Below are 55334 nucleotides of genomic sequence, written 5' to 3'. Positions count from 1 at the left end.
GCCAATGTACCTGGAGGCCAGGCTATCGGCGCGCTCGAAACGGCTTCGGCCAAGCTGGGCAAGCGGCTGCGCAAATTGTTCAAGCGGCGCCATTCGCGCCAGGTCGCCGCGCTCGAAACGGCACCGGCGGAATAGGGCGCGAAAGTCATGCAGTTCGAATTCTTCCCTTCGCGCACGCTCACCTTCTACCTCGCGCGCATGTTCATCGTCCGCATCTTCGCTGTGCTGGTGATGCTGGTGCTTGTACTGATGATGCTCGACTTGCTGGCGACCAGCGGCGAAATACTGAGCGTGGAGGGCAATGGCCAAGCCGAGCTGTGGACCTATGCCCTGTTGCGAATCCCCCAGCTGATCGCGCGCTTCCTGCCCTATTCGGTGCTGTTGGCGACGATCATCACGCTGGTAACGCTCAACCAGAACAGCGAAGTGATCGCGATGAAGGCCGCCGGACTTTCCGCGCACCAGGTACTCGCTCCCCTGCTGCTAACGGCGGCTATGGTTTCGGTGGTCAGCTTCGGCTTCAACGAGCGGGTCGTGACCCGTTCCACGGCAACGCTCAAGGCTTGGGAAGCGGCCGAATACGGCCCCGTGCCGGAACATTCCGAAGTGCGAGCCAATGTCTATCTGACCGACGGCACCAGCGTGCTGACGGCGGCGAACATGAGCGGAACCGGCAGCAATATCACCATGCGCGATGTGACCTGGTATTCGCGCAGCGATGCCGGGATGATTCTGACGCAAGTCCGTGCTGCTCGCGCCACCTATGCCGCCCCCGGCTGGAAACTGGAGGAAGCCGAGCGCTTCGACGTCGGCACCGCCCAAACTCAGGAGCTGCCGGAACTGGTCGTGGGGCGCGAACTCACGCCGGACAAGATCGAGCTCGACACGGTCGACCCCGACACCCAGCCCTTCTGGAGCCTGTCAGATTCGATCGCTGCCTATGAAGCCGTGGGCCGCCGCACCGCAGAATTGCGCGCCAAATGGTGGCACAAGCTGTCAGGTCCGCTGTCGGCCTTCCTGATGCCGCTGCTGGGGGCGATTGCCGCTTTCGGCCTCGCGCGTTCGGGCCAACTGTTTCTTCGCGCTATCATCGGCATGGCGCTGGGATTCGCCTATTTCGTGATCGACAATGCCGCGCTCGCGATGGGCAATTTCGGCGGTTATCCGCCCTTCCTCGCGGCTTGGGCGCCGTTCTTCCTTTTCCTGCTGGTGGGCGAGACAGTGCTCGTCCGGACCGAGGAATAGTCAGGCCGATTTCTGCCCCATCGTGCTGCGCGCAATCCGCGCCACCAGCGAAACCATCCCGGAGTGGTTCGCCCCGTCATAGGTCGAGTTCACACCGAGCGCTGCCTTCAGGCGTCGGTGTGCCTCAGGCAGATCGTGATAGGGCATCGAGGGCATGAGGTGGTGCAGCGCGTGATAGCGCAGGCCCACCGGTGCCCAGATCTCGGCGGCGAGGCCGGGGGGCGGGACGTTGACGCTGTCCAGGAATTGCGCGGTCACCGTCATCGGTTCGCCGTCATTCTCCCACAGATGCGCCACCAGCGTACGCAGCTGGTTGAGAACAGCCGTAAGCGAAACGATCGCCAGCGCGATCAGCAGCGGACGCCAGCCGATGAACAGCGTGCTAGCGAGCACTGCCCAGGCCCACACGAACCCGCCGAGTTCCTGCCAGAAAACACGCTTGGCGAATGCGCCTTCGGGCGGCTTGCGGCGGAATTCGGGATTGATCATCAATGCCGAGGCGCGCTCCCATACCAGCCGGCGCAGCGGCGGGATCACAACCCCAAGCAGCACAAGCACGGCAAAGCGCAGCAACAGCCCGATCGGGGCGAGCAGAGCAATCAGCACGAAGCTCGGCAGGCTCCACGGCTTCATCAGCGCGAGCGGCAGATATTCCGGATCCTCAACAGTGCCATATTGCGTGCGCTTGTGATGGAGCGTGTGCACCCCTTCATACATGAAGCTGGGAACGAGCATGGGGATGCCGACCAGCAGGTTCCACGCGGTGCGGAACCCCGGCAGGGCATCGCGGTGGATATGGGTCAGTTCATGGATGAACATCAGCGCCCGGTAGAGCGCCAGCGCCGAAACCAGCCCCAGCGCAACGACGAGCGCCAGATTGTCGGCCAGGATTGCCCCGGCCATCGCGCCATAGCCGATCGCCAACGAAGCCAGCATGTCGGGCCAGTACCAGGCAGCGCGCGCTTCGCCGAGGCCCTTGGTCAGGTCGCGTGCAGCGCGCAGCATCTCCTTGTCGTCGGCGGAAATGAACTGGGCGCGCGTGGCCGGCGCACCGGGCGTGCGCGGCATCGAGTTGGGATCGAGGGTCTGTTCCATGGTCATGCTTCTGTATCTTGGAAGAACCTTTACCGCAGAAACCGCGGTAAGGACAAACAAGTCCTGTCTAACAGTGTAATCGACTGGCTTGCTTGACTTGGCGCAAAATGCCCGCACTGGGTATTGGCGGGATTGAACAGGATGCATCGTGTGAGCGAAGAACAGAATTTAGTGGTCGAGCCGGTCTCGGGCAAGCATGGCCTCGGCGAATTCGTCGATATCGGGCGTGCCTTCGCAGCGCGCGAGCCGCACAATGTGCCGCAATTGCGCAGCGAGCAGATCGAACTGGTCGATCCCGGCAAGAACCCCTTCTTCGGACATGCCCGGGCCCAACTTTTCGTCGCACGGCGCGGCGGAAAGCCGGTCGGGCGGATTTCCGCGCATATAGACGAACTGGCGCTCAAAATGCCGGCCGAACAGGGTTTCGGCCCCGGCGCGGGCATGTTCGGCTATTTCGACGCGGAAGACGAAGCGACCGCGCATGCACTACTGGGCGCTGCCGAAGGCTGGTTGCGCAAGGAAGGCATGTCCCGCGTGCTCGGCCCGATCTCGATGTCTATCTGGGAAGAACCTGGGCTGCTGGTGCGCGGGCAGGACCATGCCCCCATGATCATGATGGGGCACCACCCCGCGCATTATCGCGGCTGGATCGAAAGCTATGGCTATGCCGCTGCCAAATCGCTGCTGACTTATGACCTCGACGTGTCGAAGGAATTTCCGCCGCTGATCCAGCGCATCGTCAAGTCGGGCGAGCGGAACGAACGGATCAAGATCCGGCCGGTCGACAAGAGCCGCTGGGACGAGGAAGTCGCGGTAGTGCTCGACATCCTGAATGACGCATGGTCGAAGAACTGGGGCTTCGTCCCTTTCACGCCCGCAGAAGTCGCCTATGCAGGCAAGAAGCTGCGCCCGATCATCTTCGAACCGCTCAACATGGTAGCGGAACTCGATGGCGAGCCGGTCGCCTTCATGCTGACTTTCCCCGACATCAACCGTGTGCTGGCGCGGATCAAAGGCAAACTGTTCCCGTTCGGCTGGTTTCACCTGCTGCGCTGGCTGCGCTTCCCCAAGGGTGCGGGCATGCGCGTGCCGCTGATGGGAGTGAAAAAGGAACTGCACAATTCGCGCGTCGCGAGCCAGTTGGCCTTCATGATGATCAGCCAGATCCGCAAGAATGCCGCCGGAATCTATGGCTCGAAGCGCGGTGAGATCGGCTGGATCCTCGACGACAATCAGGGAATGGTCGCCATTGCCGACGCGATCGATAGCAAGATCAACCGCGAATATATCGTGTTCGAAAAGCGGTTGGGCTGAATCCCGATCCGACGACCGAAAAAAATGGCCTCCGCCCTTGCGGACGGAGGCCGGGGATCGTGTCACCAACCGCTTGGACGGGAGGGGGTCTCGGCGGTGACACACTTCAAATGAGCGGCCACGCTGCCGGTTCCCGGCATGTTGCGATTTTTTTTGGGGCACTTTCGGGGAGCGTTTGCTATCGCCCCATGACGGAACCGAAGCCTGCAGCATCCGTTACAGGCACTGGAGCGCACGGGAAGGTATCCGATGTCACTGAGCAGTAAGGTCGCAGCCAACCTGCCCTACTTGCGGCGTTATGCACGCGCCCTGACGGGATCGCAGGAAAGCGGGGACGCATTCGTGCGCGCGACGCTCGAAGCCGCGCTGGCCGATCCCGGGATCAAGTCGAGCCTAGCCGAAGGGCGCGTCCCGCTATACCGCGCCTTCACGCAGCTTTGGTCCGCGCATGCCGATGATGCCGCTGCAGGAGCGAGCATTGCGAAAGGGCGCGAAGGGGCAGCGCAGGCCGCGCTCAGCGCAGTTATGCCGACGAGCCGACAGGCACTGTTGCTGACCACGCTTGAGGAATTCAGTACGGCACAGGCTGGGGAAATCCTGGGCATCGACGCTGCCGAAGTCGAACGGCTGGTCGCCGAAGCGATCGCCGAGATAGATCGCGAAGCGGCCACCAATGTGCTCATCATCGAAGACGAACCACTCATTTCGATGCAGCTCGAAGACCTTGTCAAATCTCTTGGGCACGACGTGTTCGGAACCGCCGCGACCCGCACGCAGGCGCAAGAGGCGATTGCCGACGCCATGCCCGGGCTGGTGCTGGCCGACATCCAGCTTGCCGACGGTTCATCCGGCCTCGACGCGGTGGACGATATCCTTTCGATCGGCGATGTGCCGGTGATCTTCATCACTGCCTATCCCGAACGGCTGCTTACGGGTGACCGGCCCGAGCCCACCTATCTGGTGACCAAGCCCTTCCAGGAACGTGTCGTGCGGACCGCGATCAGCCAAGCGTTGTTTTTCAAGTCCAACACCGCTAGCGCCTGAGCGCTCCGCCCCGGATCAATCCGACAGCCGGGCCAGCCGCTCGCGAATCTGGAAGGCACCGCGCACGCGCACCGGAACGCGCAATGTGCAACTGACGCCTTCGGGATCGAAGCGCAGCTCGACAGGCTGGCGCAACTCGTGTGCCACGATCTTCTGGATCAGGTCTGTCCCGAAGCCCGACTTGCGTTCGGGATCGACTCTCGGCCCGCCACGCTCGATCCAGCGCAACTTCACCAACTCCTCGGCTTCGAGTTCCCACTCAATCGTCACGCTGCCGCCGGGCTGGCTCAGCGCGCCATATTTGGCGGCATTGGTAGCCAGTTCGTGGATCGCCAGCCCAAGTGAAAGCGCGTCATTGGGGGCCAGCTCGATCGCCGGGCCGTCCAACCGGATGTCGGCATCCCCCCCGGAATAGGGGGCCAGTTCCGCTTCGATCACCGAGCTTACCGGCGTCGTGCCCCAATCCGACTGGGTCAAAAGGTCATGCGTGGCCGAAAGTGCCCTCACCCGGCCTTCAAGCCCGTCAGCGAACTCGTCGAGATCGTCGGTCCTCCTGCGGGTGAGCGAGATGATCGACAGGATGCTGGCCAGCGTGTTCTTGACCCGGTGGTTGAGCTCGCGCGTCAGCGAATTGCGGATCGAGTTCTGCTCTTCGAAGAACGCCAGTGAGGCCTGATCTTCCAAGGCTTGCCTCGTGAGCAGGCGCGCAAGCATCATCAGCAGGCTGGCCACAGCGAGCCCGAACAACAAGGTCGCCATCGACAGTGGTGAAAGCGTACCCATTCGCGCGGACTCGATCTCGATCAGGAGCGGACGATTCGCGATGCGGATCTGCTGTTCTATCCGGTTGCCCGATTCCTGCTCGGGCGCATGTTCGGCCAACAGATTGGCGCGGTCAGCGGGCCCGTCATACAGGCGCACGCCCATTTGCCGATGCGCCAGCATGTCCATTGCAGAAGTCAGGAAATATTGCGCATCGAAGGGGCTGTAGATGAAGCCCATGAGCTGGCGACCGCCCTCCCCGCTTTCGAATACCGGCATGAAGATGATGAAGCCGGTCGCATCGTCGCCAGATGCGTGCGCGAGCACCAGCTTGCCGGTTGCAGTTGGCCGTATCATTCGCGCGGCCTCGTCCATCGCTTCGCGTCGGACCGGGTCGGAATAGAGATCAAAGCCAAGCGCGCGGCGATTGCGTTCTGTATCGGGTTTGAGGAATGTGACCGGTACCAGCACATCGCCGATCGCGCCGGGTTCGCTGCGCACTTCGAACGGCCCCATTCGCTCGGCCTGAACGGCGCGCTCGAACTCCTCGAGATTTTCGCGACGGACGACTTCCGCCCAGCCGATCCCTTCCGATCCCCGCCGGTCTGCATCGAGCCGCAATTCGCTGGCGAAGCGGCGGAATAGTGGCAACCTGACTTCATCGGCAGTTGCGAACAGCGCCGATCCTGCCCGCAGATAAGCCTCGGTCGCATTGCCACGACGATCGAGCGCCGAAGCGACTGATTGCGCGACTTCGCGCATGATCGCACGCTCGCGGCGATCCTCGCCCGCTTCGATCGCGACGACGCTAAGCGCGGTGATCAAGGCTATGGCCAGGAAGATCGCCACCGGCACGCCACGCGGAAAACGCACGAGCCAACGGCCGGCCCTGCCTTGCCGCTCCTTTTCGACTCGCGTTTCAGTGCTACCATGCATGGCGATGGGTTCCCTTCCCCCTTGGTAGGATGGGAACCAGAGAAGGCAACTATCGTTCCACAAACGCGCGATCCGGGCTAGTGGTCCCTGGATGGCAATTGGGGGCAAGGAAGGACAAGGCGCGGGCAACGGCATGGCAGCGGACAAGCAACAGCCAGGCAAGGCGAAAGCGCAGGGCAGCCGCGCGCATTCCAAAGGCGATGACGCCAGGCCCGAATGGGCCGAAGGGCTTCGCGCGCTTTACGATTCGGTCGTCGACGAGCCTTTGCCCGACAGTTTCAAGGATTTGCTAGACAGGCTTGATGATCCCTCGCCGAATGGATCGTCATAATGTCAGGGAGCAAGCGTAGCCTCTCCGAGGCGGCCGACTTCAAGCGCGAGCTGGCCGCGGTGATCCCGCACCTGCGCGCCTTTGCGCGCGGGCTATGCGGCCGCCCCGACATGGCCGACGACCTTGTCCAGGAAACCATGCTCAAGGCCTGGGCCGCGCAGGACCGGTTCGAACCGGGCACCTCGATGCGGGCGTGGACCTTCGTGATCCTGCGTAACGCTTATCTCACCGACATGCGACGCAACCGCTTCCGCGGCGAATATGACGAGACCGTGGCCGAACGGATACTGGTTGCCCCCGCCGGGCAGGAAGACCCGATCCATCTCGCCGATCTCCAACGCGCGCTTCAGTCCCTGCCGCCCGAGCGGCGCGAAGCGCTGTTGCTGGTCGGCGCCGGTGGCTTTTCCTACGAGGAAGCAGCCACGATTTGCGGCTGCGCCGTCGGCACGATCAAGAGCCGTGTGGGGCGCGCCCGCGCCGCCCTCACCGCAATGCTTGAGGACGGCTCAATCCCCCAACGCTCCACCGACGATGCCGAGGCGCACCGTGCAATCCTCGACGAGCTAGACGAAGTTGCCGCGCGGCAGGAAGAACCCGCCGGAGACTGATCAGGCGGGATAGATCCAGACGGTTCCACGCGCCAGATTTTCCGCGGCGAAAGCCCAATTCAACCTCCCGTCGATCACCGCGTCGAGATAGGCCGGGCGCTTGTTCTGGTGATCGAGATAATAGGCATGTTCCCACACGTCGATCGTCAGCAGCGGGTTGAAGCCGCTGTCGACCAGCGTATCGCCATCATGCGTTTCCTCGATCGACAGCTTGCCGCCTTTTTCAGCCAGCCATACCCAGCCGCTGGCAAAGTGCCCAGCGCCACGCGCCTTCAGCTGATCCTTAAGCGCATCGAGAGAGCCGAACGCTTCATCGATCCTGGCCGCCAGATCGCCCGAAGGCGCACCGCCTGCAGGGCTGAGCGAATGCCAATAGAAGCCGTGGTTCCAGCTTTGCGCGGCATTGTTGAACAACCCCTGGTTCACCCCGCGCGCGTTCGCGATCACCGCTTCGAGCGACTTGTCGGCAAGCTCTGTGCCTTCGATCGCGGCATTGGTCTTGTCGATATAGGCTTGGTGGTGCTTGCCGTGGTGGAATCCCAGCGTCTCAGCTGAGATCGCCGGATCGAGCGCAGCCGGTTCATATGGCAGGGGGATCAGATTGAAAGCCATGATGACACCCTTTCTTTAACGAATTGAATGACTTCATTCACCACAACGCATAGCGCGTGCGATGGTTGCACGGTTCACCTTGCAAAGATTGCAATCGGTCGTGCGAGGGCGCGAATTCAGTCGTGCTGGACGCGATCGACCGCGCTGGTCACCGCTACGTTCATGGTCACATTGCCAAGCGTGCGCATGATGTCGGGCAGCATCTCCACTGCCACCAGCAGCGCGAGCGGCTCAATCGGCACGCCCATCGCCAACGCGATCGGCCCGATCGAAACCACGAAGCTGATCGAGCCCGGCAGGCTGACCGAACCGACGCTGATGATCAGCGCCACACCGATCCCCGCCGCCAGAAGCGTGGGAGTGAGTTCGATCCCCGCGAGATAGGCAACGTAGATCGCCACGGCGAGGTTCATCGCCGGGCTGGTCGCCCGGAAGATCGCTACCGCCAGTGGCAGAACGAATTCCGCAGTGCTCTGTCGCAACCCGAGGCGACCTGAACTGTCGAGCATGGCGGGAAGGCTGGCGAGCGAGCTCTGCGTCGAGAGCGCCACCGCCTGCGCAGGCAGCATGGCCCTGGCGAAACGCCAGGGAGCGATCCCGCCAATGATCCAGGCGAGGACATAAGCGCCGAGCAGCACGAAGCCGCCCATTGCGCTAACTACCAGAATGTAGTGCAGCAGCGCGCCGAAGGCCCCGCCTCCGGCCTGGGCGGCGACACCCAACCCCAGCGCGAACACCCCCACGGGTGCGAGCCAAAGCACCCAGCCGATGATGATCAGCATGGCATTGGCCAGAGCGTGGAAAAAGCCCAGCAAGCTGGCCCGCTGGCCCTCTGACAACTTTGATATCGCCACCGCCAGCAAAGCAAAGAAAATGGTGAAGGGCAGCATAGCCGTTTCCGCGGCGGCCGCTACGATATTGGGCGAAACCAGCGAGGCGACGAAATCGGCCAATGACGGCAATTGCTGCGCCTGCTCAGGCGTATGGGCAAGGAAAGCCGAAGCCGAAGCGGGAATCGGCGCCAGTTCGAGCAGCCATGGCATCACCGTAGCGGTGATGATCCCGCCCAAAGTCAGCAGCGCGAAAACCAGCAGCAGCATGCGCCGGGCAGCGGCACCGGCGCGCGCGGCAGCGGCCATCTGGGCGATCCCGAGCACCAGCAGCGCCGCGACCAGCGGAATGATCGTCATCTGCAAGGCACGCAGCCAAAGCGTGCCGATAGGCGCTGTCCATTCGACCACGCTGTCGATCATGGCACCGCCAGAGAGAATGGTTCCCAGCCCCAGCCCGGCCACAAGCCCTGCGAACGTCCATGCGACGGGTAGCTCGATCCGAACCAGTTCGAAGCGGCTTGTCTGTGTCTTGGTCAATTAGTGCCCTTCCTGCCCTTCCCATCACGCGATAACCACGCCACAAGCGGCTGGCAATTGGCCGCACATCAAAGGTAGGGACAGGATCGCAATGGCACGCAAGTTCTTCGGCACTGACGGGATCAGGGGCCGGACCAATGACGGGGTGATGACGGCCGCCACCGCCATGCGCGTGGGGCAGGCCGCAGGCGCGCACTTCATGCGCGGCGACCACCGCCACCGCGTCGTGATCGGCAAAGATACGCGTCTGTCGGGCTACATGATGGAAAACGCGCTGGTGGCGGGCTTCACCAGCGTGGGCATGGACGTGATTCTCACTGGCCCGCTGCCCACGCCTGCCATCGCCATGCTCACGCGCGAGATGCGCGCCGACATGGGCGTGATGATCTCTGCCAGCCACAATCCCTATGAGGACAACGGCATCAAGCTGTTCGGGCCCGACGGGTTCAAGCTTTCGGACGAAGACGAGATCGCGATCGAACGATTGATGGAGCAGGAACCGCGACTGGCCGAATCTGCGAAGATCGGGCGCGCCCGGCGCGTCGACGACGCAGCGGGCCGCTATATCCACGCAGTCAAGCAATCGGTCGCATCCGATATCCGCTTCGACCAGCTCAAGGTCGTGGTCGATTGCGCTAACGGCGCGGCGTACCAGGTTGCTCCCACGGCAATCTGGGAGCTGGGCGCGGAAGTCATCCCGATCGGCGTCAGCCCCAATGGGCTCAACATCAATGCCGGGGTCGGCTCGACCGCGATCGAGGCCTTGCAGTCCAAGGTGCTCGAAACCGGAGCCGACGTAGGTATCGCGCTCGATGGCGATGCCGACCGGTTGATCGTGGTCGACGAGAAGGGGCAGAAGGTCGATGGCGACCAGCTGATGGCACTGATCGCCACGCGCATGCTCGAAAAGGGCACACTGCAAGGTGGCGGCGTGGTCGCCACGGTGATGTCGAACCTTGGGCTCGAGCGCTATCTCGCCGGGATCGGCCTGACACTCGAGCGGACCAAGGTGGGTGACCGCTATGTGCTCGAACGGATGGAGCAAGGCGGCTTCAACCTGGGCGGGGAGCAATCGGGCCACATGATCCTGCTCGATCATGCCACCACCGGCGATGGCACAGTTGCCGCACTGCGTGTTCTGGCGGGTCTGGTACGCTCGGGAGAACCGGCCAGCGAATTGCTGCATCTGTTCGACCCGGTGCCGCAGCTGCTCAAGAATGTGCGCTACGGCGGCGGTGCGCCGCTCGAGAACGCCACCGTCAAGGCGGTGATCGCCGAAGCCGAGGCCGAGCTGGCTGGCAAGGGCCGCCTCGTGATCCGGCCTTCAGGCACTGAACCGGTGATCCGTGTCATGGCCGAAGGCGACGATGCGAGCCAGGTCGAAGCGGTGGTCGACCGCATCTGCGCCGCGGTGAAGGAGGCAGGCTGATGCTCGAAATGCGGCCCGATTGCGAACGTTGCGGTGCGGACCTCCCGGCTGAGGCTCACGGCGCGTTTATCTGCAGCTTCGAATGCACATTCTGCGCCGAGTGCGCCGATGCACTCGACGATGCCTGCCCCAATTGCGGCGGCGAGCTGATGGACCGGCCGACGCGCGCGAAGAAGCTGCATGCGAAATTCCCGCCCTCGACCGAGCGCAAGCATAAGGGATGAGCAGCAAGCCCCCGCCCCGCATCCTCAGCATCGCCGGTTCGGATTCGTCGGGCGGCGCAGGGATCCAGGCCGACCTCAAGACGATCGCCATGCTCGGCGGTTATGGCATGACCGCGATCACTGCCGCGACCGCGCAGAACACGGTTGGCGTGCAGGCAATCACGCCGTTGTCGGGCTCCTTCGTGCGGCAGCAGATCGACTCCTGCGTGGATGACATCGGGGTCGATGCGATCAAGATCGGCATGCTTCACGATCGCGATATCATTGAACACGTGGCCGCCGCGCTCGACAATTTGCCTGAGAAGGTTCCCGTCGTGCTCGACCCGGTGATGATTGCAACCTCGGGTGCGCCGCTGATCGCCCCGGACGCCATGGCCGCGATCGAAGACCTGCTGTTCGAGCGGGCTACGCTGATCACTCCGAACCTGCCCGAGCTCGAGCACATGGCCGAGCGCGAATTGCGCGATAGCGGATTGATGGAGCGCGCAGCTGGCGAGCTTGCTCGAACCTATGGCACGTATGTGCTGGCCAAGGGCGGGCATACCGACGCGCAGCAGGTGATAGACATGCTGGTCGCCCCGGATGGCAAGGCACTGCAATACAGCCATCGGCGGCTCGACACGCGCCACACCCATGGCACCGGCTGCACCCTATCGGCTGCGATCGCGACGCTGCTAGGCCACGGCCAGCCGATCGAACACGCGATCACGCTGGCGCGCAGTTTCGTCTATCGCGCGATCGAGGCGGCACCCGGCTTCGGCGCTGGGAGCGGCCCGCTCGGCCACCAGGCCGTAAGGGGCAGCTAGCTCCTGCTCAGCACTTCAGGTTGTAGAACTCGGCGATGTGGCACCATGCCTCTTCCGCCGTCTCGCACCAGTGAAACAGGTCCAAATCGGCGCGGTTGATCGTGCCCGCTTCGACCAGCGCTTCGAAATTGACGACGCTGGTCCAGAATTCCTTGCCGAACAGCAGCACCGGGATCGGCTTCATCTTGCCGGTCTGGATCAGCGTGAGCAGCTCGAGGAATTCGTCGAGCGTGCCGAAGCCGCCGGGGAACACCGCCACCGCACGCGCGCGCAGGAGGAAATGCATCTTGCGCAGAGCGAAATAGTGAAACTGGAAGCTGAGGTAGGGCGTGACGTAGGAATTGGGATATTGTTCGTGCGGGAGCGAGATGTTCAGCCCGATCGACTCCGCACCGGCATCGCTGGCGCCGCGATTGGCGGCTTCCATGATCGACGGCCCGCCGCCCGAGCAAATCACAAACTGGCGCTTGCCATCCTCGACGATCGCAAGCTCACTGACGCGACGGGCCAGATTGTAGGATTCGGTGTAATATTTCGACTTGGCGGCCAGCCGCTCGGCAATCGGGCGGCGCTCTTCATCGGCTTCGGCGACCAGCTTCTCAGCCTCTTCAGGCGAAGGAATGCGGGCCGAGCCGTAGATTACCAGTGTCGAGCCGATTCCCGCCTCTTCCAGCAGCATTTCCGGCTTGAGCAGCTCAAGCTGGAAGCGCACCGGCCGCAACTCGTCGCGCAGCAGGAAATCGGTATCGGCATAGGCCAGGCGGTATGCCGGATGCCGCGTTTGCGGGGTGCCGGGATCCTTGCCTTCAAGGAAGGCAGCTTCCTGCCCGGCGTGGTAGAACTTGTGGTCTACCAGGTCATGTTCTGTGTTTTCTTCGTTCATAATCACAGCATTAGGCGGGGGCGAAGGTTCGGGCAAGCCACCTTCGCAACCCTCCCCAAAAGCGCCATTGCCGGGGCTCAGGGCGCGCCATATGCTGCGCGCGAGGAGAGAAACTTATGACGGGATTCCCGTCACATCCGGATGAGGTGAGTGGCGACTGGCTCGCTGAGCGGCTGCGCCAGGCGGGGCTGTTGGGCGATGGCCGGATCACGGCGGTTCGCTGGGAAGCGATCGGCACCGGCCAGGTGGGCGACAGCGCGCGCTTCCATCTCGAATATGACCCGCCGGGCGCGGGCCCCGCGACACTGGCGGGCAAGTTCCCTGCCGCAGACCCCACCAGCCGTGGAACCGCCGCCATGCTGGGGCTCTACGCCAAGGAAGTCCGCTTCTACCGCGAGATCGCGCCGCAACTCGAAGTGCGCGTGCCCGCCACCTATGCCGCCGAAGTGAGCGAGGATGGCGGCAACTTCATCCTGCTGTTCGAAGACCTTGCTCCGCAGCGCGGCGGCAACCAGCTTGAGGGATGCAGCATAGAGGATGCGCGCCACGCCATCGCGCAGGCCGCGGGCATCCATGCCCCTTCATGGCGCAATCCGGCGATCCTCGAACTCGACTGGCTGCTCCCTGACCCGGCAGCGACGTCGCAGGTCCGTACGCTCTATCCGGGCGCACAGGCACTGTTCCGCGAACGCTATGCCGATACGCTCGAGCCCGAATTCATGGATATCTGCGAGCGGCTGGCCGCGAATGGCACATGGATGGCCCGTTCGCACCCGCAAGTCTCGCTGGTCCATGGCGATTTCCGGCTCGACAACATGCTGTTCGGCATCGGCAATGGCGCCGAACCGATCGCCGTGCTCGACTGGCAAACGCTCGGCGTCGGCCACCCGCTCACCGATATCGGATATTTCCTCGGCTGCGGGATCGGCGACAGCCTGCGCCGCAAGCACGAGACCGAACTGCTCGACCTCTATTGCGACGAGATGACACGGCGCGGTGTGCCGTTGACGCGGGGCGAAATCTGGCGCGATTATGTGCTCGGCGCGCTTCACGGCGTCTCAACCGCAGTGTTCAGCGCCGCTTTCGTCGAGCGTACCCCGCGCGGCGACGCCAATTTCCTGTCGATGGCGCGCGGCGCCTGCGCGCTCGCGCTTGAACACGGCAGCCTGCAATTGCTCGAGGAGGGATAACGCCATGACACTGAGCAAGGGTGACGATTTTCCGCTGCACCAGACGGCCGAGCCGGTCGCCTATTCGGGCACCGATCGAAATTTTTACGACCGCTATTTCTTCAACGGCTACGCACCCGATGGCAGCGGCTTCTTCGCGCTCGCCTTCGGGGTCTATCCGCATCTCGATGTGGCGGACGCGCACTTCAGCTTCATCCGCGACGGGATCCAGTATTGCCTGCATGCCAGTTGCGAGCTGGGTATGGAGCGGATGTCGATGCGCGTGGGCCCAATCTCGATCGAAGTGGTCGAGCCGCTGCAACGGCTGAAAGTCACGATCGAGGAAAGCCATGGCATCGCCGGCGAATTCACCTTCACCGGCAGAGCCTTCCCGATCGAGGAGCCGCGCTTCATCCACCGGATCGGGCCGCGCGCCTTCATGGACTATACGCGGATGACCCAGAACGGCCATTTCGAAGGCTGGATCGCGCTCGACGGTGCGCGGCACGAGATGGCGGCGGGAACCATGGGAACCCGCGACCGCAGCTGGGGGGTTCGCCCGATCGGCACGCGCGACACGCAACCGATGCCCGGCGCGCCCTTGCCGGGCTTCTTCTGGCAATGGACCCCGGTCAATTTCGAGCAGGGCAGCATGTTCTTCCACGTCAACAATGATGCGCATGGCGAAGCGTGGAACACGCGCGCGGCCTGGGCGCCCGATGGCGCGAGCGCGGCCGGCATTGCCGAAGGCGACGGATCGATGCGCACCCGGCTGGCACCGGGCACGCGCTGGCCCAGCGGGGGCACGCTTTCGCTCGCGCTGATGGGCGCGCCCGAGCAGGTGACCTTCGAAATGCTGGGGCGGTTCCAAATGAAAGGGCTTGGCTATACCCACCCCGAATGGAGCCACGGCCTGCATCATGGGCCGCTGAGAGTGGCGCGCGAGGATTTCGAGCTGGCTTCGCTCGATCCGCTCGCACCCGAGAACCTGCATGTGCAGATGATCACACAAGTGCTGGCGCCCGAGGAAACCGGGATCGGTGTGTTCGAGCAGCTGATCATGGGGCCGTTCAGTCCGCTCGGTCTGTCGGGCTTCAACGACGCGCAACGCGATTAGGCCGCGCAGCGGCCGCCCTTCAGGCTGGCTTTTTGGCAGGTTGGATGCCCCGTGAGGATTCGAACCTCAATTGACGGAGTCAGAGTCCGTAGTCTTACCATTAGACGACGGGGCAATTGCCCGGCGGAGCCATTGCGGCCCTGCTCAAGCGGTGCGTGCATCTAGTTTCCGCCAGCCTTCAGGTCAAGGCCAACATCCCGCGTGGCTTGCCCCGCGCCCTCCCACGCGCTAACCAGAGCTCAGGTCCCCGTGCGTGAACAGCGGCGGGAGGAAAGAAAGTATTGAATATGGCGGATTTTTCTCCGCCGGACGGTAACAAGAGGGCTGGCAACAGAAAGGGCGGCAAGTCCGGCAAGGTAGCCGATTTTCGCTACAAGCGCCCCGCCAAGCCCAAGGAAAACAGGTCTTCGCGCCATACGAATGCGCGCGGGAAGCCTTCGTCGCAGCCGCCCAAGGGCGAACGCGCTCCCAAACAAGCGAATCGCCCGCCAGAACGCCAAAGCGGCGGCAAACCCGCCACGGGCTGGGGTCCGCGACCGGGCCAGTCCTATGCTGCGATCGACCTGGGCACCAATAACTGCCGCCTGCTGATCGCCCGCCCCACGGGCGACAGCTTCACCGTGATCGACGCCTTCAGCCGCGTGGTAAAACTGGGCGAAGGGCTCGCCAAAAGCGGAAGGCTGAGCGACGCGGCGATGGATCGCACGCTCCAGGCGCTGACGATCTGCGCTGAAAAGCTGCGCCGCCGCAACGTCTACCTCGCCCGCTCGGTCGCGACCGAGGCCTGCCGCCGCGCCACCAATGGCGAGGAATTCATCGCCCGCGTGCGCGAGGAAACCGGGATCGCGCTCGATATCATCAGCGCCGAGGAAGAGGCGCGTCTGGCTGTGCTCGGCTGCCAGATCCTGCTCGAGCCCGGCACCGGCCCCGCGATCATCTTCGACATCGGCGGCGGCTCGACCGAGCTGGTGCTGCTCGAACAGGGCGGCGGCGTGCCCGAAATGCGCGACTGGCTGAGCGTGCCCTGGGGCGTGGTGTCGCTTACCGATACCGTCGGCAGGGTCGAAGGCGACCCAGCCCAACGCGAAGCCCGCTATGCCGAAATGCGCCGGGTCGTGAGCGACAGCTTTTCCGCCTTCGCCAAGCGCATCGCGCCCGCAGCCGAGCAGGGCGATTTGCGATTGCTGGGCACCAGCGGCACGGTCACGACGCTGGCGAGCCTCCACCTCGAGCTCCTGCAATATGACCGCAATGCCGTCGACGGACTGATCGTGCCAGCCCAGTCGATGCGCGGCATTACGACGCGGTTGGCCGGGATGTCGCCCGAGGAACGCAGCGAATTGCCCTGCATCGGGCGCGACCGGGCGGAACTGGTGGTGGCCGGTTGCGCGATCCTCGATTCGATTCTCGACATCTGGCCCGCAACCCGGCTGGGCGTGGCCGACCGCGGGATTCGAGAAGGCATCTTGCGCAGCCTGATGGCGCATGAACTCGCCCATCCCCACCCGCTGCACGAGAATCGCCCGGCATGGCCGGCACGCGACCCCGCACAGGAGCGAGCAAAATGAGCCGCGCAGGCCGCAATCCCGACAAACGGGTCAAGAACACGCGCGGGCGCACCGCATCCTCGACACGTTGGCTAGAGCGCCAGCTCAACGATCCCTATGTCAAGCAGGCCAAGGCCGAAGGCTATCGCAGCCGCGCAGCCTACAAGCTGATCGAACTAGACGAGCGCTTCGGGCTGATTCGCGGGGCGCAACGCGTGGTCGATCTCGGCATCGCACCGGGCGGCTGGAGCCAAGTGGTGCGCAAGCTCGCCCCCAAGGCCGCCGTGGTGGGGATCGACCTGCTGCCGACCGAGCCGATCGAAGGCGTCACAATCTTCCAGATGGACTTCATGGACGATGCCGCGCCCAAGGCGCTGGAGGATGCGCTGGGCGGCAAGGCAGACCTCGTGCTGTCCGACATGGCGGCGAACACCGTGGGCCACAAGCAGACCGACCATCTGCGCACCATGGGGCTGGTCGAAGCAGCGGCGTGGTTCGCGATCGAGAACCTGGCCGAAGGCGGCACCTTCGTGGCCAAGGTGCTGGCTGGCGGCACCGACAGCGATTTGCTGGCGCTGCTCAAATCGCACTTCAAGACGGTCAAACATGCCAAGCCCCCTGCGAGCCGCAAGGGCTCATCCGAATGGTATGTCGTGGCGCAAGGCTTCAAGGGCCAGAACAGCTGCCCGACCGCAGATGCGACAAGGGCCGCGCGAGCAGGTCGCACGGCCCTCGACTGTCCATAGGGACCTTTTCAATGAGGCTTATGCGCCCGCTTCGGCGGCCGGTGCCGCCTCTTCGCCTTCAGCGGCTGCTTCGCCTTCGGCAGCGGCTTCTTCAGCGGGAGCCGCTTCGGCCACAACCGGAGCCGGACGCGCCGGTGCGCCGCCCATGCTTTCCATATAGACCATCAGCGCGGCGCGCTCTTCCGGCTTGTTGAGGCCCGCGAAGCTCATCTTGGTGCCGTCAGCAAAGGCGCGCGGGTTCTTGAGCCATGCGTCCATGTTTTCCCAAGTCCAGCTGCCGCCGTGGCCCGAAAGCGCCGGCGAAAATGCATAACCGCCGCGCCCTTGACCAATCGGTTCGCCCATAACTGCCCAGAGATTCGGACCGATGCCGTTTGCGCCGCCCTGAGCGACAGTGTGGCAGGCCGCGCACTTGGCGAAGACCTTCTCGCCCGCCTCGACGGTTGCCGCAGCAACCAGCGTGCCCAAATCGGGAGCGGCAGCACCGCCGCCTGCACCTTCAGCTTCGACTCCTTCGATGACGTAGCCGAGCTGTTCCGGGCGGTCTTCCTTGTCAGCGTGGAAATACTTGCCGCTAAGCACCGAGAGGCCCAGCGCAACGATGCCGGAAAAGAGCACCCAACCGGCGGTTGTGTTGAAACGATCGTCCATGGTGTGATGTGATCCGCGAAATGACCTTGAGTTTGCGTTGGCCGCTCTAGTCGGCACCGCGCGCCATAGCAAGACCGATCAGGGCACTATCTGCGGCAAGATTAGGAAGCAGGCTTGCGGCGGGCGGCGGCGGCGGATAGCAGCACTGGCGATGCACAGTTTCCCCGCACCCGCAATGGCGATGGTCGAGACCATGCGCGAATCGGCCCAAGCCGAACCCGAGCGCGCGATCGCGTTCCAGGGCTCGCCCGGCGCAAACTCGCATCGTGCGGCGATGGAAGCGTGCCCCGAATGCCTGCCGCTGCCGTGCTTCAGCTTCGAAGACGCGCTCGATGCGGTGAAGGCGGGCAGGGCCGCTTGCGCGATCATCCCGATCGAAAATTCCCAGCACGGGCGGGTGGCTGATATCCACTTCCTCCTACCCGAAAGCGGGCTCAAGATCGTGGGCGAATACTTCATGCCGATTGACCATGCGCTGATGGGCGTGGGCAAGGGCCCCTACACCGCCGCCTACAGCCACCCGCAGGCGCTCGGCCAGTCGCGCCATTTCCTGCGCCAGCGCGGGATCGTGCCGATGAGCTATGCCGACACGGCCGGTGCTGCCGCCTTCATCGCGGAAAAGGGCGATCCGACACTCGCCGCAATCTCTCCGCCGATCGCGGCCGAACTCTACGGGCTCGAAATCGCAGAAGAGCATGTGCAGGATTCGCCCGACAACATGACCCGCTTCGTGATCTGCGCGCGCGAGGCGGTCGATCCGGCCACGCTCAAGGACGAAGATGCGATCACCACTTTTGTATTTGAAGTGAAGAATATCCCCGCCGCGCTTTACAAGGCGATGGGCGGCTTCGCCACCAATGGTGTCAACATGACCAAGCTCGAAAGCTACCAGAAGGGCACAAGCTTCGCAGCGACGATGTTCTATGCCGACATTATCGGCGCGCCCGGCGATCCGGCGATCGACCGCGCGCTGGAAGAGCTCGCCTTCCACAGCAAGGAACTGACCATTCTGGGCACCTATCGCCAGGCACGCCCGCGCGGCTGAACCCTGCCCTGCCCGGGCACCAATTGGAGAAGCGCCGATGAGGATTACCCGCCGCGCCGCCATCGCCGGTTCGATCGCGCTTGCGTCAGCCGCCTGCGTCCCGGTCGATCCCTCGCCGCGAGGTAAGCTCGCGGCCCGGCTGCGCATCATCGAAGCGGCAGCGGGAGGTATGCTGGGGGTCGCACTGCTCGACACTGCCAGTGGCGCAATGATCGGCCACAACCGCGCCGAACGTTTCAGCCATTGCTCTTCGTTCAAGCTGACGCTCGCCGCCATGGTTCTGTGGCGCGACCAGCAGGGGATAGACGATGCCGACCGACTGGTGCGCTGGAACGAAAGCGATTTGATGTCGGTTTCGCCTTTCACCACACGGCGCCTCGCACAGGGCGCAAGCTTGCGCGAACTGGCGAAGGCAACCCAGACGACCAGCGACAATGCCGCTGCCAATGTGCTGCTGCGCGAATCCGGTGGCCCCGCCGCACTGACCGAATTCTGGCGCATGCTGGGCGATAGTGCGAGCCGACTCGACCGCATCGAGCCGGAGCTCAACCAGGTTCCGCCGGGCGAGTTGCGCGACACCACTACACCCGAGGCGATGGCGCGGACGGTGCAGGCACTGTGCTTCGGCAGCACATTTCAAGACGAGCCGCGCGCGCTGCTGCGGCAATGGATGGTCGAAACCGGCACCGGGGCGCGGCGAGTCCGGGCGGGCCTTCCGACAGGTTGGTTGGCGGGCGACAAGACCGGCACTTCGATCTGGCCCGGCATGGGCAGCCTTTATGTCGACATCGGCTTTGCGCAGCCTCCCGGCCGGGCGCCGCTCACTTTCGCGGCCTATTATCGCGCGCGCGACGTGCACGAAGGCATGGACCCGGCATCCGAACAGGTGCTGGCCGAAGTCGGGCGGGTGCTGGCGGATTTCGCCGCTGGCTAGCCTCTAATGCTCAGGCGCTGACGAAGGCGCAGCTTCGCCGCCGAAGATCGCCACTTCGTTGACGCCGCTGCTGGTCGCGCGACCGCGATACATGCCCGAGGTGTTGAAGCTGAACAGCGCATCGCCTTCAGGCGTGACGAGGATCACCCCGCCGTCTCCGCCCAGCCCGGCCACATCGGCCATCACCGCATCCGCGATCGACTGCGCCCGCCGGGTCGCCTCGGCGCGCCGAGCCGCCACATCCTTGTTCTTCGTCAGCGAGCGCAGCATTCCGCGGATACTGGTGCTTTCGGCTTCCTTGGCCATGCGCAGCTGGGTGCAGATTTCATGCGCCACGCCCACGCGGATGAAGAATTCGCCCCAGCCGGTGGCCGAAACCGCGCAGCTGCGGTTGTCGGCATAGGTGCCCGCGCCGATCACCGGCGCATCGCCGATCCGGCCCCAGCGCTTGCCCGTCATCCCGCCGGTCGAAGTGCCCGCAGCGACATTGCCATTCTGGTCGAGCGCTACCGCGCCGACCGTGCCGAACTTGAGATCGACCTCAAGCGCGGAAATCTTCGGATCGGCTTTCACCCGTTCGAGCGCCTTGCGCCGCGGTTCGGTAGCGAACCATTCGGGCGGCGCCGTTTCGAGCCCGCGCTCCTTGGCGAACTCCTCCGCCCCTGCCCCGCTCAAAAAGACATGGCGCCCATCTTGCCGCACGGTTTCGGCCAGCAGGATCGGGTTCTTGATGGTCTTGACCCCGGTCACCGCGCCCGCGCTGCGATCGCGCCCGTCCATGATCGCCGCGTCGAGTTCGTTCTCGCCTTCCCAGGTGAACACCGCGCCGCGCCCGGCGTTGAAATGCGGATCGTTTTCGAGCAGCACGATAGAGGCTTGGATCGCGTCCATCGCGCTGCCGCCCTGCTTGAGGACATCGGCCCCGGCATCGAGCGCACGCTGCAACGCGGCTTCATATTCCACCTGCATTTCAGGCGTCATCTTGTCGCGTTGGAGGGTACCCGCCCCACCATGGATGGCGATCGACCAATCCTGGGCCTGCGCGGGTGAGGTAGTGAATATGGCGAGTGCGGATAACAGTGCTGCGAGTTTCTTCATGGGCGCGGCATAACACAGCGCGCAGCGAGCGGGAGGGCTTTTCGCGCAGCCTATCGATTTCGCGCAACCGTCGCGCTTAACAAGGGCGACCGGCAATAGTAGACCCGCCGCATGATCCTGCGCCCGGCAATCCCAGATGACGTACCAAACCTTGTCCGGATGGGCCGCGACAGCTTCAACCACGCCTTCGCGCATCTCTATCGCCCGGAAGACCTGGCCGAATTCCTCGGCGAGGTTCATGCGGAAGGCGCAGTGCTGGAAGAAGTGACCGGCGAGGAATGCTGCCACTGCCTGGCTGAGGTGGATGGCGAACTGGTGGGCTATTGCAAGATGCGATACCCAGGCTCGTTCGGGGAATATTCGGATGCTCGCAACCCGATTACCCTCAGCCAGCTATACACTACGCCGGCGCGTACCGGCGAAGGGATCGGCGCTGCTCTTATGGAATGGGCGATCGGCCACGCCAGCGCGCTCGGCTGCGACGCGATCCAGCTTTCAGTCTATGCCGAGAACTTCGGCGCGCAGCGATTTTACCAGCGCTATGGCTTCGGCAAGATCGCCGACATCACCTTCAAGGTGGGCAACCATATCGACCCCGAATTCCTGTATGAAATGCGTTTGGAAGAGGAGAAGAAGGCATGAGCGGCTTTGGAGCGAAATCGACCACCGACGAAGTACTGGCGGGCCACGACCTTACCGGCATGACGGTTTTCATCACCGGCGGGGCATCCGGCCTGGGCCAGGAGACCGCCCGCGCGATGGCCGCCAAGGGCGCCCATGTGGTCCTGGCCGCCCGCGACCAGTCCAAGCTCGATGCAGCCGCGACGGAAATCCGCAAGCAGACCGGCAGCGACAAGGTGGACACGATCCAGTGCGATCTCGCATCGCTCGCCAGCGTGCGCGTCTGCGGCAAGGAGGCCAACGAGCGCTTCGACAAGATCGACCTTCTGCTCAACAATGCCGGGGTGATGGCATGCCCGCTCGGCCGCACCGCTGACGGCTTCGAGCTCCAATTCGGCACCAACCACCTCGGGCATTTCGTGCTGACCAAGTACCTCCTGCCGCTGGTCGAGGAAGGCAGCGGCAAGCGGATCGTCAATTTGTCCAGCCGTGCGCATCACATGGACCAGGTGCATTTCGACGATCCGAACTATGCCAGCCGCGATTACGAGAAGTGGCAGAGCTATGGCCAGTCGAAGACCGCAAATGTGCTGTTCACCGTGGCGCTCGACAAGCGCCTGAAGGGCAAGGGCATCGATGTGTTCGCGGTCCATCCCGGCGGCATCATGACCAATCTGGGCCGCCACTTGACCGAAGAAGATCGCGCGGCGCTGCAGGCGCGCGTGACGCAGGCGGACCAGAGCTTCTCGTGGAAGACGGTGGAGCAAGGCGCGGCGACCAGTTGCTGGGCCGCAACCGCACCCGAACTGGCCGGCCACGGCGGGGTCTATTGCGAGGATTGTCAAGTCGCCGCAGTCGACGACGCATCGTCCACGGGCGGCGTCCGCTCTTATGCGGTAGACCCAGACAAGGCCGAACGGCTGTGGACGCTGAGCGAGGAGCTGGTGGGCGAGACCTTCGCGGTCTGAGCCGCTATTCCTTCAGGAATTCGCGCACCAGCCCAAGGCAATCCTTCGCTTCGCGCGTCGGCGTCAGCGCCATGAACACGTGCGGCGCGCCGGCATACTCATAGAGTTTCACTTCGCCGCCCGCAGCGCATAGCCGCCGGGCGAAGCTACGGCTGTCGATCACGAAGATGTCGTGCCGCCCGACGAATATCTGCGTCGGAGGAATCTGCGCCAACTCGCTGTCGGGCGTGTAGAGCGGGCTGCATTCGGGGCTGGCCGGGTCCGTATCGCTTGCCCATGCCTTGCCCAGTTCGCGCAACGCATCGACCTTGAGCATGATGTCATGCGGTTCGACTTCGCGCATCGCATCGTCCGCCATGGTGACGTCGAGCCAGGGCGCGAACAGCACCAGCTTGCCCGGAAGCGGGTCGCCCGCGCGCACCAGCCTCAGCGCCAGCGCGAGCACCATGTGCCCGCCAGCGCTATCGCCCGAAAGCACGATGTCGCCAGGCGCCCATTCGCTTGCGATCTGCACATAGGCAGCATCGGCAGCGGCATCCTGCGCCTTCCTCGTCGCTTCGGGAGCGACCGGATAGAGCGGCACGGTGACGCTGGCGCCGGTAAAGTCGACCAGCGCAGCCACCAGCGGCCAATGCTCCTTGAACATCGGCAGTACGAAGCCGCCGCCGTGGAAATATACGATGTGCTTCGCACCCTTGCCCGCCTTGGGATGCAGCGTGACACACTCATGCCCGGCCGCCTGCCAGCGTTCGACCGTGAAGCGGCGTTCGAAGCCTGTCGGCATCGGCGCATCCACCGGCAATTTTCGCCCCTCCAGGAATCCGCGCACCGCGCCGGCAGTCTGCGGGAACACGCTGGGCCGCTTCGAGACAACCCATGATCCCAACCGGATCAGCCAGCTGGGCTTGGCGCTGCGCAATTCGAAAACATCTTTTCCGGACATATCTCTTCCCTGTTTCAGCGAGATACGTCTGCGGGACGGAGAGGCAAAGTCAAGCTTGCCACTTGTACTAGGAGTGCGTTCGCAATCTCGCACTGTTCGCCGCAGCGCGTCATTGCCCCGCCGGACCGCCGCGACTATATCCGCGCCATGTCTTCAGTCAGACCCTGGCGCGACATCATGCGTCGCAAGAGCCGTCAGATCATGGTCGGCAATGTCCCCGTGGGCGGTGATGCGCCGATCACGGTGCAGACCATGACCAATACGCCCACCGAGGATGCCGTGGCGACGATCGACCAGATCCGCCGCTGCGAGGAAGCCGGTGCGGACATTATCCGCGTGTCCTGCCCGACCGAGGAAGCGACCGCGGCCTTCGGCAAGATCACCAAGGCGGCGCGCGTGCCGATCGTGGCCGACATCCATTTCCACTACAAGCGCGCGCTCGAAGCGGCCGACGCGGGCGCAGCCTGCCTGCGCATCAACCCTGGCAATATCGGCTCATCGCAGCGCGTCGCCGAAGTGGTGCGCGCGGCCAAGGCCAATGGCTGCGCGATCCGCATCGGGGTCAATGCGGGCAGCCTTGAAAAGGACCTGCTCGAGAAATATGGCGAACCCTGCCCTGAAGCGCTGATCGAAAGCGCGCTCGACCATATCAAGCTGCTGCAAGACCATGACTTCCAGGAATACAAGGTCGCGGTGAAGGCCAGCGACGTGTTCCTGGCGGTGGCCGCCTATCACGGGCTGGCGGAAGCGGTCGATTGCCCGCTGCACCTCGGGATTACCGAGGCCGGCGGGCTGATCGGCGGCACGGTCAAAAGCTCGATCGGCATCGGCAGCCTGCTCTGGGCGGGGATCGGCGACACGATCCGCGTCTCGCTCTCGGCCGAGCCCGAGCAGGAAGTGAAAGTCGGCTTCGAAATCCTCAAGGCGCTGGGCCTGCGCACTCGCGGCGTGCGGATCGTTTCCTGCCCCAGCTGCTCGCGGCAGGGCTTCGACGTGATCCGTACGGTAGAGGCGCTGGAAAGGCGGCTCGAACACATCAAGACGCCGATGAGCCTTTCGGTGCTCGGCTGCGTGGTCAACGGGCCGGGCGAAGCGCGCGAAACCGACATAGGACTGACCGGCGGCGGCGCGGGCAAGCACATGGTCTATCTTTCTGGCGTGACCGACCACCATGTACAAAGCGACGACATGCTTGATCACATCGTGCGGCTGATCGAAGAAAAGGCCGCAGCGATCGAAGCTGGCGAAGCGACAGCTTTCGATCCGCATGCGGCGAAAGAGGCTGCGGAGTAAAGCACCTGCGGCCGCCAACGAAGGAGGCGGAAGCGATGAAAGGCAAGTCTGGAACGTCAACCGACAACGATGCACTGGCAAGCGCGATTTCGTCGCCGGTCGTCCAAAAGCGGCAACTCGCGCCAGCCTATGTTTCAGGCACACGATCGATCACGGCAATCGCAGCCGGTGCTTTCGCGCTTGGCGCGCTAGCCATGGGCGCGGTCGCTATCGGAGCGCTCGCGGTCGGACGCATGGCGATAGGTCGGCTGCGCATACGCGATGCCCGGATCGACCGGCTAAAGATTGGCAAAATCGAAATTGACGACTTGTCCAATTCGCGAGCCAAACACTAAGTCACAAACCCGATGTTGGCAGCACTTGCACTTTCAATCGCGCTGGCGATGGACGCCTTCGCCGTCGCGTTGACGCAAGGCGCCCGCTTCCGCCACAACTGGCGCAGCGTGGCGACGATCGCGCTGGCCTTCGGCATATTCCAGGGCGGCATGCCGCTCGCCGGGTGGCTGCTGGGCAGTTTCGCCCTTCCGCTCGTCCAGCAGTGGGACCATTGGATCGCCGGCGGGCTGCTCGCCGCCCTCGGGATCCAGATGATCTGGTTCGGCGAGCACGAGGGCGATGGTCCGGCCCGGCTTTCGGGTGCGGCCCTGCTGGCTGCCTCGGTCGCCACCAGTATCGATGCCTTCGCTGCGGGAATCACTCTGCCGACGATGGGCTTCCCCCCACTGGCGACCTGCGCGCTGATCGCTTTCGTCACCGCGGCACTTTCGGCTGTTGCGATCGAACTGGGCCAGCGAGCAGGCGACCGCTTCGGGCGACATGCCGAGCTTGCCGGGGGCGTGATGCTGATCGCATTGGGCGCCAACATCGTGTGGGAACACACTTCGGCAGCCTGACATGCTGCATGTCGTCCACCATGCCGACAACATGGCGCCCCGCCCCGCGCGCGGCACGTTCAAATTCGACAAATACTATCTCGTGATGGAAGCGCTCCGCGAAAGCGGCGCTCCGATCACCGAACATGCGCCCGAGCCGATGCCGCGCGAATGGCTCGAAGCAGTGCATTGCCCGAACTACGTCGACGAGGTCTTCCGCGCCGAAGTGCCGCGAGAGAAGGAGCGTCGGATCGGCTTTCCGGTGACGCCCCAGATCGCGGCAAGGGTACGCCACACCAATGGCGGCACCTGGCTCGCGGCCCAGTTGGCAAGGCAGCATGGCTATGCCGCCAATTCCGCAGCAGGAAGCCATCACGCACTCCACGAAACCGGCGCCGGCTATTGCGTGTTCAACGACCTTGCAGTCACCGCCAACAGGCTGATCGCGCAAGGCGATGCGACCCGCATCTTGATCGTCGATTGCGACGTTCACCAGGGGGATGGCACGGCCAGCCTCACAGCCGGGCGCGCGGATATCTTCACGCTTTCGCTCCATGCCGAAAAAAACTTCCCGGTGCGCAAGGCGCGCTCAAGCCGCGATGTCGCCTTGCCCGACGGTACTGATGACGATGGCTATATGGACGCGCTGAGCAGCCATTTGCCCGATATCATATCCGGATTCGCGCCCGATCTGGTGCTTTACCAGGCGGGAGTCGATCCGCATGCCGAAGACCGGCTGGGCCGGCTCGCGCTATCCGATGCCGGGCTGATCGCGCGCGATCGCTTCGTCATTCGCGAAGCCCGTTCGCGCGGCCTGCCGATCGCCAGCGCGCTGGGCGGAGGTTATGGAGAAGACGCGGGCGAAGTCGCATGGCGCCATGCGCGCTCGATGCTGGCGATGGCGGAGGAGAACGCGCGCTTCGACGCGCCGCGTCAGAAATAGATGTCGATGTAATCGGTCAGGCGGTCGCACCATTCGAATTCGCGCAGCCGGAAATAGCGCCGCTGCTGCGTGATCGCGAAATGCCAGCTCTTGTCGGCCTCGCACGCCCGCCCCTGATCCGGCGCGTCGAGTATCCGGATCTTGCCTTCGAAAGTGAAATAGCCGGTGCCGACTTCGGTCACAAAGCCGTCGAGGTGGACCTGCCCAGAGCCATTGGCCTGATATTGGCTGCCGGTCAGGCGGATCCGCCCGTCTTCCCGCCGCGTCCTGACAGTGCCGCGGCTGTTGTCCCATGAAATCCACTGGAGCGACATGCCCTTGTTCCGCTCAAGCCGGTCGAGCGTGCCGCGATCGTAGACGCGGGTGTGATCGAGGGGCGCCGCCGCACCGGCCGAAGTGGCCCGATCCGCTGAGCTCGCCCCGGATGGCACAGCCATGGCCATGCCACCGGTGAGGGCCAGAGCAAGCAATGCCAGCCTTGTCGTATTCGCGCGCATGGCATCCCTCCTGCACTTGGGCCAGTTTCCGGAATATCGGCCCACTGGCCACCGCATCAATTCCGGCGATGTAGCAGTACGCGAAGGCTGAAACTGACCGGGTGCAAGCTGCGGCGGATTGGTCTATCGAGTGCCGGGACGCAGCGCATCATGGAGAGGAGCGCGCAGACCATGGCCGATTTCGAGACCGATTACCTGATCGTGGGCGCAGGCGCAGTGGGCCTTGCCTTTGCCGATACGCTGCTCGACGAAGACCCCGATTGCCACATCACCTTCGTCGACAAGCATGCCAGGCCGGGTGGCCATTGGAACGACGCCTATTCCTTCGTCGCCCTGCACCAACCGAGCGCGACCTATGGCGTCAATTCGATGGCGTTTCCCAGCGAACAGATCGACACGCACGGCCCGAACAAGGGACTTTTCGCGCTCGCTAGCGGCGCCGAAGTGCTGGCCTATTTCGAAAAGGTGATGAACATGCGGCTGCTGCCGAGCGGGCGCGTCGCATATCATCACCTGAGCGAATTTCGCGGCCGCGACTCAGATGGCGTGGCACGGATGCGAAAGATCCTGTCGGGCGAGGAAAGCTCCATCAGGGTTCGCCGCAAGCTGGTGGATGCGACATTCTACCAGACTTCGGTTCCATCGACCCACACCCGCAATTTCTCCGAAGGCGAAGGAGTGCGAGTCGTCCCTCCCGGCGCTCTTCCGGAGCTGTGGAAGCGACCGGATGGCCTGCCCGAACATTATGTGATCCTTGGCGCGGGCAAGACTGCGATGGACACCGCCGTTTGGCTGATAGAAGCGGGCGTCGATCCCGATGCCATTAGCTGGGTCCGTCCGCGCGAAAGCTGGCTTTGGAACCGGCTCTACACCCAGCCGGGCGAGGATTTCATCGAAACGGTCATGCGCTTCCAGGTCGGCATGTTCGATGCCGCCATCGGCGCCGCCGACGGGGACGAGATGATGGAGCTGATGGGCGAAGGCGGATTTTTCCTGCGCATAGACCCCGAGGTAAGGCCGGAGATGTGCCACTATGCCACGATCTCGCAGGGCGAGATCGACATATTGCGCCGCATCACCCGTGTGATCCGCAAAGGTCGGGTCAAGTCGGTCGAGCTAGGGAAGCTGCACTTCGAAGATGCGACGGTCGAGGTTCCGCAGGGCAGCCTGTGTGTCGATTGCACGGCGCGGGCGGTGCCCTTCGAGGCCAGCAAGGAATCGGGTCCGCTGTTCCGCGGCGACCGCATCGTGCTGCAGCCGCTTCACACGCCCCTCGTTACCTTCAGTGCGGCGCTCACGGCATTCATCGAAGCCAATTTCGATAGCGACGAGGAAAAGAACGCGCTCGGCGCGCCCGGCCCACTCACCGATACGCCTGCAACCTTTCCCTATGCCCAGATGGTCAACATGATGAACCGCGGGATCTGGGCGCAAAACCCGAAGATCTCGGCATGGCTGGCGAAATCGCGGCTCGACCTTGCCAGCCGCACGATCGCCAAACTCATCGCCGAAGGCAGTCCGAAGATTGCAGCACTCCAGCAAGTTCGCGACAAGATCGGCGAAGGCATGCCCGCGCTGGTGCGGCTCGGCATGCAGGCCAAAGCGATTCACGAGGCTGCATAAGCCCTATTCACGTGAAGCTAGGAATTGCGTTATAGGCTGTTCGCAAATGAAACGTCGCGAACTGATCAAGACCGGTTTGATCGCGGGTGTGGCGCTGGCAGCGCCCGCGCGCGCCTTTGCCATGCCGCAAAAGGGCTCCGCGCGCGATCGCGAGCTTTTCGCCATCGCCAAGCGCGAGCTCGACCGCGCCGGCGAATCGATCTGGAAACGCGACATCGTCGGCATTGCCGATTTCGGGCTGCATTCAGCCGAGCGCCGGTTCCACTTCGTCAATCTCGATCGCGAGGAAGTGCAGAGCTACCACGTCAGCCACGGCACCGGCTCCGATCCCGAGCATGACGGTTACCTCAAGACCTATTCCAATGTCGAAGGCTCGCTGGCGACTAGCCGCGGCGCCTATGTCACTTGGGAATGGTATGTCGGCCGCTATGGCACTTCGGTGCGGCTGGGCGGGCTCGATCCGACCAACGAAGCGGCCTTCCGCCGCGCGATCGTGATGCACCGCGCGAATTATGCCGAACCCGCGCATATCGAGCGTTACGGGCGGCTGGGCCGTTCGAACGGGTGCTTCGCCATGGGTGAGGAACAGTTCCGAATCGCGCTGATGAATCTCTCAGGCGGGCGGCTGCTTTTCGCTGACAGCCTGGGGCTCGCCAATGAAGGCGAGAGGCTGGCGGTGAATTCGATCGAACTGCTCCAGCCGGGTCGCCCGCTGGCGAGCCAGCGCTACATTCCCGGCAGTTACTAACCCCCGCTTGACCTAGGGCGCGTCGCGCAGATCGTCCTCGATCACGATGATCTCTTCATCGGTCGTGCGCGCCCGGTTCTGCACGCGCGGCAAATCGAGGCTCGCCAGCACCGGCGCGTCGCGCTCGTAGATGTCGCTGAAGGTCGCCAGCTCACCGTCGATGTCGGTCGCCATGGTGAAATAGGTGATATAGACCGGCAGCCGCTTCTGGATCGGCACGAGCGTGTACTTTCCCGAAGTCGCGATCTCGACCGCTTCCTCCTTGCTCGCGCCCCTGCCCAGAATCGCCATGGTGATAGCGAGTTCGAGTGCGCGCTCGGTGCGGATGCAGCCGTGGCTCAGTGCTCGCTCGTCGCTGGCGAACAAATGGCGCGAAGGCGTATCATGCAGGAAGATTGCATGCTCATTGGGCATTTCGAGCTTCATCCGGCCCAGCGAATTGCCCGCCCCCGGCTGTTGCACAACGGTGATCCAGCCGTTGGCGCCCTTGGTAGCCTTGTAGCCATTGGCCTTGGCCCAACCCGGATTACTGAGCACTTTCTGGCCCAGTCCTTCGCCAACCACAATCGATTGCGGGACGGTCCATGTGGGGTTGAACACCACGCCTTCGACCACTTCAGCAAGCTGCGGGGTCGCGGTGCGGCCCGGCTTGCCCACGATCGTGCGGTAAGTGCTGATGATCTTGTCGTTCACCGTCAGCCGCAGCTGGTATTCGGGAACATTGGTCATCAGATACTGGTTGCCGAGATCGCGCGCCAGCCAGCGCCAGCGATCCATATTGGCGCGGATCAGCTTGCGCCGCGCCGGGTCCTTTGCCTGCGCCAGTGCCTCGCGCAGTCGCGCATAGTCAGGATGAACTGGGTTGAGCGACATCAGCTTTCCGGCGATGTCGCCGCTGGCCAGCGCATCGCGCATCAGTTCGCCGCTGCGATAGAGGTCGCGGTCGGGGTCGATCACGAACCATTGCTTGCGTGCATCCATCGGCGTGCGCCCGTCGCGCAGATCCTCCGCCAACCACACAAACGCGCGGCTGGCGATCTCGTTCAGCGCATCGGACGGCCCCTTGCCGATTTCGGCCAGCAGCGGCTCAAGCTGGTAGTCGGCCGGATCGAGCCCTTCGGCGCCAATTCCGCGGATCACCATGGCGAGCGCGGAGGCCTGCTGCGGGGTCCACGGCTGCACCAGCGGCACCACTTCGGCGCCATATTCGCCCTGCACCAACGGATCGGACACCATGCGCGGGAAGGCCTCTTCCATGCTGCCGGGAGCGTCGGCCTGGCGGGCCTGCATTTCGGTGCGCGCGGGCGTTGAACCCTGCGCGGGCTGCCGGGCCTGGGCCAGCAGGTCTTCGGGCGCAGTCTCCTGCGCCGCCAGTGAGCCAGCAGCCAATGCCGCCGACGCTGCCGCAAACAACCATCTGTCCGATCGCGAATTCATTCCCTGTCTCAACCCTTTGGCGCGCCGCTGCGCGCATTGACGATAGCGGACGCAATCTTACTGCGTCTGCCACGCTCTATCAATTGCGGCGCCTTTCCCACGGCTGAATCATTTGCAACTCTTGCCGCCAGTGGCCGCATGCCTTGTTCGCGCCTATAGCCGCGGCCATGAGCGACTCCCGCCACTCGATCCGTCCCTTCATCGCCTGCATCGCGGGCGTTGCGCTGTTTTCCGCAATGGATGCAGTGATGAAGAGCGCTTCGCTCGCGATCGGCGCCTACAGCGCCTATTTCCTGCGTTGCCTGATCGGCTTCGTGCTGATCGCCCCGCCATGGTGGCTGCGCACGCGCAAATGGCCCGAACGCCATGTGCTCAAGGTGCATGCGCTGCGCGGCGTCGTGGTTGCCTTCATGGGCTGGACCTTCTTTTTCTCGCTGACACGCCTGCCGCTGGCCGAAGCAATCGCATTGTCTTTCGTGGCGCCGCTGATCGCGCTTTACCTCGCGGCGGTTCTGCTGGGCGAGAAGATCGAGCGCAAGGCGATCATCGCTGCGCTGCTCGGACTGGCCGGAGTGATCGTCATCGTGGGCGGCAAGATCGGGCGCGAACACATGAGCGAGGAAGCGACACTGGGGCTGATCGCGCTGCTGCTGTCCGCCGTGCTCTATGCCTGGAACCTCGTGCTCCAGCGCCAGCAGGCGCTGCTCGCCAGCCCGACCGAAGTCAGCGCCTTCCAGAACGGCGTGGCGGTGGCTGTGCTGCTGGTCGGCGCTCCGCTGATGCTGCAGATGCCGACGAGCGAACGCGTGTGGTTCGACCTTGTCGCGGGCGCGCTGCTGGCAGTGACGGCCGTGATGTTCCTTTCATGGGCATATGCCCGCGCAGAGGCACAGGCGCTGGTGCCGCTCGAATACACAGCCTTCCTGTGGGCTGCGCTACTCGGCTGGCTCTATTTCGGCGAGCAGGTCACGCTGTCCACCATCGCCGGGACAGCATTGATCGTGGTGGGATGCCTGATCGCGACCCGCCGACGCCCGGCGCACGTCGAATCCGCCACCGTCTGAAGCCCTTGCGCATTGCGCTTTGTGCGCGGTTCGGCAGGCTCCCCCCTTGACCTCGCGCGCGCGAGAGCGCAGGTGGCGCGCAAATATCACCTCCAGGCCGATCCGCGCCCTCTCCAATGCGCCGGATTCGCGCCTGCGCTCACGGAAGGACGGAAGAAATCCCATGACCCAGGTCGGCAAGGACACGCTCGGAGCCCGCGCAACGCTCGATGTGAACGGCAAGGAATATGCCTATTATTCCTTTGCCAAGGCGGCTGAGAAGCTGGGCGACGTCAGCCGCCTGCCGATCTCAATGAAGGTACTGCTCGAGAACCTGCTGCGCTTCGAAGACGGCGGCTTCACCGTTTCGACCGACGACATCCAGGCGGTGGTCGACTGGCAGAAGAACCCCGTCACCGGCAGCGAGATCCAGTACCGCCCGGCGCGCGTGCTGCTGCAGGACTTCACCGGCGTACCCTGCGTGGTCGACCTTGCCGCGATGCGCGATGCGATCGCCAAGCTTGGCGGCGATACCGCAAAGATCAACCCGCAGGTTCCGGTCAACCTCGTGATCGACCACTCGGTGATGGTCGACGAATTCGGCCACCCCAAGGCCTTCGAAAAGAACGTAGAGCTCGAGTATCAGCGCAATGCCGAGCGTTACGACTTCCTCAAGTGGGGCTCGAAGAGCTTCCAGAACTTCTCTGCCGTCCCCCCGGGCACCGGGATCTGCCACCAGGTCAACCTCGAGCATATCGCCAAGGGCATCTGGTCGAGCACCGACCAGCACGGCGCGACTGTCGCCTATCCCGACACCTGCGTCGGCACCGACAGCCACACCACCATGATCAACGGCCTGGGCGTGCTTGGCTGGGGCGTCGGCGGGATCGAAGCCGAGGCAGCTATGCTGGGCCAGCCGGTTTCGATGCTGATCCCCGAAGTGGTCGGCTTCAAGCTCACCGGAAAGCTCGCCGAAGGCGTGACCGCGACCGACCTGGTGCTCACTTGCGTGCAGATGTTGCGCGAAGTGGGCGTGGTGGGCCGCTTCGTCGAATTCTACGGCCCGGGCGTGTCGAACCTCAGCCTGGCCGATCGTGCCACCATCGCCAACATGGCGCCCGAATATGGCGCGACCTGCGGCTTCTTCGGCGTTGACGACAAGACGCTCGACTACATGCGCCTGACCGGCCGCGACGAAGCGACGATCGCGCTGGTCGAAGCCTATTCGAAGCAGCAAGGCATGTGGTTCGAGCCGGACAATGTGCCGGTGTTCACCAGCACGCTCGAACTCGACATGTCCGCCGTGGTCCCCTCGCTCGCCGGCCCCAAGCGCCCGCAGGACAAGGTGATCCTTCCGCAGGTGGACGAGTTGTTCAACACCGATCTTTCGAAGGTCTATGGCAAGTCGGCCCCGGCCCGCGTGGCGGTCGATGGCGAAGGCCATGACATCGGCGACGGCGACGTGGTGATCGCCGCGATCACCAGCTGCACCAACACTTCGAACCCAGATGTGCTGATCGCCGCCGGCCTCGTCGCCAAGAAGGCGAACGAGCGCGGCCTCAAGCCCAAGCCGTGGGTGAAGACCTCGCTCGCGCCGGGATCGCAGGTGGTCACCGACTATCTCGTCAAGGCGGGCCTGCAGGACCATCTCGACGCGATCGGCTTCGATCTCGTCGGCTATGGCTGCACCACCTGCATCGGCAACTCGGGCCCGCTCGCCCCGCCGATCAGCAAGGCGATCAACGGCAATAACATCGTGGCCGCCTCGGTGCTCTCGGGCAACCGCAACTTCGAAGGCCGCGTGTCGCCGGACGTGCGCGCGAACTTCCTCGCCTCGCCGCCACTGGTGGTCGCCTATGCGCTCAAGGGCACGGTGACCGAAGACATCACCACCACCCCGATCGGCCAGGACCAGGACGGCAACGACGTGTTCCTGAAGGACATCTGGCCGTCGAACCTCGAAATCGCCGAACTGCGCGCCAGTTCGATCGACCGTGACATGTTCGAGAAGCGCTATGCTGACGTCTACAAGGGCGACGAGCACTGGCAGGCGATCAAGGTCGAGGCTTCGGACACCTATCAGTGGCGTCCGGGCAGCACTTACGTCGCCAACCCGCCCTATTTCGAAGGGATGGGGATGACCCCCGCGCCGGTGACCGACATCACCGATGCGAAGCCGCTCGCGATCCTGGGCGACAGCGTCACCACCGACCACATCAGTCCCGCTGGCTCGATCAAGGAAGACAGCCCCGGCGGCAAGTATTTGCTGGAAAACCAAGTCTCAAAGGCGGACTTCAACTCCTACGGCTCGCGCCGCGGCAACCACGAAGTGATGATGCGCGGCACCTTCGCCAATATCCGCATCAAGAACGAAATGGTCCCCGGCGTCGAAGGCGGCTTCACCACCTACAATGGCGAAACCATGCCGATCTACGACGCGGCGATGAAGCACAAGGCTGACGGAACGCCGCTCGTCGTCATCGGCGGCAAGGAATACGGCACCGGCTCAAGCCGCGACTGGGCCGCCAAGGGCACGATCCTGCTTGGCGTGCGCGCGGTGATCGTCGAAAGCTTCGAACGCATCCACCGTTCGAATCTGGTCGGCATGGGCGTGCTGCCGCTGCAGTTCAAGGCAGGCGACACGCGCGAGACGCTGGGCCTCAAGGGTGACGACACCTTCACGATTCTGGGCCTTGGTTCGCTCGAGCCGCGCCAGGACGTCGAAGTGGAAGTGACCCGCGCCGATGGCAGCAGCTTCAGCTTCACAGCGCAGTGCCGCATCGATACCGCCAACGAGATGGAATACTACCTCAACGGCGGCATCCTGCAGTACGTGCTGCGCAAGCTGGCTTCGGACTGAGCAAACCGGACCCGGTTCTGCAGATAGCGCGCCGGACGCGCTGTAGGAAAGCGGACAAAAAAGAAGGGCGGCATCGCAATGCGGTGCCGCCCTTTGACCAGGTTCTTGACCCGCAACGAAGCAGGAGACTGTCGCTTCCTGCGGGACTTGCCTTTGCCTGCTCCAGGGTCGCAGTAGAGCGGGCCATTCACAAGTGGGTACCGGGCGGCTGCGCCCTAACCCCCCGTCGGAGCTGCAGCCGCCGCGACGATCGGGCCAGGAGCCCTCTCGCTTGCCCATCATCAAACACGCCGGGCCGAGTCGGCTCAATGCGATTAACCATGTTTGAGCGCCCGTCCGACCTGCGGAAGCGCCGATTCCGGCCCATTCCGATGCACCGCGTCCCAATCCGGGACCGGCCCGTGCACAGGCCTTAACGAAAGGCCCTATTTGCCTTCGCCGAACAGCCCGCCCTGCGGCGCCTTGGGAGGGCTCATCTCCAGATGCGCCCAGCCATCATCGTTGAGCACGCGCCCGCGCGCGGTGCGGGCGAGCAGGCCGAGCTGGATCAGATAGGGCTCGATCACTTCCTCGACCGTGTCGCGTGGCTCGGCCAGCCCCGCCGCCAGCGTCTCCACGCCCACCGGCCCGCCCTTGTAGGTGGTGGCGATCATGGTGAGATAGCGCCGGTCCATCGCATCGAGCCCCAGCCGGTCGATCTCGAGCCGGGTCAGTGCATCGTCTGCCAGAGCGCGCGTGACGGTGCCCTGCCCCGCGACATGGGCGAAGTCGCGCACGCGGCGCAGCAAGCGACCCGCGACACGCGGCGTCCCGCGCGAACGGCGGGCGATCTCCCGCGCGCCCTGCGGATCGATCTGCATGCCCAGCAGCCGCGCCCCGCGCGTCACCACCAGGTCAAGCTCGTCATGGGTGTAGAACGTCAGCCGCACCGGAATGCCGAAGCGGTCGCGCAAAGGCGTGGTGAGCAAGCCCTGCCGGGTCGTCGCGCCGATCAGGGTGAAGGGCGGCAGGTCGATCCGCACGCTGCGCGCCGCGGGCCCTTCGCCGATGATGATGTCAAGCGCGCGGTCCTCCATCGCGGGATAGAGGATTTCCTCGACCACCGGATTGAGCCGGTGGATCTCGTCGATGAACAGCACGTCATGCGGTTCGAGATTGGTGAGCAACGCGGCAAGGTCGCCCGCCTTGGCGATCACCGGCCCGCTGGTGGCGCGAAAGCCCACGCCCAGTTCGCGGGCCACGATCTGCGCCAGCGTGGTCTTGCCCAGCCCCGGCGGGCCGAAGAACAGCGTGTGATCCATCGCTTCGCCGCGCGACTTCGCGCTTTCGATGAATACGCGCAGATTGTCCCGCGCCGCCTCCTGCCCGATGAATTCGGCAAGCGATTTCGGACGCAGTGCCGCGTCCGGGTCGTCGGCCTGCCGCTCGGGCGAATGGAGGGGAATGGGATCGGTCATCAGAACGGATTGAGCGTATAGCCCCTCTGCTGGAGCAGCGCATGAGCGGTCATCGCGGAAAGCGCCATTTCGACGCCGGGCATGAGTTCGCTCGCTTTCACGCCCTGCGCCGCGGCGCTTTGCCCGCAGACGATGAACTGGACGCCGTGGTCGAGCATTTCGCGCACCATCGCGGCATTGGGGTTGTCACCCGCCTTGCCATGCGCACTCCAGCCCTCGGCAGAAAGCAGGTCGAGCACCGCCGGGCCATGCACCACCACAGCGACGCGGATATTATCCTCAGGCACGCCCGCCGCTACGTGCATGTTGATGAAGCGAGCCGCGCTCTCAAAGCCGCGGTTGCGCTGCCCTTCCTCGCCGGGCTTGGCGACGTCGAAGGAATGGGCGAACTCGGTATCGGCCGGAACCTGCGCGATCCCCTCGACCGGAGCATGCGGCCCGAAGGTCTTGAACACCGGTCCGGTGGTGAATGCCGACATGTCCTGTGCGGCGGCAGGGGTGGCGAAAGCCAGAATTACCGCCGAGAAACTGATACGCATAATCTTCTCCATCACCCCGCCGCCCTCTTCAGCGCGACGCGGATCAATTCGCCTTCGCTCGCCCCTTCGCCCAACTCGCCGATTGCGCGGGCGACCGCCTGCGTCGCGATCACGGTCTTGAAGCCGAGGTTCTCGAGCGCGCTCACCGCATCGGCGCTGGCGTTACCCGCAGGCGTAACGGCAAGGCCGGAGACCCCCGCGATACCCCCGCCGGGCAATGCGCCCGCCTTGTCCTTCAGCTCGTTGACGATGCGCCCGGCCAGCTTCGGCCCCACGCCCTGCGCGCGCGCGACCATCGCCGCATCGCCGCACCCGCAGGCATCGCGCAACTCGCCCGGCGAAAGCGCCGAGAGGATCGCCAGCCCCACCTTGCTACCCACGCCCTGAACCTGCGTCAAAAGCCGGAACCAGTCGCGCTCGGCCGCGTCTGCAAAGCCCAGCAGGCGCATGTCGTTCTCGCTGACCTGCAAATCGGTATAGACCGTGCAGCCCTCACCCTTCTCGCCCAGCGCGGCAAGCGTCTTGGCCGAACAATGGACCAGATAGCCCACGCCCTGCACGTCGATCACCGCCCAGTCGGTGCCGGTTTCGTCAAGCAGGCCCTTCAGCTTTGCGATCATGTTCTGTTCCTGCATCAGTTGATGCGCGAATGCCAGAGGCACATCGGGGTTATCGTCATTGCAGAGATGCCGGGCGCATCCCGGCGATGCGACACATGCGACACTGTCCAATGAAAGAAAACCGGTCCCTCCGGGCGCCCGAAATCGATAGCAGCGAAGGAGCGGGCAAATTCATCCGCCCGCCATGCCACGAAGCCGCGATGTAGGAAAATCTTCGGGTTCTCGACAGGCAAGGCAATTGCGCTATGGAAGCGGGCATGAGCTGGAACACATTCGGACGCGTGCTGCGCTTCACGACCTGGGGCGAAAGCCACGGCCCCGCGCTGGGCGCGGTGGTTGACGGGTGCCCGCCGCGCATCGCGCTGAGCGAAGCCGACATCCAGCCTTATCTCGATGCGCGCAAGCCCGGGCAAAACCGCTTCACCACGCAGCGACAGGAAGCGGACCTGGTCCGCATCCTTTCGGGCACGTTCGAAGGCCAGACCACCGGCACGCCGATCAGCCTGATGATCGAAAATACCGACCAGCGCAGCAAGGACTATTCGGAAATCGCCAAGGCCTATCGCCCCGGCCATGCCGACTATGCCTATGACGCGAAATACGGCATCCGCGACTATCGCGGGGGCGGGCGCAGCAGCGCGCGCGAAACCGCCGCGCGGGTGGCGGCAGGCGCGGTGGCAAGGCTAGTTATCCCCGAAGTCAAGATCACCGCCTATGTTTGCGAGATCGGTGGCGACGCGATCGACCGCAATGCGATCGATTATGCCGAGATCGGCAACAACCCCTTCTTCTGCCCCGATGCTTCGGCGGCGAAGCGCTGGGAAGAAATGGTCGATACGGCGCGCAAGGCCGGTTCCTCGCTCGGCGCCGTCGTCGAATGCGTGGCCGAAGGCGTGCCCGCAGGATGGGGCGCGCCGGTCTATGCCAAGCTCGACAGCGACCTTGCCTCCGGAATGATGAGCATAAATGCGGTGAAGGGCGTCGAGATCGGTGACGGATTCGAAGCCGCGCGCCTCACCGGCGAACAGAATGCCGACCCGATGCGACCCGCTGAACCCGGGAGCAACGAGGGCAAGCCGCGCTTCACCGCCAATCATGCGGGCGGGATCGCGGGCGGGATCTCGACCGGGCAGCCGGTGGTGTGCCGCGTGGCGTTCAAGCCGACCAGCTCGATCCTTACCCCGGTGGATTCGATCACCGCCGATGGCGAAGCGACGCAAGTGCGCACCAAGGGCCGCCACGACCCCTGCGTGGGCATTCGCGGCACGCCGGTGGTGGAAGCGATGATGGCGCTGGTACTGGCCGATCACAAGCTGCTGCACCGCGCGCAAGTCGGCTGAAGCCGACTTGTTTTTGTTTCGCCCTCAAACGCCGGGCGCGAGCCGTCCGGCTCGCTTGGCTTTCGCGGCATAAGCCGCGGCGCGCAGTCGCGCTTGCGACGCCTTGCGGCGTCGGTTAGGCGCCTTCCCGCTCGGGCGCGCAGCTACCGCCTGATTTGCCGATTGACGATTGATCGACTGGATCACTCAATCGCGACTTATTGATTTATTCGTTCAAACTCATCGGATGATCTCGTTTAGCCTGGATCAATGCACTGGCTATGAGCGTTGGGTAATCGAAAGGTGCGCGCCGAGTCGCGCGCCTTGATGCTGCTTTAACCCCCGCGAGGAGACAAGATCATGGACGCAAAGACCGGAGACATCAGCGGCTGCCCGTTCCACGGCAATGGCGACAGCCGTTCGCTGTTCGGCCGCACCAACAAGGATTGGTGGCCCGACGCGCTGCAGCTCGACATCCTGACCCAGGACGGCAAGTCGGCCGACCCGATGGGCGAAGACTTCGACTATTGCGAAGCTTTCAACGCGCTCGACTACAATGCGCTCAAGGCTGACCTCACCGCGCTGATGACCGACAGCCAGGAATGGTGGCCGGCCGACTATGGCCACTACGGCCCCTTCTTCATCCGCATGGCGTGGCACGCAGCCGGCACCTATCGCACCGGCGACGGTCGCGGCGGCGCGGGCAGCGGCCAGCAGCGTTTTGCTCCGCTCAACAGTTGGCCCGATAACGGCAACCTCGACAAGGCGCGCCGCCTGCTGTGGCCGATCAAGCGCAAGTACGGCAAGCACATCAGCTGGGCCGACCTTTTCATCCTGGCCGGCAATGTCGCGATCGAATCGATGGGCGGCCCGGTGTTCGGCTTCGGCGGCGGCCGCAAGGACGTGTTCGAACCCGAAACCGTCTATTGGGGCACGGAAGACCTGTGGGTCGACCAGGGCGCCGAAACCCGCATCATCCCGGACAAGAACAAGGATCTCGAAAACCCGCTGGCTGCGATCCAGATGGGCCTGATCTACGTCAACCCGGAAGGCCCGGGCGGCAATCCCGATCCGCTGCTGGCCGCGCGCGACATGCGCGTGACCTTCGCCCGCATGGCAATGAATGACGAGGAAACCGTTGCCCTTACCGCCGGCGGCCACGCCTTCGGCAAGGCGCATGGCGCCAAGCCGTCGGACACGTTCAGCGGCAATCCGGAAAGCGAAGCGCTGGCGCTGCAGGGCTTTGGCTGGCTGACCGACCCGGCTGAAATCGCCAAGGGCAACATCACCACGTCGGGCATCGAAGGCGCCTGGACGCCCAACCCCACCAAGTGGGGCGGCGACTATTTCCGCCTGCTGTTCAAGTATGACTATGAACTGGTGCATTCGCCCGCCGGCGCGCAGCAGTGGCAGCCGATCAATCCGGACCCCGCGGACATGGCGCCCGACGCGCGCGATCCTTCGAAGAAGGTCCCGACCATGATGACCACCGCCGACATGGCGCTGAAGATGGATCCGGAATACCGCAAGATTTCGGAACGCTTCCGCGACGACCAAGCGGCGCTCGACGATGCCTTCGCTCGCGCATGGTTCAAGCTGTGCCACCGCGACATGGGCCCCAAGGCCCGCTACATGGGCCCCGAAGTCCCGGTAGAAGACCTGATTTGGCAGGATCCGGTTCCCGCCGGCACCACCCCTTCGGCAAGCGCCGTGGCGGACTTCAAGGCGAAGATCCTCGCCAGCGGCCTTTCGGTGAGCGAACTGGTCAAGGCGGCCTGGGCTTCGGCCTCCACCTACCGCAATTCGGACCATCGCGGCGGCGCCAATGGCGCGCGTGTGCGGCTGGCTCCGCAGAGCGGCTGGAAGGCCAACGATCCGGACGAACTGGCCAAGGTCCTGGCCAAGATCGACGAGCTGCGCGGTGACCTCTCGATGGCCGACGCCATCGTGCTCGCGGGCACGGCTGCGGTCGAAAAGGCGGCCAAGGACGGCGGCTTCGACATCTCGGTCGACATCACCACCGGCCGTGGCGACGCCACCCAGGAGCAGACCGACGCCGACAGCTTCGACGCGCTCGAGCCCTTCGCCGACGGTTTCCGCAACTACCTCAAGACCAAGGCGATCGTGAAGACCGAGGACATGCTGGTCGACCGCGCCCAGCTGCTCGGCCTTTCGATCCCCGAAATGACCGTGCTGGTCGGCGGCCTCCGCGCACTCGGCGCGGTCAGCGGCAACACCGGGCGCGGCGTGCTGACCGACCGTCCGGGCACGCTGTCGAACGACTTCTTCGTCAACCTGCTCGACATGGCCACCGCATGGTCGCCGGTCGAAGGCAGCGGCGATGAGGAATTCGTGGGCAAGTGCCGCAAGACCGGAGCCGAAAAGTGGCGCGCGACCCGTGCCGACCTCGTGTTCGGTTCGAACTCGCAGCTGCGCGCCCAGGCCGAAGTCTATGCCGAATGCGGCAATGAAGCGAAGTTCGCCGCCGATTTCGCCAAGGCATGGGCCAAGGTGATGGACGCGGACCGTTTCGACCTGACCTGCGCCAAGTACCACGGCTGATGCCGTGAGCGCCTAGCCCGGAAGGCATAGTCTTCCAGGGTCGCAAGGGACCCCGGTGTACCAGTACAGGGCACCGGGGTTTCTTTTGTCCGCCATCGCGATAGACGCTCCGTTTTCCGGCAGGCGGATGCCGGGCAAATGGGGGTCGCATGAAAGCCGGAATTATCGCTTTGGCAGCAGTAGTTGTTCCAGGCCTGATGGCATTCACGCCTGCCCCCGCCGCTGCGCAAGAGGACGGCACGAGTTTAGACGTGCGCGAATTCACATGCCCGCTGGGCGGTGCAAGTTTCAATCAAGACGTCGGCTACTACGCCTTCCCATTGCTGACGATGCCCGACGGCAGCTGGCTGGGCGATTACGAGACCGGAGTGCAAATCCCGGTCTGCCCGAACAATGGGCTGGTGCTCTTGCCAGATTTGACGCCCGCTGAGGACGAGGATGCCGATGGCAATCAGCCGATGCGCTATCTCGCCTATTCCGCCCCGGAATTGGCGGCGCTTCCGGCGCTAATTGCCGATCCTGAATATCACGCGCTCAAAAGCGATGGCGGTTACGCGCAGGCGTGGTGGATCGCCGACAAGCTTGGCCATTCGCCCCTCAGCCGCTTCATGCTGCTGCAGCGTTCGACCTGGGCGACCCGCGATCCCGCCTTGCGCAAGAAGCTGGTAGCCCGCTTTGCCGATCATGCACCGGCGCTGGTCGCGCAGTTTCCGCAGGAGGATATGCGCAAGCATTATTCGCAGCTGCTGATCGTCAATGCGCTGCGCGAATTGGGCCGGTTCGACGAGGCGCTGGTGTATCTCGATGCAATAGATTTCGAAGCAGCCGCCTACGAACCGATTGGATCGATCCTTTTGTATGGCGAGAAACTTCGCCTTGCCATCGCCCAGCGTGACGATGGCCGCTTCGCCGCCGAAACCCTTCCCGGCCGGATGGTCGGCGAAATCTGCGGCGGCGGGATGGCGGTCGTCTATGGCCCGACGAGCCCTGCAACCAAGGCCTCGTGCAAGATCAGGCGCGATCGCGAGGAGCAAGAGGAGCGAGACCGGAAAGCGGCCTATGAATTGCGCGATGACATCCCGGCGCTGACCCGCAAATGCGCCGATGTGCCGCCACCACAGCGCGGTGGCGCTCTCATTCTGGCCTGCGACCTGCTGCAAGACGATCTGGAGAGGATTGCCGCGAATGAATTGACGAAAGATGGCCGGGCGCTGGCGGCAAAATGCGATGCAAGCGATGAGGAGAGCCGCGATGAGGCCATGCGGCAAGCCTGCTTCAACTATGCTTCAGCCATAAAACGCGCGCTGGGCGAGCAGCTTCCGGACGATCCCGAAGCCTTCGCATTGTTCTGCGGCGAAGAGGCAACGGGCGGCGGGGCCGACGAGGACTTTTGGCTGCCTTCCGCCTGTGTCCGTGCGGAAATTTCGCTCGAGCACCGGAAGGTGGAGCGCTTGCTGGCCGATCCTGCCACGCTAGCCGGGCTTTGCGCGCGGGAGGAAGAAGTATCCAAGAATGATGTGCGCCTTGATGCAATCCTGAGTCGTACGTGCCTTTCCTATGAACTGGATCAGGAACGCGCCGCTATTGCCAACCTCGCCAGCGATGTTGCAGCATTCGACTGCGCTTGCGGGAAGTTCCGCAAGACCAACAGCGCCGGAAACGAAGTCTATGGACTGTCCGAAGCGCAAACGGAGTGCCGCAATGCATGGCGCCTGCGCGAGAACGACAAGGCCCGTGCCGCCGCCGAGGCCAAGGGGCTCAAATGCTTCAATGATGCAAGCTATAGCCCCGACCGCCCCCGCTGCGTCAGCCCGGAGAAATACGCGCTGGAAATGGCGCCAGCCGTTGACGATGGACCTGACCCCTTCGACCTTTCCTATTTCAATGAAGGCTCAAGCCTGATGGAGGTGGCCCATCTGCGCGCCGCCGCCATTATTGCAGAGGCCAAGCGGATCGGGCGCAGGCCTGACGAGCTCTAGCGCAAGCGCAGCTTAGGCGGCTTGGCGCGCGAATTTCCGGCGGCTAAACACGCCTCATGGACCAGCCCATGCCCTCGATCGCCCGCGCCTGTGCCGGTGCCATCGCCTTGCTCGCCCTCTGCGCGATTGCGCTGCAGACGACCATCAATCTCGAACAGGACGGTTTGCCGCTTGCGGCCTTCGCGCTGCTGCTGCGTTACTTCACGATCTGGAGCAACCTGGCCGCCGGGCTGATCCTGCTGGGGGTCGCGCTGGGCGGCCAGCCGGGCGAGCGGGTGCTGTTCGCGCTCGCGACCGCGCTTTCGGTGGTGGCGCTCGTCTATCACGCGCTGCTGGCGGCTGACCATCATCCGGTCGGGCTCGACTGGTGGACCAACCTCGCCTTCCACACGATCATCCCGGCAGCCGCGATCGCATGGTGGATCGCCTGGTCGGACCGGGCGCATCTGACCTGGCGCTCGCTTGCGCTCGTTACCCCGGTGCCGGTTGGCTACACCGCCTTCGCGCTGGTCTATGGCGCGGCGAGCGGCTTCTACCCTTATTTCTTCCTCGACCTGCCTGCGCTCGGCTGGACCCAGCTGCTGATCAATCTGGTGGGGCTTGGCCTGTTCTTCATGGCCATGGGCGCGCTGCTGCTGGGCCTGCGCCGGCTTACGCCAGCCGCGCGCGCTTGAGCACGAGGTAAAGCGCGCCTTCGCCGCCGTGGCGGATATGCGCCTTGCGCACGGCAGAGATCGCTTGCGAATGGCGGCTGGAAGCCAGCCAGTCGAGCAGCTTGGCCCGGATCGCGCCGCGCCGCTCGGCCCGGTCCGCCGGATCGACCGGACGAGGGCGTCCGGCAATCAGCAGCACCACCCGCGCCTCCATCGCGCGCGCCTGGTCCAGCCCGTGCATCAACCGGTCATAGGCGGTGTCGAGCGTGTAGCCGTGAAGGTCGAGCGTATAGTCGGGCTGGATCGTGCCCGCCTTGAACTTGCGGTCCCAATGCGAATCCAGCCCCGGCTGGGGCGGCGGCGGAGTGCGCGCGGCGACATGTGGCTTGGCGGCAGGCATCACCGGCTTTGCCACCGGGCGGACGAGCTTGGGTTCGGCATGCTGTTCGGCATGCGCGGGCTTTGCCAGCTTGGGCGGCTTGCGCCCCGGCAGCGGCGTGACGGTCGAGGCCAGCCGCGTCCATGCTTCGGCTTCCTCTGCGCTGAGGCCGCGCGGAACGCTCATCGCTGGCCAGTGAGGCGCGCTGCGGCCCCTTTCGGCAGGAACACCAGCGCCGAGCCACGCGAGCTCATCCCGCCTGCGATATGCTGTGCATCCTCGCCCGCGCCCCAGAATGTGTCGAACCGGTTGGCGCCCTTGATCGCGCCGCCGGTATCCTGCGCGATCCACAGCCCGTCCGCCTCGTCGCGCTCCATGTCGAGCCACACCGGCGCGCCCAGCGGTACGAAGCGCGGATCGGCCGCGACCGAGCTTTCGCGCCGCACCGGCACGCCCAGCGCGCCGAGCGGGCCATCGCCCTTGAGCTCGCGGAAGAAGATCCAGCTGGGGTTCATGCGCATCACCTCGCGCCCCTCTTCAGGATGGTCGCGCAGCCATGCGACGATGCCCTGCATCGAAGTGGGATATTGCCCGGGCTCGTTGCCGAGATGCCCCTGTTCGCGCAGCACACGGCCGATTGCGACATAGCCATGGCCGTTCTGCCCGGCATAGCCGATGCGGATCACTTCGCCATCGGGCGTGTGCAAGCGGCCCGAACCCTGGATCTGCAGAAAGAAGAATTCGACCGGATCGGCCGCCCAGGCGATCTCGAGCCCGCGCCCCGCGAGCGCGCCCTCCTCGATCTCCGCTCTGGTGTAATAGGGCACATGCGCGCCATCGGCGTCGGTCCGGCCCAGCGGCGGGCGCCCGGTTCGCGCATCTTCCGGCGTTTCCGCAGGCCAAGCCCGCACGAGATCGTCAGGCACGGCATAGACCGGCACTTCGCAGCCCGGCTGGCGGGTGCGGCATCCCGCGATTTCGGGCTCGAAATAGCCCGTCGCAAAGGCACTGCCTTCGCCCACGCGCACCGCTTCGAATTGCTGCTCGAAGAATTCGCGCGCCTGCCCCGCATCCCAACCGGAAGCGGCGTCGCAGGCAGGGCGCCAGTCATCGCGCTGGGTCAGCCCGCTTTCATCCTCGCGCGCAAGCAATTTGGGACAGGATTCGACGAAACCGGTGAGCGCGCTGCGCGCGTCTTCATGCGCCAACCCAAGCTCGGCCAGTGCGGGCCCGGGGGAAACGCCCGCCATCACCGCGCTGGTGACTTCGGGCGGGATAGTGGGGGGAGCGGGTGGCGGCACCATCGGCACGCATCCGGCCAGCGCAAGCAAGCCCAAAGCCACCGGCGCGGAGCAGTGTCTGCGCCGGATCATGCCCATTCTCCTGCTGGTGGGGTGCGGAAGGCGATCAGCCTTCGTCGGTCTCGTCGAGCAGCCAGTCGGGCCGCGGCGAACCGACATCGCGCGAGAAGGTCCAGATGTCGCGGCTTTCGATCGCATCGTCGAGCGAACCGGCAATCACATTGCCGTCGCTGTCGCGGGTGACCGCTGCGATGTCGGAAATGAAGAGCACCGCAACGCGCGCCATGCGCCCGTCGAGCACTGCCGAATGGATGCGGGTTTCCTCGATCCGGATCAGCTTGTTGTCGAGCGTCTGCCCGGCCTGCTCGCGCGCATCGATGGCTCCGGAGAAGCTGGCGTAAACGTCAGCGTCGCACAATTCCTTCAGCGTCTCGCGGTCGCCCTTCCAGAAGGCTTCGAGGACCATTTCATAGGCGCCCTTGGCGCCTTCGAGGAAGCCGATGATATCAAACCGCGGATCGGCCGCAGCAATCTCGCGCACGCCACGTTCCACCGCGGGCATCAGCCCGTCGAAACGCTGGGGCGCGCGCGCCTGGATCGCAGCCGCAGCCTTGGGAGTCGCAAGCGGGCCGCGCTCATCGTCATTCGCGTCGAAGCGATGCGGAATCGCCTCTTCCTCATGCTCGGCGCGCTGGCCCAGCACGGAATAGAGCCGCAGGCCAAGGAAGGCCGCAATCATGGCGAGAATGACAATTTCGACAATCACTTGATCTATCCAGCCTAGCTGCGGGGATCAGGCACCCCGCCTTCTACATGCCCCCAGACGACGTAAATAGGTCTTTCAGGGCCGAACCACAACGCCGGATGGCCTGTTCGGGTTCCTTTTTTCTGCGCGCATGGCTTTGCAGCATCGGTTGCGAGCGGGCGGCATGAGTGCTAGTCGGCGCGCCAAGCCGCTCATGGGCGGCATACACACCGCAATTCCTGAAATCCAAGACGCGAAAGTAACAAGACCATGGCCGAAGAAGGCGACGTCCTGACCAATCTCAACACCAATACCCCTGTTGGCAATGGCGAGGACACGCTGCCGACCGCCGGGATCATCACGCAATATGTGAAGGACCTTTCGGTCGAGAATCCCAACGCGCCCGCTGTGTACCAGTGGAAGGAACAGCCGCAGATCGACCTGCAGTTCAACATCGGCGCGAACAAGGTCAGCGACGAAGTGACCGAAGTCGAGCTGAAGGTGAACGTCACCGCCAAGAGCTCGCAAGGCAATGCCTATCTGATCGAGCTGGTCTATTGCGGGCTGATCGGCCTGCGCAACCTGCCCGAAGACCAGGCGCATGCCTTCCTCTTCGCCGAAGCGCCGCGCCTGCTGTTCCCCTTTGCTCGCGCGGTCGTGGCCGACGCCACCCGCGAGGCCGGGTTCCAGCCGCTGATGATCGACCCGATCGACTTCAACGGGCTCTACATCCAGCAGCTTCAGGCCAAGCGCGAGCAGGAAGCCGCCGCTGCGGCAACGCCCGCTGGCGAGGCCTGAGCGAGACCCAATGACCGGGAGGCTCTGACTTGAGCCTGCTCAAGAACGTCGGGACGATCGGCGGGCTGACCGCCGTGAGCCGCGTGTTCGGTTTCCTGCGCGACATCATGCTGGCCCGCGTCCTTGGCGCGGGCGGCGTGGCCGACGCGTGGCAGCTCGCCTTCCAGCTCCCCAACCTGTTCCGCAGGCTGTTTGCCGAAGGCGCTTTCGCAAGCGCCTTCGTGCCGCTGTTCAATCGCCACATGACCGAAGGCGAGAGCGAGGCACGGCGCTTCGCCAGCGAAGTGCTGGCGGTGCTGCTGCCGATCCTCGTGGTGTTTGGCGCAGTGATGATGCTGGCGATGCCATGGGTGCTGTGGCTGTTCGCCAATGCCGAATTGCGCGCCGATGCCGAGCATTACGCGCTGGCCGTGACTATGGGGCAAATCGCCTTCCCCTATTTGCTGTTCATGAGCCTCGCCACGCTCACCGCGGCGGTGCTCAATTCGCTGTCGCGTTTCGCTGCTGCCGCAGCCGCGCCGATCCTGCTCAATATCTGCCTGCTGGTGGCGCTGTTCTGGGGCGCGCTGCAACCGGGCGGCGAAGCGACCCGTCAATCGACGGGCATGTTCCTTGCGATCGCGGTGTCGGTCAGCGGACTGCTGCAATTGCTGTGGCTGCGCCACTGGATGCGCAAGGCCGGGTTCTCGATCCCCTTTGCCCGCCCGCGGCTCACCGCGCGGGTCAAGGAAATGGGCGTGCTGATCGTGCCCGCCGTATTCGGCGCGGGCGTCTACCAGATCAGTCGCTTCATCGACCTCGCCTTCATCCGCGTCCTGCCCGACGGCAGCCTGACCTATATGGCGATGGCCGACCGCTGGAACCAGCTGCCGCTGGGCATCATCGGCATCGCACTGGGCACCGCGATCCTGCCCGCACTGAGCCGCTTTATCGCGCGCGAAGAAGGCGACGAGGCGCAGCGGCTGCAATCGAACGTAATCGAGCTGTCCATGCTGCTGACCGTACCTGCGGCAGTGGCGCTGTTCGTAACGGGCAGCGCCTTTGTGCGCGTGTTCATGCAGGCGGGTGCATTCACCGCCGAAGACGCGGCTGTCACCGGATCGCTGGTATCCGGGCTCGTCATCGGCCTGCCCGCTTATGTGCTGGTCAAGGTGCTGACCCCCAATTTCTTCGCGCGCAAGGACACGCGCACGCCGGTGATCACCGCCGCGCTCAGCCTGGTGGTGACGGTTGCGCTCAACCTCTATCTGGTCCCGCGCATCGGCGTGATGTCGCTGGCGGTGGCGGGCGCGATTGGCGCGTGGGTCAACACAGCATTGCTTTATGGCATATTGGTGCGGCGCGGTTTCTTCACGCTCACCGGCCGCGTGGTTGGACGGCTTGCCCGCATCGTGCTTGCCGCCGTGCCGATGGGCGCGGCGCTGTGGGCGGCGATGATCTATTGCGACGCCTATTTCACCGGCACCACGGCCGAGCGGATGGGATCGATCCTTGCGCTGATCGCGATCGGGCTGGTGAGCTATGCAGTCGCAGCCGCAGTGCTGGGGGTGCTCGACAAGTCCATGGTCCAGCGCCTAATGCGCCGCCAGGCATAAACCCATTAGAGATTCTTTCATGCGCGTCGTTTCCGGTATCCAGCCCACGGGCAATCTCCACCTCGGCAATTACCTGGGGGCGATCCGCAATTGGGTGCGGATGCAGGACGAGATGGAGGAGGGCAATCGCGCTCAAGCAGCCGAAGGCGGTAGCGCAGACAGGAACGACTGCCTGTTCTTTCTCGCCGATCTTCACGCCATTTCGCAGCCGCATAATCCGGCCGAGCTGGCTTCCGCCACGCTGGAGATGACTGCGGCGCTGGTCGCTTGCGGGATCGACCCAAATCGTTCGATCCTGTTCAACCAGGCGCAAGTGCCCGCGCATGCCGAACTACAATGGTTGCTCAACGGCACGGCGCGAATGGGCTGGCTCAACCGCATGACGCAGTGGAAGGACAAGGCCGGCAAGAACCGCGAAGGGCAGAGCGTTGCGCTGTTCACCTATCCGGTGCTGCAGGCGGCGGACGTGCTGCTCTACCAGGCGACGCATGTGCCGGTCGGCGAAGACCAGAAGCAGCATCTCGAGCTGGCGCGCGACATCGCGCAGAAATTCAACAACGACTTCTGCAGCGAAGATGCGCCGGTGTTCACTCTGCCCGAGCCGATCGTGCCGCCCGAAGCCGCGCGGATCATGTCGCTGCGCGACGGCAGCGCCAAGATGAGCAAGTCCGATCCTTCGGACATGAGCCGCATCAATCTGTCCGACGATGCCGACGAGATCATGAAGAAGGTCAAGAAGGCCAAGACCGATCCCGAACCGCTGCCGAGCGAAGCGGCGGGGCTCGAAGGGCGGCCCGAAGCGCTCAATCTGGTCGGGATCTATTGCGCGCTGACCGGCAAGACCACCGACGACGTGCTCGGCGAATTCGGCGGACAGGGCTTCGGCGTGTTCAAGCCTGCGCTGGGCGAAGTCCTGGTCGAGACGGTTTCGCCGATCACCGCACGCTTCCGCGAGCTCAAGGCGGACCGCGAAGCGCTCGACACCATATTGGCGCGCGGCGCCGCACGGGCGCGCGAACTGGGCCTGCCCACGCTGGGCAAAGCCTACAAGGCGCTGGGGCTGGTGCGCGGGTAAGCTACGCTTTTTGCGGCACTTGCCGCACGCGCGCATTCAATCCCTATTCAGCACTTCGGCTTTACAAGCGGTGCCATGAGTGACAGCCTGCCGGTGTTCGGTGGGTTCACTGCGCGCCTTGCCGCGCGAAAAAGGACGAAAGTGGTATCATGACGATGAGAGAGCCGCTCCGCGCCCGCAACCTCAAGCTGGCTTGTGTGCCGCTGCTGCTGGCGGGCCTCGCCGCCTGCGCTTCGCCGGGCTTCAAGGCCGACGTGTCGCGCTTCCAGGCGCAGCTTCCCGACCCGGCGGGCGAAAGCTTTGCCGTGGTGGCGGACGATCCGGCGCTGGCGGGCGGGCTCGAATTCGCGCGCTATGCCGATCTGGTCGAAGCGCAGATGGAACGGCTCGGCTACAAGCAGGCCGATGCCGGACAAGCGAGCCTGCTGGTGCGGTTCGACTATGGCGTCGACAATGGCCGCGAGAAAGTGCGCACCACCGACACCGGCTTCTACGATCCGTTCTGGGATCCGTGGTATCGCGGCTCTTACCGCAGCCGTTTCTACCGCCCGCGCAGCGCCTGGGGCTATGGCTTCTACGATCCGTGGTTCGGCGGCCCCGAAGTGCGCAGCTACACCGTCTACACCAGCGGGATCGAAGTGAAGATCGACCGCGCGGGCACTGGCGAGCGGCTGTTCGAAGGCAAAGCGCAAGCCGTCTCCACCTCCAACCGCCTGCAATATCTCGTGCCCAACCTCGTCGAAGCGATGTTCGTCGACTTCCCCGGCAATTCGGGCGAGACGCTGCGCATCACGATCCGGCCCGAAGAGACCAAGGTCCGCAAGATCGAAAACTGATACGGCGCACAGCCAATTTCCGCATCGCGGATATGAATAGGGCGGCACCGCAAGGCGCCGCCATTTCTCGTTGCTGCGACGGATTGCGCGGCTAGAGCTTCTCGTGCCCGCCGGTCGAACCGAACCCGCCCGCACCGCGCGCAGTCTCGTCGAGTTCGTCGACTTCGTTCCATTCGGCCTGCGTCACCGGCGCGAGCACCAGCTGCGCCACGCGGTCGCCCCGCGCGATCGCGAAGGGTTCTGCGCCATGGTTGATCAGTATCACCTTCAGCTCGCCGCGATAGTCGCTGTCGATCGTGCCCGGCGTGTTGGGAACGGTGATGCCGTGCTTCAGCGCGAGGCCCGAACGCGGGCGAACCTGGATCTCGTATCCGTGCGGGATCGCCAGCGCGAGGCCGGTCGCCACCGCATGGCGCGCACCTGGCGCGATTGAGACGGTCTCGGCTGAAACCACGTCCATCCCGGCAGCACCGCTGGTGGCGTAATGTGGCAAATCCAACCCGACACCGTTTGGCAGGCGCTTGACCCGCACGCCCACCTTGTCACCCATCGGCTTGCTTCGCCTTCAATGCATCCGCCATCCGCTGGACCAGCGCCATCGCCACTTCCAGCTTGGGCATTTCCTCAAGGCTTTCGACGCCTTCGTCGCTGACGATGTGCACGCGGTTGGTGTCGCCGCCCATCACATTGCCCGACACGTCATTGGCGACGATCCAGTCGGCCGCCTTGCGCTTGCGCTTCTTCTTGGCGTTCTCGATCACGTCCTCGGTCTCGGCGGCGAAACCGACCACCAGCGACGGGCGATCGGACGCTGCGGCGACATTGGTGAGGATGTCCGGATTCTCGGTCAGCACCAGCGCCGGCGGGGCCGAGCCGCGCTTCTTCATCTTCTCGGTCTTATATTCCTTCGGGCGCCAATCCGCGACCGCAGCAACCATCACCGCGATATCGGCAGGCAGCCCCTTCTTCACGGCGTCGTTCATCTGCTGCGCGCTTTCGACGTCGATCCGTTTGACCCCCTCGGGCGTCTTGAGCGAGACCGGGCCAGACACCAGCGTGACCTTGGCCCCCAACGCGGCGGCGGCGGCAGCGATGGCGAAGCCCTGCTTGCCCGAGGAACGGTTGGCGATGTAGCGCACCGGGTCGATCGCTTCCCAGGTCGGCCCGGCAGTGACCAGCACATGCTTGCCCTTGAGCGGGCGATGGCCGCGCTCGACCTCGAACGCCACGCCAGCCAGCGCATCTTCCTCATCTGCAACCACGTCCTGCGGCTCGATCGCAGCTTCGCTCTCTTCGCCTTCGAAAGGCTCGGGCTCGGCATCGCCCGCACCTGTCTTGACGGTGTGGTTGATCGCTTCGGGATCGGTCGGCGGAGCGGAGCTCGCCGTGCCCTTCTTGGCCAGGATCGGCCCTTCTGCGGCGGGAGCAACCTCTTCGGCTTCCTCGCCCGCTTCGGGCGCTTCCTCGGTCTCTGCAGCGAGCTGCGCCGCTTCTTCCTCTTCAAGGAATTCGGCTTCGATCTCTTCGGCGGAGCGCTTGGGGGTGGAGCGCGGGATGATCGAAGCGAGCAAACCGCCTAGTCCGCCGCCCTTGGGCGCGACTTCGGGTTCGAGCGCCTCGTCGGACACCTCGCCCTCTTCCTCTTCTTCCGGTTCCGCAGCGGGAAGCCGGGCAGGTTTCGGTTCGGGCAATTCGACTTCGATGCCGAAATGGCCGGCGATTTCCGCCCAGATCACTTCGGGTTCTGGCAAGCGGCCATAGCCGAACTCGCCGCAGGCCATCGCCCCTTCGTCGGGATCGAGCACCTTGACGCCCGCCTGCCGCAGCCAGGCGAGGTTGCGCTGGGTCGCATCATGTTCCCACATGCGCACGTTCATCGCGGGGACCGCCATCACCGGCTTGTCGGTGGCGAGGATCAGCGTGGTCGCCAGATCGTCCGCGATCCCGGCCGCCATCTTCGCCATCAAATCCGCTGTTGCCGGGCACACCACAACCAGGTCTGCCTCGCGGCTCAGCTGGATATGCCCCATCTCGGCTTCGTTCTTCAGGTCCCACAGCGTGGTGTGGACCTGGTTCTCGCTCAATGCGGCGAGCGCCATCGGCGTGACGAACTGCTGCCCGCCCGCGGTCAGCACGCAAGTGACATCGCCCCCGCCCTTGCGGATCAGGCGGACCAGCTCGCACGATTTGTAAGCGGCGATACCGCCACCCACCACGAGCAGAATTTTCGGCCCTGCGCCGCTCACGAGCAAAATCCCGTGTCAGCGCGCTGCGACACACACATGATTGCGAAAAGCTCCCCTGGTTTGAACCGCCTTACCGAAGCCTAGCCGCATAGCCAGCCCCAGCCAACCCTGCGTTATAGTGGTTAAGTTTTACCTAGCGCTTTCCTAACATGCGGCTAACAATGGCAGGAAGATTTTGGGGGAGCCACAGATGATCCTGATGCTGCGCGCGCTGCTTTTCGTGGGCGGATTGTTCTTCGTGCTGATGGGAATCGGTTTCCTGCTCGATCCGGTGGGCGCGGGTGCCGATTTCGGGATCAGCCCGCAAGGTACGTTAGGCATGGCCTCGATCCGCGCCGACATGACCGCATTCTTCATCGTCGCGGGCGGATGCCTCGTATGGGGCGCCTATGCGCGAAAGGGCGATCCGCTGCTGGTTTCGGCCGCGCTGATGGGCATCGCGCTGGTGGGCCGCTTCGTGACATTGGCGATCGACGGGCCGCACGACATGTTCTGGCAACCGATGGTGGTCGAGGCCGTGACAGCGATCGTGGCGCTGATCTGCAGCCGTGTGCTGCCGCACCACGCTTTCGATGGCGAAGACTGAGCGGGTCAGCCGATCCAGCCTAGCGCCAAGGCTCCATATAGCCCTGCCGCGCCAATAGCGGCCGCCAGCACATAACCGATCCATCCGCGGTCCTTGCGCGCGCGGCTTTCCCACATCAACTCGATCTCGGGCAGCGGCGGCGGCTCGGGCGCGCCGCCCTTGGCCGGGAACTGGTCTTCCACCCGCCGCAGCAAATCGGGCAGGCGCAGCAGCGTAGAGAAATTCTCCCTGATCGCATCGGCCAGCGCGGCCTCAGGGCCGAGCTCGTCGCGCACCCAGCCGCGCACATAGGGGGCTGAAGTGTCCCACATGTTGATCTGCGGGTTGAGTTGGGTGGCGATGCCTTCGACCATCACCATGGTCTTTTGGAGCAGCAGCAAATGCGGCTGGGTCTGCATGTCGAAATCGCGGGTGATCGCGAACAGACCGTCCAGCATCTGGCCGACGCTGAGCTCGCTCACCGGCTTGCCGCGCATCGGCTCACCCACGGCGCGCAGCGCAGTCGCGAATTCGTCGACCGAGTGATAGCTCGGGACATATTTCGCTTCGAAATGTATTTCGGCCACTCGGCGGTAATTGCCGGTGGTGAGGCCATAGAGGATTTCGGCCAGCCACACGCGGGCCCGCCGGTCGATCCGCCCCATGATCCCGAAATCGATCGCCACGATCGTGCCGTCGTCCTCGACGAACAGATTGCCCTGGTGCATGTCGGCATGGAAATAGCCGCCGCTGATCGCCTGAGTCAGGAATGCCAGCACCAGCCGGTTGGCCAGCGCGGGCAGATCGTGCCCCTTTGCCCTGAGCTCTTCGACCTTGCTAATCTTGATGCCGTCGACCCATTCGATCGTCATCACCCGGCCATTGGTGCGGTCCCAATCGACCGCAGGCACGCGATAGCCGGCAAATCCCTTCATCGAATCGGCGAGTTCGGAAGCGGAAGCCGCCTCGCGCCGCAAATCGAGCTCGCGATTGGTCCAGCGCTTGAAATTGGCGATGGTCAGCTGCGGGCGCAGCCGCCGCGCTTCGTCGCTGCCGAGCGCCTCGAGATGCACCGCCGCCCATTCATAGGTATTAATGTCGCGGGCAAAGCGTTCGCGGATGCCCGGGCGCAGCACCTTCACCGCAACCTGCCGCCCGTCGCTCGTCACCGCGCGATGGACCTGCGCGATCGAGGCCGCGCCAACCGGTACGGGGTCGATATGCTGGAACAGTTCGCTCAGCGGCTTGTCGAAAGTAGCCGCAATCGATGCTTCGATCTCGCTGAACGGAACCGGTGGCAGGCTGTCCTGCAAGGTCAGGAGGTTGTTCGCAGCTTCCTCGCCGACCAGGTCGGGCCGGGTCGCCAGCGTCTGCCCCAGCTTGATTGCGGCGGGGCCGATATCCTTGAACGCCCCGGCATAATCAGGGATCTCGGGCTGGAACGTGCCGAAGCGAGCGATCCGGGCGAGGCGCTTTACTGCGACCGGCGTGTTTGGATCGCGCTCGATCCCGCGCAGCGCACCGTGCCGCGCCAGCGTGCGGCCCCACTTCAGGAGCCGGAAGATATGCGTGGCCGGACGTGGCATCAGCTTTGCTCGCCTGACGGCTCGAACGGTGCCAGCCCGCTCCCCCGCCCAGCCACCCGACAGGGTGAGACTCTGGGTGGCTGGGCGGGGGAGCAGGCCGGTGCCGAACGCAGCAAGGACACTAAATCTTCCACCCCGAATGGATGTTCACTGCGCCGCCCAGGATCTTTTCGACACGCGTGTTCACAAACCCCGCGCCCCTGATCATCCGTTCGAATTCATGTGCCAGCGGGAACCGGCGGATCGATTCGGCAAGGTAGCGATA

Annotated in this window: 54 protein-coding genes and 1 tRNA gene (2 of these 55 cut by a window edge); 34 read left to right on the top strand and 21 right to left on the bottom strand. The window is 64.3% G+C overall.

What is annotated here, in order from left to right:
• Positions 1-135, top strand: partial view of an LPS export ABC transporter permease LptF gene (gene lptF, locus VRS74_RS10230; RefSeq protein ID WP_354145161.1) — the end only. 1098 nt of this gene lie to the left of the window's left edge; only the last 135 of its 1233 coding nucleotides appear in the window; its start codon lies off the left edge, out of view; its stop codon occupies positions 133-135.
• Positions 136-147: 12 nt separating this feature from the next.
• Entirely contained in the window at positions 148-1245 is a 1098-nt protein-coding gene (gene lptG / locus VRS74_RS10225; RefSeq protein ID WP_354145160.1) for an LPS export ABC transporter permease LptG, read from the top strand.
• Here lptG and VRS74_RS10220 read toward each other — a convergent pair whose 3' ends face one another.
• Positions 1246-2346: a fatty acid desaturase family protein gene (locus VRS74_RS10220; protein WP_354145159.1), complete on the bottom strand. Its 1101-nt coding sequence runs from the start codon at positions 2344-2346 to the stop codon at positions 1246-1248. It abuts the gene before it with no gap.
• A 135-nt stretch (positions 2347-2481) separates the two neighbouring features.
• Between VRS74_RS10220 and VRS74_RS10215 the strand changes: the two genes are divergently transcribed.
• The gene (locus tag VRS74_RS10215; protein ID WP_435521396.1) at positions 2482-3654 is read left to right on the top strand and encodes an N-acetyltransferase; all 1173 of its coding nucleotides are present in this window, start codon (positions 2482-2484) and stop codon (positions 3652-3654) included.
• Between the two features lie 249 nt (positions 3655-3903).
• Positions 3904-4698, top strand: a complete 795-nt coding sequence (locus tag VRS74_RS10210; RefSeq protein ID WP_354145157.1) for a response regulator — start codon at positions 3904-3906, stop codon at positions 4696-4698.
• A gap of 15 nt (positions 4699-4713) precedes the next feature.
• Here the strand turns inward: VRS74_RS10210 and VRS74_RS10205 are convergent, their stop codons facing one another.
• On the bottom strand, positions 4714-6396 hold the full coding sequence (locus VRS74_RS10205; RefSeq protein ID WP_354145156.1) for a CHASE domain-containing protein: 1683 nt from the start codon (positions 6394-6396) through the stop codon (positions 4714-4716).
• Between the two features lie 133 nt (positions 6397-6529).
• On the opposite strand from VRS74_RS10205, the gene VRS74_RS10200 reads away from it, so the two are divergent.
• On the top strand, positions 6530-6727 hold the full coding sequence (locus tag VRS74_RS10200) for a NepR family anti-sigma factor (protein WP_354145155.1): 198 nt from the start codon (positions 6530-6532) through the stop codon (positions 6725-6727).
• Positions 6727-7335 (top strand): sigma-70 family RNA polymerase sigma factor, encoded by a 609-nt coding sequence (locus tag VRS74_RS10195; RefSeq protein WP_354145154.1) that lies wholly within the window; start codon positions 6727-6729, stop codon positions 7333-7335. The genes VRS74_RS10200 and VRS74_RS10195 overlap by 1 nt, the downstream gene beginning before the upstream one ends.
• On the opposite strand, the gene VRS74_RS10190 is transcribed toward VRS74_RS10195, so the two are convergent.
• Positions 7336-7947: a superoxide dismutase gene (locus VRS74_RS10190; RefSeq protein WP_354145153.1), complete on the bottom strand. Its 612-nt coding sequence runs from the start codon at positions 7945-7947 to the stop codon at positions 7336-7338.
• Positions 7948-8063: 116 nt separating this feature from the next.
• Complete coding sequence (locus tag VRS74_RS10185; protein WP_354145152.1) at positions 8064-9317, bottom strand: dicarboxylate/amino acid:cation symporter; 1254 nt, start codon at positions 9315-9317, stop codon at positions 8064-8066.
• Between the two features lie 91 nt (positions 9318-9408).
• Here VRS74_RS10185 and glmM point away from each other — a divergent pair, with 91 nt between their 5' ends.
• The 3 genes from glmM to thiD are packed head-to-tail and all read left to right on the top strand — an operon-like array spanning position 9409 to position 11776.
• Entirely contained in the window at positions 9409-10746 is a 1338-nt protein-coding gene (gene glmM / locus VRS74_RS10180; protein ID WP_354145151.1) for a phosphoglucosamine mutase, read from the top strand.
• The gene (locus VRS74_RS10175; protein ID WP_354145150.1) at positions 10746-10970 is read left to right on the top strand and encodes a DUF1272 domain-containing protein; all 225 of its coding nucleotides are present in this window, start codon (positions 10746-10748) and stop codon (positions 10968-10970) included. Before glmM ends, VRS74_RS10175 begins: the two co-directional genes overlap by 1 nt.
• Positions 10967-11776 carry a bifunctional hydroxymethylpyrimidine kinase/phosphomethylpyrimidine kinase gene (thiD, locus tag VRS74_RS10170; protein WP_354145149.1) on the top strand — a complete coding sequence of 270 codons (810 nt, stop codon included), beginning with the start codon at positions 10967-10969 and terminating at the stop codon, positions 11774-11776. The genes VRS74_RS10175 and thiD overlap by 4 nt, the downstream gene beginning before the upstream one ends.
• 7 nt (positions 11777-11783) lie before the next feature.
• Here the strand turns inward: thiD and VRS74_RS10165 are convergent, their stop codons facing one another.
• Positions 11784-12659 (bottom strand): LOG family protein, encoded by an 876-nt coding sequence (locus VRS74_RS10165; RefSeq protein ID WP_354145148.1) that lies wholly within the window; start codon positions 12657-12659, stop codon positions 11784-11786.
• Positions 12660-12775: 116 nt separating this feature from the next.
• Here VRS74_RS10165 and VRS74_RS10160 point away from each other — a divergent pair, with 116 nt between their 5' ends.
• Positions 12776-13849: a phosphotransferase family protein gene (locus VRS74_RS10160; RefSeq protein ID WP_354145147.1), complete on the top strand. Its 1074-nt coding sequence runs from the start codon at positions 12776-12778 to the stop codon at positions 13847-13849.
• Positions 13850-13853: 4 nt separating this feature from the next.
• Positions 13854-14945 (top strand): Rv3169 family protein, encoded by a 1092-nt coding sequence (locus tag VRS74_RS10155; protein ID WP_354145146.1) that lies wholly within the window; start codon positions 13854-13856, stop codon positions 14943-14945.
• Positions 14946-14986: 41 nt separating this feature from the next.
• Here the strand turns inward: VRS74_RS10155 and VRS74_RS10150 are convergent.
• Positions 14987-15060 (bottom strand) — tRNA-Gln (locus VRS74_RS10150).
• A 172-nt stretch (positions 15061-15232) separates the two neighbouring features.
• Here VRS74_RS10150 and VRS74_RS10145 point away from each other — a divergent pair.
• Both VRS74_RS10145 and VRS74_RS10140 read left to right on the top strand, forming a co-directional pair.
• Positions 15233-16513 (top strand): Ppx/GppA phosphatase family protein, encoded by a 1281-nt coding sequence (locus VRS74_RS10145; RefSeq protein ID WP_354145145.1) that lies wholly within the window; start codon positions 15233-15235, stop codon positions 16511-16513.
• Positions 16510-17238, top strand: a complete 729-nt coding sequence (locus VRS74_RS10140; RefSeq protein ID WP_354145144.1) for an RlmE family RNA methyltransferase — start codon at positions 16510-16512, stop codon at positions 17236-17238. The genes VRS74_RS10145 and VRS74_RS10140 overlap by 4 nt, the downstream gene beginning before the upstream one ends.
• A gap of 18 nt (positions 17239-17256) precedes the next feature.
• On the opposite strand, the gene VRS74_RS10135 is transcribed toward VRS74_RS10140, so the two are convergent.
• The gene (locus VRS74_RS10135; protein ID WP_354145143.1) at positions 17257-17889 is read right to left on the bottom strand and encodes a c-type cytochrome; all 633 of its coding nucleotides are present in this window, start codon (positions 17887-17889) and stop codon (positions 17257-17259) included.
• 151 nt (positions 17890-18040) lie between these two features.
• Between VRS74_RS10135 and VRS74_RS10130 the strand changes: the two genes are divergently transcribed.
• Together VRS74_RS10130 and bla are read left to right on the top strand one after the other, a co-directional pair.
• Entirely contained in the window at positions 18041-18934 is an 894-nt protein-coding gene (locus VRS74_RS10130) for a prephenate dehydratase (protein ID WP_354145178.1), read from the top strand.
• A 37-nt stretch (positions 18935-18971) separates the two neighbouring features.
• Entirely contained in the window at positions 18972-19868 is an 897-nt protein-coding gene (bla, locus tag VRS74_RS10125) for a class A beta-lactamase (protein WP_354145142.1), read from the top strand.
• Between the two features lie 3 nt (positions 19869-19871).
• On the opposite strand, the gene VRS74_RS10120 is transcribed toward bla, so the two are convergent.
• The gene (locus VRS74_RS10120) at positions 19872-20966 is read right to left on the bottom strand and encodes an isoaspartyl peptidase/L-asparaginase family protein (protein ID WP_354145141.1); all 1095 of its coding nucleotides are present in this window, start codon (positions 20964-20966) and stop codon (positions 19872-19874) included.
• Positions 20967-21077: 111 nt separating this feature from the next.
• Between VRS74_RS10120 and VRS74_RS10115 the strand changes: the two genes are divergently transcribed.
• Entirely contained in the window at positions 21078-21608 is a 531-nt protein-coding gene (locus tag VRS74_RS10115) for a GNAT family N-acetyltransferase (RefSeq protein WP_354145140.1), read from the top strand.
• Complete coding sequence (locus VRS74_RS10110; RefSeq protein ID WP_354145139.1) at positions 21605-22555, top strand: SDR family NAD(P)-dependent oxidoreductase; 951 nt, start codon at positions 21605-21607, stop codon at positions 22553-22555. Before VRS74_RS10115 ends, VRS74_RS10110 begins: the two co-directional genes overlap by 4 nt.
• 4 nt (positions 22556-22559) lie before the next feature.
• Here the strand turns inward: VRS74_RS10110 and VRS74_RS10105 are convergent, their stop codons facing one another.
• On the bottom strand, positions 22560-23498 hold the full coding sequence (locus tag VRS74_RS10105; protein WP_354145138.1) for an alpha/beta hydrolase fold domain-containing protein: 939 nt from the start codon (positions 23496-23498) through the stop codon (positions 22560-22562).
• 147 nt (positions 23499-23645) lie between these two features.
• On the opposite strand from VRS74_RS10105, the gene ispG reads away from it, so the two are divergent.
• Genes ispG through VRS74_RS10085 form a run of 4 tightly spaced genes read left to right on the top strand, consistent with a single transcriptional unit; the run spans position 23646 to position 26606 of the window.
• Entirely contained in the window at positions 23646-24791 is a 1146-nt protein-coding gene (gene ispG / locus VRS74_RS10100; protein WP_354145137.1) for a flavodoxin-dependent (E)-4-hydroxy-3-methylbut-2-enyl-diphosphate synthase, read from the top strand.
• Positions 24792-24826: 35 nt separating this feature from the next.
• Positions 24827-25126, top strand: a complete 300-nt coding sequence (locus tag VRS74_RS10095; RefSeq protein ID WP_354145136.1) for a hypothetical protein — start codon at positions 24827-24829, stop codon at positions 25124-25126.
• A gap of 12 nt (positions 25127-25138) precedes the next feature.
• Positions 25139-25684, top strand: a complete 546-nt coding sequence (locus VRS74_RS10090) for a manganese efflux pump MntP (RefSeq protein ID WP_354145135.1) — start codon at positions 25139-25141, stop codon at positions 25682-25684.
• 1 nt (position 25685) lies between these two features.
• Positions 25686-26606 carry a histone deacetylase family protein gene (locus tag VRS74_RS10085; protein ID WP_354145134.1) on the top strand — a complete coding sequence of 307 codons (921 nt, stop codon included), beginning with the start codon at positions 25686-25688 and terminating at the stop codon, positions 26604-26606.
• On the opposite strand, the gene VRS74_RS10080 is transcribed toward VRS74_RS10085, so the two are convergent.
• Entirely contained in the window at positions 26597-27103 is a 507-nt protein-coding gene (locus tag VRS74_RS10080) for a hypothetical protein (RefSeq protein WP_354145133.1), read from the bottom strand. The genes VRS74_RS10085 and VRS74_RS10080 overlap by 10 nt on opposite strands.
• 171 nt (positions 27104-27274) lie before the next feature.
• Here VRS74_RS10080 and VRS74_RS10075 point away from each other — a divergent pair, with 171 nt between their 5' ends.
• Together VRS74_RS10075 and VRS74_RS10070 are read left to right on the top strand one after the other, a co-directional pair.
• Positions 27275-28726 carry an NAD(P)-binding protein gene (locus VRS74_RS10075; RefSeq protein ID WP_354145132.1) on the top strand — a complete coding sequence of 484 codons (1452 nt, stop codon included), beginning with the start codon at positions 27275-27277 and terminating at the stop codon, positions 28724-28726.
• 46 nt (positions 28727-28772) lie between these two features.
• The gene (locus VRS74_RS10070) at positions 28773-29474 is read left to right on the top strand and encodes a murein L,D-transpeptidase catalytic domain-containing protein (protein ID WP_354145131.1); all 702 of its coding nucleotides are present in this window, start codon (positions 28773-28775) and stop codon (positions 29472-29474) included.
• A 12-nt stretch (positions 29475-29486) separates the two neighbouring features.
• Here VRS74_RS10070 and VRS74_RS10065 read toward each other — a convergent pair whose 3' ends face one another.
• The gene (locus tag VRS74_RS10065; protein WP_435521395.1) at positions 29487-30911 is read right to left on the bottom strand and encodes a L,D-transpeptidase family protein; all 1425 of its coding nucleotides are present in this window, start codon (positions 30909-30911) and stop codon (positions 29487-29489) included.
• Positions 30912-31078: 167 nt separating this feature from the next.
• Here VRS74_RS10065 and VRS74_RS10060 point away from each other — a divergent pair, with 167 nt between their 5' ends.
• Together VRS74_RS10060 and acnA are read left to right on the top strand one after the other, a co-directional pair.
• Positions 31079-31975: a DMT family transporter gene (locus tag VRS74_RS10060; RefSeq protein ID WP_354145129.1), complete on the top strand. Its 897-nt coding sequence runs from the start codon at positions 31079-31081 to the stop codon at positions 31973-31975.
• A gap of 163 nt (positions 31976-32138) precedes the next feature.
• Positions 32139-34814: an aconitate hydratase AcnA gene (acnA, locus tag VRS74_RS10055; protein ID WP_354145128.1), complete on the top strand. Its 2676-nt coding sequence runs from the start codon at positions 32139-32141 to the stop codon at positions 34812-34814.
• A gap of 425 nt (positions 34815-35239) precedes the next feature.
• Here acnA and ruvB read toward each other — a convergent pair whose 3' ends face one another.
• The 3 genes from ruvB to ruvA are packed head-to-tail and all read right to left on the bottom strand — an operon-like array spanning position 35240 to position 37430.
• Positions 35240-36271, bottom strand: coding sequence for a Holliday junction branch migration DNA helicase RuvB (gene ruvB, locus VRS74_RS10050; protein WP_354145127.1), 1032 nt, complete (start codon positions 36269-36271; stop codon positions 35240-35242).
• Positions 36271-36822 (bottom strand): DsrE family protein, encoded by a 552-nt coding sequence (locus VRS74_RS10045; RefSeq protein ID WP_354145126.1) that lies wholly within the window; start codon positions 36820-36822, stop codon positions 36271-36273. Before VRS74_RS10045 ends, ruvB begins: the two co-directional genes overlap by 1 nt.
• Positions 36822-37430 (bottom strand): Holliday junction branch migration protein RuvA, encoded by a 609-nt coding sequence (gene ruvA, locus VRS74_RS10040; protein WP_354145125.1) that lies wholly within the window; start codon positions 37428-37430, stop codon positions 36822-36824. The genes VRS74_RS10045 and ruvA overlap by 1 nt, the downstream gene beginning before the upstream one ends.
• Positions 37431-37687: 257 nt before the next feature.
• On the opposite strand from ruvA, the gene aroC reads away from it, so the two are divergent.
• The 4 genes from aroC (at position 37688) to VRS74_RS10020 (ending at position 43964) form a co-directional block, all read left to right on the top strand.
• Positions 37688-38770, top strand: coding sequence for a chorismate synthase (gene aroC / locus VRS74_RS10035; protein ID WP_354145124.1), 1083 nt, complete (start codon positions 37688-37690; stop codon positions 38768-38770).
• Positions 38771-39109: 339 nt separating this feature from the next.
• Entirely contained in the window at positions 39110-41311 is a 2202-nt protein-coding gene (katG, locus tag VRS74_RS10030) for a catalase/peroxidase HPI (protein WP_354145123.1), read from the top strand.
• Positions 41312-41508: 197 nt separating this feature from the next.
• A complete protein-coding gene (locus tag VRS74_RS10025; RefSeq protein WP_354145122.1) occupies positions 41509-43290 on the top strand; it encodes a hypothetical protein in 1782 nt (593 codons plus the stop codon).
• 56 nt (positions 43291-43346) lie between these two features.
• On the top strand, positions 43347-43964 hold the full coding sequence (locus VRS74_RS10020; RefSeq protein ID WP_354145121.1) for a Pr6Pr family membrane protein: 618 nt from the start codon (positions 43347-43349) through the stop codon (positions 43962-43964).
• On the opposite strand, the gene VRS74_RS10015 is transcribed toward VRS74_RS10020, so the two are convergent.
• Genes VRS74_RS10015 through VRS74_RS10005 form a run of 3 tightly spaced genes read right to left on the bottom strand, consistent with a single transcriptional unit; the run spans position 43942 to position 46389 of the window.
• A complete protein-coding gene (locus VRS74_RS10015; RefSeq protein WP_354145120.1) occupies positions 43942-44508 on the bottom strand; it encodes a Smr/MutS family protein in 567 nt (188 codons plus the stop codon). The two genes, VRS74_RS10020 and VRS74_RS10015, sit on opposite strands and share 23 nt — an antisense overlap.
• Positions 44505-45695, bottom strand: coding sequence for a murein transglycosylase A (mltA, locus tag VRS74_RS10010; protein WP_354145119.1), 1191 nt, complete (start codon positions 45693-45695; stop codon positions 44505-44507). The genes VRS74_RS10015 and mltA overlap by 4 nt, the downstream gene beginning before the upstream one ends.
• A gap of 34 nt (positions 45696-45729) precedes the next feature.
• On the bottom strand, positions 45730-46389 hold the full coding sequence (locus VRS74_RS10005) for a Tim44/TimA family putative adaptor protein (protein WP_354145118.1): 660 nt from the start codon (positions 46387-46389) through the stop codon (positions 45730-45732).
• 249 nt (positions 46390-46638) lie between these two features.
• Here VRS74_RS10005 and secB point away from each other — a divergent pair, with 249 nt between their 5' ends.
• The 4 genes from secB (at position 46639) to VRS74_RS09985 (ending at position 50672) form a co-directional block, all read left to right on the top strand.
• Entirely contained in the window at positions 46639-47166 is a 528-nt protein-coding gene (gene secB, locus VRS74_RS10000; RefSeq protein WP_354145117.1) for a protein-export chaperone SecB, read from the top strand.
• Between the two features lie 29 nt (positions 47167-47195).
• A complete protein-coding gene (gene murJ, locus VRS74_RS09995; RefSeq protein WP_354145116.1) occupies positions 47196-48761 on the top strand; it encodes a murein biosynthesis integral membrane protein MurJ in 1566 nt (521 codons plus the stop codon).
• Between the two features lie 19 nt (positions 48762-48780).
• Positions 48781-49836: a tryptophan--tRNA ligase gene (gene trpS, locus VRS74_RS09990; RefSeq protein WP_354145115.1), complete on the top strand. Its 1056-nt coding sequence runs from the start codon at positions 48781-48783 to the stop codon at positions 49834-49836.
• 149 nt (positions 49837-49985) lie between these two features.
• Positions 49986-50672 carry a DUF4136 domain-containing protein gene (locus VRS74_RS09985; RefSeq protein ID WP_354145114.1) on the top strand — a complete coding sequence of 229 codons (687 nt, stop codon included), beginning with the start codon at positions 49986-49988 and terminating at the stop codon, positions 50670-50672.
• Between the two features lie 91 nt (positions 50673-50763).
• Here the strand turns inward: VRS74_RS09985 and dut are convergent, their stop codons facing one another.
• Together dut and coaBC are read right to left on the bottom strand one after the other, a co-directional pair.
• A complete protein-coding gene (gene dut, locus VRS74_RS09980; protein WP_354145113.1) occupies positions 50764-51222 on the bottom strand; it encodes a dUTP diphosphatase in 459 nt (152 codons plus the stop codon).
• A complete protein-coding gene (gene coaBC / locus VRS74_RS09975) occupies positions 51215-52918 on the bottom strand; it encodes a bifunctional phosphopantothenoylcysteine decarboxylase/phosphopantothenate--cysteine ligase CoaBC (protein ID WP_354145112.1) in 1704 nt (567 codons plus the stop codon). The genes dut and coaBC overlap by 8 nt, the downstream gene beginning before the upstream one ends.
• 190 nt (positions 52919-53108) lie before the next feature.
• Here coaBC and VRS74_RS09970 point away from each other — a divergent pair, with 190 nt between their 5' ends.
• Positions 53109-53504: a DUF4345 family protein gene (locus tag VRS74_RS09970; protein WP_354145111.1), complete on the top strand. Its 396-nt coding sequence runs from the start codon at positions 53109-53111 to the stop codon at positions 53502-53504.
• A gap of 5 nt (positions 53505-53509) precedes the next feature.
• Here the strand turns inward: VRS74_RS09970 and ubiB are convergent, their stop codons facing one another.
• Both ubiB and VRS74_RS09960 read right to left on the bottom strand, forming a co-directional pair.
• Complete coding sequence (ubiB, locus tag VRS74_RS09965) at positions 53510-55069, bottom strand: 2-polyprenylphenol 6-hydroxylase (protein ID WP_354145110.1); 1560 nt, start codon at positions 55067-55069, stop codon at positions 53510-53512.
• Positions 55070-55190: 121 nt separating this feature from the next.
• Positions 55191-55334, bottom strand: the 3' end of a protein-coding gene (locus tag VRS74_RS09960; protein WP_354145109.1) for a class I SAM-dependent methyltransferase. 588 nt of this gene lie beyond the right edge of the window; the window shows 144 of its 732 coding nt (coding positions 589-732); its start codon lies off the right edge, out of view — the gene reads right to left on this strand; the stop codon is at positions 55191-55193.

This window comes from Altererythrobacter litoralis (assembly GCF_036324225.1).
Classification (GTDB): domain Bacteria; phylum Pseudomonadota; class Alphaproteobacteria; order Sphingomonadales; family Sphingomonadaceae; genus Erythrobacter; species Erythrobacter litoralis_A.
The sequence above is the reverse complement of the archived record's forward strand: the minus strand, read 5'-3'. Positions and strand labels throughout refer to the sequence as shown.

Excerpts from the sequence above, each read along its gene's own strand:
- lptG (WP_354145160.1), top strand. The coding sequence starts at position 148 with ATGCAGTTCGAATTCTTCCCTTCGCGCACGCTCACCTTCTACCTCGCG.
- VRS74_RS10220 (WP_354145159.1), bottom strand. The coding sequence starts at position 2,346 with ATGACCATGGAACAGACCCTCGATCCCAACTCGATGCCGCGCACGCCC.
- VRS74_RS10215 (WP_435521396.1), top strand. The coding sequence starts at position 2,482 with ATGCATCGTGTGAGCGAAGAACAGAATTTAGTGGTCGAGCCGGTCTCG.
- VRS74_RS10210 (WP_354145157.1), top strand. The coding sequence starts at position 3,904 with ATGTCACTGAGCAGTAAGGTCGCAGCCAACCTGCCCTACTTGCGGCGT.
- VRS74_RS10205 (WP_354145156.1), bottom strand. The coding sequence starts at position 6,396 with ATGCATGGTAGCACTGAAACGCGAGTCGAAAAGGAGCGGCAAGGCAGG.
- VRS74_RS10200 (WP_354145155.1), top strand. The coding sequence starts at position 6,530 with ATGGCAGCGGACAAGCAACAGCCAGGCAAGGCGAAAGCGCAGGGCAGC.
- VRS74_RS10195 (WP_354145154.1), top strand. The coding sequence starts at position 6,727 with ATGTCAGGGAGCAAGCGTAGCCTCTCCGAGGCGGCCGACTTCAAGCGC.
- VRS74_RS10190 (WP_354145153.1), bottom strand. The coding sequence starts at position 7,947 with ATGGCTTTCAATCTGATCCCCCTGCCATATGAACCGGCTGCGCTCGAT.
- glmM (WP_354145151.1), top strand. The coding sequence starts at position 9,409 with ATGGCACGCAAGTTCTTCGGCACTGACGGGATCAGGGGCCGGACCAAT.
- VRS74_RS10175 (WP_354145150.1), top strand. The coding sequence starts at position 10,746 with ATGCTCGAAATGCGGCCCGATTGCGAACGTTGCGGTGCGGACCTCCCG.
- thiD (WP_354145149.1), top strand. The coding sequence starts at position 10,967 with ATGAGCAGCAAGCCCCCGCCCCGCATCCTCAGCATCGCCGGTTCGGAT.
- VRS74_RS10165 (WP_354145148.1), bottom strand. The coding sequence starts at position 12,659 with ATGAACGAAGAAAACACAGAACATGACCTGGTAGACCACAAGTTCTAC.
- VRS74_RS10160 (WP_354145147.1), top strand. The coding sequence starts at position 12,776 with ATGACGGGATTCCCGTCACATCCGGATGAGGTGAGTGGCGACTGGCTC.
- VRS74_RS10155 (WP_354145146.1), top strand. The coding sequence starts at position 13,854 with ATGACACTGAGCAAGGGTGACGATTTTCCGCTGCACCAGACGGCCGAG.
- VRS74_RS10145 (WP_354145145.1), top strand. The coding sequence starts at position 15,233 with ATGGCGGATTTTTCTCCGCCGGACGGTAACAAGAGGGCTGGCAACAGA.
- VRS74_RS10140 (WP_354145144.1), top strand. The coding sequence starts at position 16,510 with ATGAGCCGCGCAGGCCGCAATCCCGACAAACGGGTCAAGAACACGCGC.
- VRS74_RS10135 (WP_354145143.1), bottom strand. The coding sequence starts at position 17,889 with ATGGACGATCGTTTCAACACAACCGCCGGTTGGGTGCTCTTTTCCGGC.
- VRS74_RS10130 (WP_354145178.1), top strand. The coding sequence starts at position 18,041 with ATGCACAGTTTCCCCGCACCCGCAATGGCGATGGTCGAGACCATGCGC.
- bla (WP_354145142.1), top strand. The coding sequence starts at position 18,972 with ATGAGGATTACCCGCCGCGCCGCCATCGCCGGTTCGATCGCGCTTGCG.
- VRS74_RS10120 (WP_354145141.1), bottom strand. The coding sequence starts at position 20,966 with ATGAAGAAACTCGCAGCACTGTTATCCGCACTCGCCATATTCACTACC.
- VRS74_RS10115 (WP_354145140.1), top strand. The coding sequence starts at position 21,078 with ATGATCCTGCGCCCGGCAATCCCAGATGACGTACCAAACCTTGTCCGG.
- VRS74_RS10110 (WP_354145139.1), top strand. The coding sequence starts at position 21,605 with ATGAGCGGCTTTGGAGCGAAATCGACCACCGACGAAGTACTGGCGGGC.
- VRS74_RS10105 (WP_354145138.1), bottom strand. The coding sequence starts at position 23,498 with ATGTCCGGAAAAGATGTTTTCGAATTGCGCAGCGCCAAGCCCAGCTGG.
- ispG (WP_354145137.1), top strand. The coding sequence starts at position 23,646 with ATGTCTTCAGTCAGACCCTGGCGCGACATCATGCGTCGCAAGAGCCGT.
- VRS74_RS10095 (WP_354145136.1), top strand. The coding sequence starts at position 24,827 with ATGAAAGGCAAGTCTGGAACGTCAACCGACAACGATGCACTGGCAAGC.
- VRS74_RS10090 (WP_354145135.1), top strand. The coding sequence starts at position 25,139 with ATGTTGGCAGCACTTGCACTTTCAATCGCGCTGGCGATGGACGCCTTC.
- VRS74_RS10085 (WP_354145134.1), top strand. The coding sequence starts at position 25,686 with ATGCTGCATGTCGTCCACCATGCCGACAACATGGCGCCCCGCCCCGCG.
- VRS74_RS10080 (WP_354145133.1), bottom strand. The coding sequence starts at position 27,103 with ATGCGCGCGAATACGACAAGGCTGGCATTGCTTGCTCTGGCCCTCACC.
- VRS74_RS10075 (WP_354145132.1), top strand. The coding sequence starts at position 27,275 with ATGGCCGATTTCGAGACCGATTACCTGATCGTGGGCGCAGGCGCAGTG.
- VRS74_RS10070 (WP_354145131.1), top strand. The coding sequence starts at position 28,773 with ATGAAACGTCGCGAACTGATCAAGACCGGTTTGATCGCGGGTGTGGCG.
- VRS74_RS10065 (WP_435521395.1), bottom strand. The coding sequence starts at position 30,911 with ATGAATTCGCGATCGGACAGATGGTTGTTTGCGGCAGCGTCGGCGGCA.
- VRS74_RS10060 (WP_354145129.1), top strand. The coding sequence starts at position 31,079 with ATGAGCGACTCCCGCCACTCGATCCGTCCCTTCATCGCCTGCATCGCG.
- acnA (WP_354145128.1), top strand. The coding sequence starts at position 32,139 with ATGACCCAGGTCGGCAAGGACACGCTCGGAGCCCGCGCAACGCTCGAT.
- ruvB (WP_354145127.1), bottom strand. The coding sequence starts at position 36,271 with ATGACCGATCCCATTCCCCTCCATTCGCCCGAGCGGCAGGCCGACGAC.
- VRS74_RS10045 (WP_354145126.1), bottom strand. The coding sequence starts at position 36,822 with ATGGAGAAGATTATGCGTATCAGTTTCTCGGCGGTAATTCTGGCTTTC.
- ruvA (WP_354145125.1), bottom strand. The coding sequence starts at position 37,430 with ATGATCGCAAAGCTGAAGGGCCTGCTTGACGAAACCGGCACCGACTGG.
- aroC (WP_354145124.1), top strand. The coding sequence starts at position 37,688 with ATGAGCTGGAACACATTCGGACGCGTGCTGCGCTTCACGACCTGGGGC.
- katG (WP_354145123.1), top strand. The coding sequence starts at position 39,110 with ATGGACGCAAAGACCGGAGACATCAGCGGCTGCCCGTTCCACGGCAAT.
- VRS74_RS10025 (WP_354145122.1), top strand. The coding sequence starts at position 41,509 with ATGGCATTCACGCCTGCCCCCGCCGCTGCGCAAGAGGACGGCACGAGT.
- VRS74_RS10020 (WP_354145121.1), top strand. The coding sequence starts at position 43,347 with ATGGACCAGCCCATGCCCTCGATCGCCCGCGCCTGTGCCGGTGCCATC.
- VRS74_RS10015 (WP_354145120.1), bottom strand. The coding sequence starts at position 44,508 with ATGAGCGTTCCGCGCGGCCTCAGCGCAGAGGAAGCCGAAGCATGGACG.
- mltA (WP_354145119.1), bottom strand. The coding sequence starts at position 45,695 with ATGATCCGGCGCAGACACTGCTCCGCGCCGGTGGCTTTGGGCTTGCTT.
- secB (WP_354145117.1), top strand. The coding sequence starts at position 46,639 with ATGGCCGAAGAAGGCGACGTCCTGACCAATCTCAACACCAATACCCCT.
- trpS (WP_354145115.1), top strand. The coding sequence starts at position 48,781 with ATGCGCGTCGTTTCCGGTATCCAGCCCACGGGCAATCTCCACCTCGGC.
- VRS74_RS09985 (WP_354145114.1), top strand. The coding sequence starts at position 49,986 with ATGACGATGAGAGAGCCGCTCCGCGCCCGCAACCTCAAGCTGGCTTGT.
- dut (WP_354145113.1), bottom strand. The coding sequence starts at position 51,222 with ATGGGTGACAAGGTGGGCGTGCGGGTCAAGCGCCTGCCAAACGGTGTC.
- VRS74_RS09970 (WP_354145111.1), top strand. The coding sequence starts at position 53,109 with ATGATCCTGATGCTGCGCGCGCTGCTTTTCGTGGGCGGATTGTTCTTC.
- ubiB (WP_354145110.1), bottom strand. The coding sequence starts at position 55,069 with ATGCCACGTCCGGCCACGCATATCTTCCGGCTCCTGAAGTGGGGCCGC.